Source organism: Amycolatopsis sp. NPDC051061, assembly GCF_040682935.1.
GTDB lineage: Bacteria > Actinomycetota > Actinomycetes > Mycobacteriales > Pseudonocardiaceae > Amycolatopsis.
Genome location: NZ_JBFBBZ010000030.1, coordinates 1 through 54528 on the forward strand (window position 1 = coordinate 1; position 54528 = coordinate 54528).

Below are 54528 nucleotides of genomic sequence, written 5' to 3' on the forward strand. Positions count from 1 at the left end.
ACGTTGATCTTGGTCGACGATGTTCTAGCGGAAGCTCCGTTGCCTTATGTCATGGGGGTTGACGCCACACCCACCGCCCTAACTACCCGGCCTTGCATGAAAGAGTCGTTCATGTCGTCTGGCGAGGTGAACGAGTCTTTCATGTCATCGGCTCGCAGGGCTTTCCGCGCCGGAGCCGTCGCGGCGACAGTCAGCGGGATACCGTCGACCGCCCACGCCTTGCTCACCGGCCACGATCTCCTCGCCGCGACCCGAGCGGCCGGCACCCTGCTCCCCGGCCGACGCGACCGGCCCGGCGTCGCCGCCGGGCTGATCGCGCATGCAGTCGTCTCGGCCGCCTGGACCGGGGTCCTCGCCGCGACCGCCCGCCGCCACCGCCTCGGACTGCTCCGGGGCGCGGCGGCCGGGCTGGTGATCGCGGCGCTGGACCTGGGCGTAGCCGGCCGGGCTTACCCGGCCGTGCGGGCGCTTCCCCGCGCCCCGCAGGTCCTGGACCACCTGGTGTTCGGCGCCGTCACCGGCGCGCTCCTGGACCGTCCACACCGGACGGATCAGGGGACGACCTGGACGACGTCACCCGGGTGCAGCGAGTTGTAGAACGTCACCGCGGCCGCGTGCGAAAGGTGCACGCACCCGTGCGACTTCGCCTTCAAGCTGCCCTGGTGGAACGCCACGCCGGTGGTCGTGAAGAACACCGAGTACGGCATCGGCCCGTTGTACTGCTTGCTGTAGTGGTCGATGTCCTTGTACTGCACGTGGAACGTCCCGACCGGCGTCGGGTACTTCGCGAGCCCGACGGTGATCGGGACGCCGCCGTAGGTGACGTTCCCGGCGCCGTCCGTCAGCCACGCCGTATTCGAACTGCGCTGGACGCAGGCCTTCGCTTCGGCACTGCACGGCGTCGACGCCGCTTCGGCCGTACCCGCGAACGCCACGGTCCCCGCCATCGCGGCGACCCCGCCCAGTAGTGCGATCATCCTCCGGTTCATCGTGTGCCTCCCGTTGTCGTTCGGCTACAGGAGGTAGGGTGCCCAGTTCCGCGATCTTCGAACCCGCGATCACTCCTGCGGCTGCGACAGCTGGAGGAACTCGTCCTGCTCGCGGTCGTAGCGCTGGGTCAGACCATTGCCGTAGCGGTCCCACCAGTTCGCCGTGTGGCCGCCCTGGCGGGTGGTCGTGTCCCCGTAGATCTGGCGGTCGTACTCGATGCGCGCGTCGTGGAACTCCTGCTGGAACTGCTCCGGCGTGAGGCCCTGCGCATGCTGGATCGCCGTGTCGCTGATCGTGCCCGAACTCCGGACGATGTCGTCGCCCCCCATGTGGTTGAGGATCGCGCGCACACCGCCGGCGCCGCGCATGTGCGCGCCGGACATGACCGCGGCCTGCGTGCCGGGATCGGTGAAGTTGAGCGCGCCCGCGGTGCGCGCGTTCGCGGTCATCAGGTCCGAGACGACGGCGCGTTCTTCCGCGCTGCCGATGCCGTACTGCTCGCGCGCGGCGATGATCCGGTCGTAGCCGTTGTGCATGTTCTGCCGGAAGCCGTACGCCTCCGGCACGCCGCCTTGCTCCCCCGTCGCGCCTTCGGAGCGCATGATCGAGTCGACGACCCGCGCGTCGAGCTGCGGTGGCGCCGCCGCGGCCGCCGCTCCCCCGCCGCCCTGGGCGGCGTTCTGGCCACCGCCGTAGGCCTGAGCGACGTCGGAGTCGGCCGCGTTGTAGCCGTTCGCGGCCGTCTGGACGTTCCGGTTGACGTTCGTGATCAGGCTCAGGAACTTCTGGAGCGCGCTGCCCAGCGAAGAGTGCAACGCCGAGTTCGCGGCGGCGACCCCGCTGCCGATGCCGGCGAACGACATCGCGTCCAGCACCAGGCCTTCCAGATCGCGGGTGGTCGACAGGAAGGACGACCCGACTTCTTCGACCGCCTTGGCGACCGTCCCCATTTCGGTGGTTTCGGCGCGGTAGGCTCCGGCACTCATGGTCTGCTCCCTCCGGACACCGTCTGTGCGCATCGAGAATTCCCCACCGGACCGCGCGCCCCCACGGCCGAATTACCCACTGGCCGAGCCTCACCTGTCGTTCATCTTCAGTTCATCCCGGGTTCTTCTGGCGCGGTATTAGACCTCCATGACCACCCAGACGCTCGACACCATCGCCTCCGCTCAGCTCGACCTCCAGCTGCACGTGGTCGAGGACCGGCTGCGCCAGGACTACACGGACCTGGACCGCACCTCCGCCCACGCCCTCGTCGAACGGGAGCGGACCCGGTTCGCCGCCGCGCGGATCCACGCGTTCGTCCCGATCCTGGTCGAACGGGCCGTCCGCGAGTCCCTCGCCGAACCGCCGGGCCGCCACCGGCGCTAAGGTCGGGAGATGGACAAACCCCAGGACGAGCCGGACGTCGTGGACGCCGAGATAGTCGACGAGACGCCGACCGCCGCGCCGGCGATCCCTTCGCCGCCGCTGCCGGACGCCGACTACAGCGAGGGTGGGGTGCCCAGCTTCGACTTCGTCCGCGACAAGGTCGAGAACCGCTACACGACGTCGCTGGGAGCCCAGGACGTCGCGGGGCTGGGTACGGAGAACACCACCGAAGCCCTCGACAAGAAGATCGCCGACCGCGACCAGGCCGCCAAGGACCGGCTGGCCGAGATCCGCCGCTCGATGCGCGGCGAGTAGCTCAGCCGAAGATCGCGACCGGATCGCCGGTGTACCAAGCGTTTTCGATCCGCACCCGGCGCATGACCCAGCGGTCGCCGTCGCGGACGAGCGTCACGTCGTAGCGGTTCTTCAGCAGCGCGTGCTTGGCGTGGTCGTCGCTCAGCAGGTGCTGGGCCTCGACCAGGGCCGTCAGCCGCGCGGTGTCGCCGTCCACCGCGACGCGCGGGTTGGTCACCTGGTGCGTCGTGTCGACGCGGCCCTCGAACAGCGCGAGGATCGTGTCGACGATCGCGTCCCGGCCCGCCATCAGCGGCGGCTTCGCGCCCCAGCGCGCGGCCGCCGGCCGGAAGTCCAGCTCCGCGTCGGCGGCGAACGACGACGCGAACAGGTCCCGGTCCTTGAGGTCCTGGCCGAGCCCGAAGCGGTACAGGGCGTCGACGATCTCGAGGTGGTCGTGGTGGTTCATGCTTCCAGCGTCGCCATGCCTGCGATGCCGATCAACGCGCTTCTGTGCCACGATCGTGAAGCAGGGGTTAACGATGGAGGAGCGACATGGCGGAGACCCGTGAGGTCGAGTCGTTCCTGACGCTGGCCGACGAGCTGCACTTCGGCCGCACCGCGGAACGGCTGCGCGTGTCGACCGCCCAGGTCAGCCAGACGATCCGGAAGCTGGAACGGCGGATCGGCGCGCCCCTGTTCACCCGCACCAGCCGCCGCGTCGAGCTGACGGCGATCGGGCGGCAGCTCCTCGCCGACCTCGGACCGGCCTGGTCGGCGGTCGAAGCGGCCCTGGCCCGGGCGGTCGAGGCGGGCCGCGGGGTGACCGGCACGCTGCGCGTCGCGTTCGGCGACGCCGCGGGTGGCCAGCTGCTGGCCGGGGTGGCCGAGCTGTTCCGGCGGCGGGCGCCCGGCTGCGAGGTCGAGTTCCGCGAGGTGCGCCCGGCCGAGGTCCTGCCGTGGCTGCGCGAGGGCGAGGTGGACGTCGTGCTCGCCGGGCTCCCGCTCGACGCCCCCGGCCTGGTCACCGGCCCGGTGCTGGTGCGGGAGACGCGCTTCCTCGCCGTCGCGGCGGGTCATCCGTTCGCCGGGCGGGACGCCGTGCCGGTCGCGGACCTGGCGCGGGTCACGGTGCTGCGCTGCGCGCTGCCGGACCCGTGGCTGGACGACCACGCGCCCGGCGCGGTGCTCCGGCCGCGCGCCGGGCTGCAGGAGCTGCTCACGCTGGCCGGCGCGGGCGAAGGCGTGCTGCCGGTCGGCGCCCACATCCGGCGCTACTACCCGCGGCCCGACGTCGCGTACGTCCCGCTCGACGGCGCGCCCCGGCTCGAGTGGGGTCTCGTCTGGCCGGACGGCTCCGCGACGGCCCGGGTGCGCGCGTTCGCGGAGGCCGCGGCGGACCTGGTGCGCGAACCGGCCTGACGGCAGTGCCCAGCCTGACCCCACGCGTACTCGGCCGGACGACACGGCGGAAGCTCTCCCTCGCACCGAGTCGTCCGGATGGGCACGCGTGTCGTCCACCTGGGCACGCGAGTCGTCCGGTGCGCCAGCCGGTCAGCCCGGCAGCCACCGCATCTCCACCGGCTGGCAGGCGGCGATCGCCGTGAGCCGGTTCGGGAACACCCGCACCCGGTCGGCCAGCCCCGCCATCCGCACCACCCGGTCGGCCACGCTCCCTGGGTTGACGATCAAGCAGCCGGCCGTGCCGCGGTCGCGGCAGCACTCGATCGCCGCGAACAGGCCCCGGACCCCCTGCGCCGACAGGAACTCCAGCGCCATCAGGTCGAGCACCAGCAGATGCGGTTCCGGCAGCTCGCAGATGGCGGCTTCGATCAGCGTCGTCCACCGCAACACGGTGCCGATGTCCAGCTCGCCGCGGACCTCGACGACCAGCGCGCCGCCGCTGGTCCTCTCCACGACGGCCTGGTGCCGGTCGCGCATGGCGCGCCTCCCCCGGGACCGGATCGGGGTGGCCCCGGCCCATCGTCTCACCCCGGCCCGGTCACGGCCACTACCGGAAAACGAAACCGAGACGCCGCCCCGGCAGACGGCCCAACCGGCGCGGCCGTCCGGCTCAACGTCCACTGTGGACGCTCAACCGCGCCGGCCAGCCCGGCGGCGTCGAGAGGCCCGAATACATCAGCGGTAGTGGTCGGGGTTGTCGAGGGCGAACGCACGTGGTTGTCCCCAGCCGTCGCGCAGATCGCGCACCGGGTCGCCGGACGGCTTCGCGGACCATTTGCCGGCGAGGTACTTCGCGAACCCGCGACGCTACCAGCCGATATCATCGATACCAAGCAGAAGGTAGCGTCGGTTCGCTGCCGGCACCCTCACCCCGGAGCGGAAGGAATTGCTCGTCACCCGCACCACCGACCTGCACGCCGAGATCTCCGGGCCGGGTGACGTCAGGCTTCCGTAATCCCCTCGTGGAATCATCTCCTGACCACCGAAGTTGTACAGGTGGCAGCACCACACGAGGAGAAGGAGTGACGCCGTGACCACGTCAACCGAAAGGGCCGTCCTGGCCGGCGGCTGCTTCTGGGGGATGCAGGAGCTGTTCCGCCGTCAGCCCGGGGTGATCTCGACCCGGGTCGGTTACAGCGGCGGCGACGTCCCGAACGCCACCTACCGCAACCACGGCACCCACGCCGAGGCCATCGAGGTGATCTACGACCCGGCGCGGACCACGTTCCGCGACCTGCTCGAGTTCTTCTTCCAGGTGCACGACCCGACGACGGAGAACCGCCAGGGCAACGACATCGGCCTGAGCTACCGGTCGGCGATCTACTTCGAGAACGACGAGCAGAAGAGCGTCGCCGAAGACACCATCGCCGACGTCGACGCGTCCGGGTTGTGGCCGGGCAAGGTCGTCACCGAAGTCAGCCCGGTGGGCGATTTCTGGGAGGCCGAGCCGGAGCACCAGGACTACCTGCAGCGCATTCCGAACGGGTACACGTGCCACTTCGTGCGCCCGGGCTGGAAGCTCCCGAAGCGCGAGAAGACCGCCTGACACAGTCGTATCACCTAAGGCCCCTTCGCCGATCCCCGGCGAAGGGGCCTTCGTCGTTTCGGACGCGGGAAAGATCACCCGAACGGCGGTGATCCGCTTCCTGTCCTGAGTGGACGGTCAGGTGACCGATCCCAATAGCGGGAAATGTCCTTTTTGGGAGTTATTGCGTCCGGTAGATAAGACCGTACGTTAGTCGCTTGTTCACGAGCCTCCGGCACCGGATTCTGATTTCCGTTCCACAGCACCACCTCTCGTCCCCCTTGATCCGGCCCGGTCTCGAACCCGGGTCTGGTTCACCCTGCCCGGAGGAGATCCCTCGATGGAACTGAGACGGCCAGTCGTCTTGGCAGCAACCGGCGTGCTCGTCGGCGCGCTCTGCATCACCGGTACCGCACAGGCGCAACCCACCCCGAACGCCGCCCCGAGCGCCCTGGCCCAGGCCACGACCGCGGCCGCCGGTCTCGTGGCGAGCAGGCCCGCCGCGCTGCACGCCAGCGCGGACGACGTTTTCCAGGCCCAGAAAGCGATTTCCTCGACCAACGGCCTCCAGTACATCCCCTACGAGCGCAGCTACAAGGGCCTGCCCGTGGTCGGCGGCGACTTCGTCGTCGCGACCAACTCGACGGGCCAGGTGCTCGGCACCTCCGTCGCACAGGACCAGACCATCAACCTCGCCTCGACCACCGCGAAGGTGACCGGGGCCGCGGCGGAGGCGACCGCGCGGCAGCAGCTGTCCGCCGTGGACAGCGTGAGCCCCGCCCAGCAGGTCGTCTACGCGCTCGGCACGCCGACGCTGGCCTGGAAGAGCACCGTCGCCGGCCGGGACGCCGAAGGCCCGAGCCGCCTCGACGTCATCGTCGACGCCGCCACCGGCAAGGTGCTCAAGACCCAAGAGCACGTCATGAACGGCGACGGCACCAGCGCGTACAACCGCCCGAACCCGGTGCACCTCGACACCACCCACTCGGGCAGCACGTACACGCTGAAGGACCCGGCCATCACCAACACGTCCTGCCAGGACGCGGCCAGCAACACGACCTTCAGCGGGCCGGACGACGCCTGGGGCAACGGCAACGCGACCAGCCGCGAGACCGGCTGCGTCGACTCGCTCTTCGCCGCCCAGACCGAGAACAAGATGCTCTCGCAGTGGCTGGGGCGCAACGGCTTCGACGGCAACGGCGGCGGCTGGCCGATCCGCGTCGGCCTGAACGACGAGAACGCCTACTACGACGGCACCCAGGTCCAGATCGGCCACAACACGCAGAACCAGTGGATCGGTTCGATCGACGTCGTCGCGCACGAACACGGCCACGGCATCGACGACCACACCCCGGGCGGTATCTCGGGTTCGGGCACACAGGAGTTCGTCGCGGACGTCTTCGGCGCCTCCACCGAGTGGTTCGCGAACGAGCCCTCGGGCGGCGACGTGCCGGACTTCCTCGTCGGCGAGTCGGTGAACCTGGTCGGCTCCGGCCCGATCCGCAACATGTACAACCCGTCGGCGCTGGGCGACAAGAACTGCTACGACAGCTCGGTCCCCAACGGTGAGGTGCACGCGGCCGCCGGCCCCGGCAACCACTGGTTCTACCTGCTGGCCGAAGGCACCAACCCGACCAACGGGCAGCCGACCAGCACCACGTGCAACAGCTCGTCGGTCACCGGCATCGGTGTCCAGAACGCGGTGAAGATCTTCTACAACGCGATGCTGCTCAAGACCTCCGGCAGCTCGTACCTGAAGTACCGCACCTGGACGCTGACCGCGGCGAAGAACCTCTTCCCGGGCTCCTGCACCGAGTTCAACACCGTCAAGGCGGCGTGGGACGCGATCTCCGTGCCGGCGCAGTCGGCCGACCCGACCTGCTCGGCGACCGGCACCGTCACGGTTTCGAACCCGGGCAACCAGTCAACCGTCACCGGCACCGCGGTGAACCTGCCGCTGTCGGCCTCGGGCGGCACCTCGCCGTACTCCTGGACCGCCACCGGTCTGCCGGCCGGCCTGTCCATCAACGCCTCCACCGGCACGATCTCGGGCACCGCGACCACCGCGGGCACCTCGAGCGTCACGGTGACGGCCAAGGACGCGGCCAACAAGACCGGCACGGCGTCGTTCAGCTGGACCGTCGGCACCACCACCGGCTGCTCCGGCCAGAAGATCGTCAACGGCGGCTACGAGTCGGGCTCCGCGAACTGGACCGGCACGACCGGGGCCATCGGCCAGTGGGCGTCCTCGGGTCAGGCCGCGCACGGCGGCACCTACTCCGCCTACCTCGACGGCTACGGCTCCACCCACACGGAGTCCGTCGCGCAGTCGGTGAGCATCCCGGCCGGCTGCCACGCCAGCCTGACGTTCTACCTGCACATCGACACGGCGGAGACGACTTCGACGACCGCCTACGACAAGCTGACCGTCACCAACGGCAGCGCCACCCTCGGCAGCTACTCCAACCTGAACAAGGCTTCCGGGTACGCCCTCCGGACGATCGACGTCTCGTCGGCCGCCGGCGGCACCCTGGCGCTGAAGTTCACCGGCACCGAGGACAGCTCGCTGCAGACGTCGTTCGTGATCGACGACGTCGCGGTGACGCTGAGCTGAAACCGCTGAATCCGCACTGAAAAGGCGGGGAGACCGGAAATTCCCGGTCTCCCCGCCTTTTCGCTTTCCGCCGCTCGCGGGAGCAGAATCGGCCCATGGACACCGACGAGCTGCGTGCGACCCAGACCCCGTTGAAGGAGCAGTACCGGGAGCGGCCCGAAAGCGCGGTCGTCACGCTGCACGCCGACGCCGAGCTGGACGGCCTCGGGATCTCGTGCAAGGTCGAAACGGGACGCGCGATCGTCGAGGCGGGGCTGCATCCCGCGACCGGCGGCGACGGCACCCTCGCCTGCTCGGGCGACATGCTGCTCGAAGCGCTCGTCGCGTGCGCCGGTGTGACGCTGCGGGCGGTGGCGACGTCGCTGGGCCTCGAGGTGCGCGGCGGCCGCGTCCGCGCCGAGGGCGAACTGGACTTCCGCGGCACCCTCGCCGTCGCGAAGGACGCGCCGGTGGGCTTCCGCTCGATCCGGCTGTCGTTCGCGCTGGACACCGACGCTTCCGAAGAGCAGCTGGCCACGCTCGAGAAGCTGACCGAGCGCTACTGCGTCGTGTTCCAGACGCTGCGCACGCCGCCGGAGCTCGCCGTCACGCTTTCGGCGAACTGAGCACACCTCCGGGAGAAACCCGGAGGACAAAGCGGACGCCCGTGGCCTAGCTTGGCGGGGTCACCGAGAGGGGAACCGCCATGCCGGAACCGGACAGCGCCGTCCAAGTGCGCGGGCTCGTCAAGACCTACGGATCGACCCGCGCGCTCGACGGCGTCGACCTCGACATCCCGGCCGGGCGCGTGCTCGGCCTGCTCGGCCCGAACGGCGCCGGGAAGACGACGATGGTCCGCGTGCTGACGACGCTGCTGCGACCGGACTCCGGCGAGGCGCACGTGGCCGGGTACGACGTCCTGGCCCAGCCCGACGAGGTGCGGCAGCGGATCGGGCTGTCCGGCCAGTACGCGGCCGTCGACGAGAACCTCACCGGGTTCGAGAACCTCTACATGGTCGGGCGGCTCTACGGCAGGCGGAAGTCCGCCGCCCGCTCGCGCGCCCGGGAGCTGCTGGCGCGGTTCGCGCTCGAGGAGGCCGCCGACCGGCCGGCGAAAGGGTATTCGGGCGGTATGCGCCGGCGTCTCGACCTGGCCGGCGCGCTGGTCGCGGAGCCGACCGTCGTGGTCCTCGACGAGCCGACCACCGGCCTGGACCCGGGCGGGCGCCTCGACACGTGGGGCGTCATCAAGGAGCTGGTCGCGGACGGCACGACCGTGCTGCTGACCACCCAGTACCTCGAAGAGGCCGACCAGCTCGCCGACTCGATCGTGGTGATCGACCACGGCCGGGTGATCGCGCGCGGCACGGCCGACGAGCTCAAGGCCCAGATCGGCGGCGAACGGCTGGAGCTGGTCGTCGCCTCGGTCGCGGACCTGCCGGCCACCCTGGAGGTGCTGCGCGAGGTGGGGACCGGCGAGCCGTCCGGCGACGACCACACGCGGCGGGCGGAGATCTTCGTCGACACCGGGCCGAAGGCGCTCATCGAGGCCCTGCGCCGGCTCGACGGCCAGGGCATCGCCGTCCAGGACGTCGCCCTGCACCGGCCGACGCTCGACGACGTGTTCCTGTCCCTGACCGGCCACGGCGCCGAGTCCGTCTCGGAGGGGGCTGCGAAGTGAACGCGATCGCGAAGGGCATTTCGGACGGCGGCATCATCACGTGGCGCAACCTGATGAACGTCCGCCGCAACCCCGACTGGCTGATGGCCGCGACGCTGCAGCCGATCATGTTCGTGCTGCTGTTCGCCTACGTCTTCGGCAACGCGATCGGCGGCGAGTCGGGCGGCGCGGCCTACCGCGAGTTCCTCATCGCGGGGATCTTCGCCCAGACGGTGGCGTTCAACTCGGCGTTCACGGTGATCGGCTTCGCCAACGACCTGCAGAAGGGCATCATCGACCGGTTCCGGTCGCTGCCGATGTCCCGCATCGCGGTGGTCCTCGGCCGGACGACGTCCGACCTGGTGGTCAGCGTCGTGGCGCTGATCGTGATGTCGGCGTGCGGGCTGCTCGTCGGCTGGCGGATCCGCGGCAGCTTCTGGGACGCGCTGCTGGGGTATCTGGTGATGCTGATGTTCGCGTGGGCGTTGTCCTGGGTGGGCGCGCTGATCGGCCTGGCGGCGCGCAGCGTCGAGGTGGCGCAGAGCCTCGGGCTGGTCTGGATGTTCCCGCTGAGCTTCATCTCCTCGGCGTTCGTCCCGACGCAGACCCTGCCGGCGTTCCTGAAGGCGATCGCGGACTGGAACCCGTTCACGGCGGTGATCAACGCTACGCGGGATTTGTTCGGTAACCGGTTCGGGCCGGCGCCTTCGGGGTGGCCGGCCGAGAACGCGGCGCTGTACGCGATCTTGTGCTGCGTGGGGATCATCCTGGTGTTCGCGCCCTTGGCGACGGCGAAGTACCGGCGGGTGGCGAGCAAGTAGGACCGTCCCGAGTGGACATGTCATGAACGACTCTTTCATGACGTCAGACGACATGAAAGAGTCGTTCATGACGTTCCGGCGCCGTCAGTCCTCTTCGGACAGCTCCACGATCGGGATCACCCGCCGAGCTTCCCGAGCCTTCGCCTGGTGATCCGCCAAGAACGGGTACAGCTTCTCCAGCTCCACCCACGTCCGCACGTAGTCCGCCCCCAGCAGCGGCAGCGCCTCCCCGTCGAACGTCGCGCCGTCCACCTCCACCTTCACCCGGGAATCCGCGATCAGGTTCAGGTACCAGTCCGGGTGCCGCGGCGCCCCGATGTTCGACGCCACCACCAGCAGCCGGTCGCCGTCGCGGTGGTACATCATCGGGACCGTGCGCGGCTCCCCGGAAAGCCGCCCGGTCGTCGTCAGCAGCACCAGCCGCTCGCGGTGCATGCCCTCGACCTCGCCGCCCGCCCGGAACTGCTCGATCACCCGGCGGTTCGTCTCCCGCACGTCGACCGTGTCCACGGTCACTGGTCGTAGTAGCGCGTCGGCGGTGGATCCTGCTGTGACCACTGGCGCGTCGGCGGCGCGGGCTTCTGCTGGCTGCGGCGCCGGTGCAGCGTCCGGGCGCTCGCCGCCATGCTGTTGACCACCGCGGCGATCACGAGCCCGATGACGAGGTTGATCGCGGCGGTGGCGATCTTCGCGCTCGGCGCGACGCTCAGCGTCAGCGGCAGGACCACCGCGATCAACGTCACCAGCACCATGATCCAGCCGAAGAACTGCGACGGCGCGGGCGTGGCGACGCTGAGCAGGTGCATCAGCCCGGTGGCGAGCAGGGCCACCGCGGCGGCGACCAGCGCGTACGTCGTGGTGCTCGCGTTGCCCCAGACGCCTTCGCCTTTTGGGGCCAGCACTTCGACCTCGAAGACGCCGCGCGCGATCAGCAACCCGACCACCGCGAGCAGGGCCGCGATCACCGCTGTCGCCACCCCGCCCGCCCACAACCTGCGCGCGTCGATCCCCGGGCGGACGTCCTGGGGCTGGTTCCCGTAGTAGTCGGCCATCAGAGCCTTCCTAGGTCGGCGGCGCCTCTCCCCCCGATTGTCCCCTCTTTCGGCCGCATCCGCGATTTGCGCTGGAGTGCGCTCCAGCTCGTACGGTCGAGCACATGAGCACCGCACAGCACAAGATCGGATCGGGCTTCGGCGCCACCACGACCGCCGCCGAAGCCGTCGCGGAGGTCGACCTCACCGGCAAGCTCGCCGTCGTCACCGGCGGGTACTCCGGGATCGGCCTCGAAACCACCCGCGCGCTCACCGGCGCCGGCGCGCACGTCGTCGTCCCGGCACGCCGCCGCGCGACCGCCGAGGAAGCCCTCGAAGGCGTCGAGAACGTCGAGGTCGACGAGCTGGACCTGGGTGATCTCGACAGCGTTCGCGCCTTCGCGGAGCGTTTCCTGGCCTCCGGACGCCGGATCGACCTCCTCATCACCAACGCGGGCGTGATGGCCTGCCCGGAAACGCGCGTCGGCCCGGGCTGGGAAGCCCAGTTCGCCACCAACCACCTCGGTCACTTCGCGCTGGTCAACCGGTTGTGGCCGGCCGTCGCCGACGGCGCCCGCGTCGTCTCGCTGTCCTCGCGCGGCCACCACAACTCGGCCATGCGCTGGGACGACGTCCAGTTCGAGCACGGCTACGACAAGTGGGCGGCCTACGGGCAGGCCAAGACGGCCAACGTGCTCTTCACCGTCCGGCTCGACGAGCTGGGCGCTTCCCGGGGTGTCCACGCGTTCGCGCTGCACCCGGGCGGCATCATGACGCCCCTGCAGCGCCACCTGCCGAAGGAAGAAATGATCGAACGCGGCTGGATCGACGAGGCCGGGAACTTCCTGATGCAGTTCAAGACCCCGGAGCAGGGCGCGGCGACCACGGTCTGGGCCGCGACGTCGCCGCAGCTGGCCGGGCTCGGCGGGCTGTACCTCGAAGATTGCGACGTCGCCGAACTGTCCCCTCCGGACGCCGAAGGCATGGCCGCTTCGGGTGTTCGCCGGTACGCCGTGGACCGCGAAGAGGCGCGTCGCCTGTGGACGTTGTCGGCGGAATTGACCGGCGTGGACGCTTTCGCGTGATCTTCTGACGTTTGCCGGACACGGGTTCGGGGTACCTCGCGGCCGTGGCCGACGACGCCGGTGGAACGGGGAACGCGCCGATGAGCGACGCGAACGACGTCACGTGCGCCCGTTTCGCGCTCGGCGAGTTCGCCGTCCGCCCGCGCTCCCTCCACGACGAACGGCCGCCGGGGCTGCTGGCCGGACGTTACGAGGTCGGCCGGCTGATCGGCAGCGGCGGCACGGCGCGCGTGTACCGGGCCTTCGACCTGCGGCTCGAGCGGGAGGTCGCGGTCAAGATCTACGACCGGGACGTGGTCGCGCTGGACCAGCGCCGCCGGCTGCGCGAGATGAGCATCCAGGGCAGCATCACCCACCCGGGCGTGGTGGCGCTGCTCGACAGCGGCACCGAGCACGGCCGGACGTACCTGGTGATGCAGCTGGTCGAGGGCGAGAACCTGGCGGAGCGGCTGCTGGGCGGCCCGATGCCGGTGGCCGAGGTGACGGCGCTGGCCGACGGGCTCACCGAGGCGCTGGCCCACGTGCACGCGCTGCGGGTCGTCCACCGGGATCTCAAGCCCGCCAACGTGTTCCTGTCCGAGGCCGGCCCGCTGATCGGCGACTTCGGCATCGCCCACGCGCTCGACACGACGCACATCACCGGCACGGGCGTGGTCCCGGGCACGGCGGCGTACCTGGCGCCCGAGCAGGTCGGCGGGGAGCCGGCGGGCCCACCCGCGGACGTGTACGCCCTCGGATTGATCCTGCTGGAGTGCGTGACGGGCCGCCGCGAGTACCCGGGCACGATGGTCGAGGCGGCGATGGCCCGGTTGACCCGGGCGCCGCGAGTGCCGGAGGGGCTGCCGGCGTCGCTGGCGCACACGTTGCGGAGGATGACGGCCCGCGAACCGGCCGACCGCCCGACGGCGGCGGAGGTGCGGCAGCTGCTGCACGCCCCGGCGCCGACGCTGCCGTGGTCGGCGGGACGGCGAGGGATCGGCGGGGCGGGGGTGCTGCGGCGATGGCATCGCGTCCCCGGCCACCACAGTCCGCACGACCCCACCGTGCGTGACCTCGGCCTTCCGCGCCGGCCCGGACCCGCCGGCCCCACCGGACCCCGCAAGATCCTCGCCGCCGTAGGCATCTCATCGACCAGCGACCCCGCCCAGCGCCGCCGGTTCACCGCGGCCGCCGGGCTGACCGCCGCGGCCGTCGCCGCCGTTTCCGCCATGCTGCTCTCCGCGCCGGAGCCCACGACCCCGGCCCCGGCCCAGCCGCCGGCGCCCAGCTCTCCTGCACCCACCCAGGCGCCGCTCGCCGGGTCCGGGACCCCGGATCCGCGCCCCGGGGCGACCGAGTCCGCCGACCTCGAACCCGCCGCCGTCACCCACGAAAGCGCGGCCGCGCCGAAGACCACCAAACCCGGCAAGCCGCCGAAGAGCGAACCCCCCGGCAAGGCCAAGGGCAAAGGCAAGGGCCCGGGCCACGACTAGGACCACCGGCCGGGTCCGATCCGGGCCCAACGGCCCTGGTGCCGGAAACCCATTCGGAATAGACCGGAAGCCGTCTCGAATTGTTTCCCCGAATTCGGACTCGAAGCAATAACGACCGGTAACCGGAAGCCGTTCCGCTCCGACACACCCCACGTGTCCGGTCGGTCGCGTTCCGGCCCCGGGCACCACCGCCGGGAATCCCCGCCCGGTTCGCCGAATTTCCGGAGGTCTTGATGAGTGTCCACGCTGCCCTTGCGCGGCCGGTTTTCGGAACACCGCGCGGGCGGCACGCCAAGCCCCGCTCCGCGTGGCCGCGCATGGTCGCCAGGACGCTCTTCCTCTTGTGCGGGTTGATCTCCGCCGGCGCCGTGATCGGCGCCGACTGGCCTCCGGTGCTGCTCGTCGTGCCCGCCGCCGTGCTCGTGCTGCTCGTCGCGGGCGTCCTGAAACTGCGGACCGCGTCGCAGAAGATCGACTCCATCTTCGCCGAAGAACTGACGCGGGAAACGCCTGCCGAAAACGGCGTGAGCGTCGAGATTTCCTGACCTCAGATCATTTCCCGCACGCCACAAAACTGCTCCTCGGCAAAGGGATGGCACCCCTGGTGACCTCGCCCGGCCCCGGCGTACAACGGTCGGGCACGGCCACCGCAACGCCCGTGAGGCGTTCGAGATTGGGGAGTCACCATGGCCGATCCCGTTACCCCCGCGCAGCCAGTCGAGCTCGACCGGGTCCGCACCGAACTGGCCGCACAGGGCCACCCGTGGGTCATGGGCGAGAACTCCATGACCATCCTCGAAGAAGACCAGCGCCGGTGGCGCCAACTACGTCACGGCGGTCAAGGACCAGGGCGACTGCGGCTCGTGCGGCTCGTTCGGCACGGTGGCCACGATGGAGACCGTCGCCGCCTTCACCCGCGGGCAGCCGGGCCTGAAGCTCGACCTGTCCGAGGCGCACCTGTTCTACACCCACGGCGCGAACGACGGCGCGACCTGCGACACCGGCTGGCCGAACCGGCTCGCGACCACGCCGTCCTACACCGCGCTGACCGGCAACCCGGCGGCGATGAAGGAAAGCTCGCCGCGTGCGGCACGCGGGATCCGTTCACCTTGGGCTGATTCCGGGCGACACTCACCGGCGAAGGATTCCCTCTCCCCACTCAAAGGTATAGCCGACCCCTGGGCTTGTGGCAAGACCCCGGCGCGGGTCCACAATTCGGGCTCACCATTTTCGGCGAGGGGATCCTTTCATGCGTGTGCTGCTGTCCACGATCGGTTCGCGGGGCGAAGTGCAGCCGGTGCTGGCGCTGGCCTCGGAGCTGAGAGCGTTCGGCCAGGACGTCCGCCTGTGCGTGCCGCCCGATTTCCGGGACTGGCTCGAAGAACTGGGCTTCGACGTCGTGCCGATCGGTCCCGTACTGCGAGGGACGGCGTCGGCGCACCAAGGCAAGCCGACGCCCGAACAGATCCGGAAGTCCACCGAGGACACCGTCACGACCCAGTTCGAGACGATCGCCGTCGCCGCCGAGGGGTGTGACGTCCTGGTCGCCGGCGGTGCCCTGCAGTTCGCCACTCGCTCGATCACCGAACGGAGGGGCGCCGCCTACGTCTACGCGAGCTTCTGCCCCATCACCCTGCCGTCCGATCTGCACGCGCCGCCGCCGATGCCGTGGCGAACGCCCGGAAAGGCGGAAAACCGCGCCCTTTGGGAGGAAGACGCGCAGCGCTGGAACGCGTTTTTCGGCGGCAAGGTCAACGAATACCGGGCGGCGGCCGGGCAGGCCCCGGTCGACGACCTGCAGAACCACGTCTTCACCGACCGGCCATGGCTCGCGGCCGACGCCGCGCTGGCGCCGTGGCCCGAGCCGGGCGACCCGCGGATCGTCCAGACGGGCGCCTGGATCTGGCCGGACGAGCGTCCCCTGCCGGACGAGCTGCTCGAGTTCCTCGACGCGGGCGAGCCGCCGGTGTACTTCGGGTTCGGCAGCATGCGCGCACCGGGCGAGGTCGCCGTGGCGGCGCTCGCGGCGGCGCGGGCGCACGGTCGTCGGGCGATCGTCTCCCGAGGGTGGGCGGATCTCATAGCCGACGACGCGCCGGACTGTCTGGGTATCGGCGAGATCAACCAGCAGGCGCTGTTCCGCCGCGTGGCGGCCGTCGTCCACCACGGCGGAGCGGGCACGACGACGACGGCGGCTCGCGCGGGCGCTCCGCAGGTGGTCGTGCCGCAGATGTACGACCAGCACTACTTCGCGGGCCGGATCCGCGACCTGGGCCTGGGCGCGGCGACCGAACCGGGCGTGCCGACGGCCGAAGCGCTGACCTCGACGCTCGAAGTCGCGTTGCGGCCCGAAGTGACGACGCGGGCGCGGGAGTTCTCGGGCCAGGTGCGCGCGGACGGCGCGAGCGTCGCGGCGCGCCACCTGCTGACGACGGTGCCGCTCGCGTCCGCCTGAGCCGAGCTACCCGGCCGTCTTCGGCAGGTACGGCCGAAGGGTCATCGCGGTCACCCGGTCGAGGAGCCGGTCGGGCAGGACGCGCGTGAGGCGGGTCAGGAGGGCCGCGTCGCGGCCGATCGCGTAGCGCGTGCGCGGCCGGCGAGCGGTAGCGGCCTTGGCGACGATCGCCCCGGCTTGGTCCGCCGGCAGGCCGGCCCGGGTGAACCGCAGGGAATGGGCGACGACGGCTTGGACCAGCCCGCCGTACCGCCGCTGATGCTCGGGGGACATCTTCTCGGCGAGGCCGGTGGCGGTCGCGGCGCCGCGGTCGCCCATCTCGGTCCGCACCGCGCCGGGCTCGACGACCACGACCTGCACCCCGTGCGGGGCGAGTTCGCGGCGGAGCGAGTCGCTGACCGCTTCGAGGGCGAACTTCGTCCCCGCATAGGGCCCGTAGGTGGCCATCGCGACCTTCCCGCCGACCGAGCTGATGTTCACGATCCGGCCGCGGCTGCGGTGGAGGAAGGGCAGCAGCGCCTGCGTGACGGCGATGTGCCCGAACAGGTTGACGTCGAAGAGCCGCCGCCACTCGTCCAGGGGAAGCGCTTCGACGGGCGCGTTGACCGAGATGCCCGCGTTGTTGACGAGGGCGCGCAGCGGGCGGCGGTCCGGGTCGGCGGCGATGCGGCCGGCGAGGTCCTGGACGTGCTCGGGGCGCGTGATGTCGAGGATCACGGGCTCGACGCCGTCGGCGCGGATCGCGTCGCCATCGCTTTCGCGGCGGACGCCGGCGAGGACGTGGTAGCCGCGAGTGGCGAGTTCGCGGGCGGTGGCCGCGCCCAGGCCGGTCGAGGCGCCGGTGACGACCATGAGCTCGTTCTGATGTGACACTGTCATATGAACGATGATGCGTGGTTCATGTGACACTGTCAACTATGGTGACGCGAGCTGAAGCCGCCGCTGCGACCCGGAGCGCCCTCGTGCGGGCCGCGTCCGAGCTGCTTGACGAGGGCGGACCCGACGCGGTGACGCTCCGCGCGGTGGGCGCCCGCGCGGGCGTCTCGCGCGGCGCGCCTTACGGGCACTTCGAGGACAAGCAGCACCTGCTGACCGCGCTCGCCGTCGACGCTTGGAACTCGGTGGCGGACGAAGTGGAAGAACTGCGCGCCGACGTCGACGCCGCCCCGGGCGACCGGCTCGAGCGAGGCCTGCTGAAGCTCATCGAGGTCGGCCGCCGGCAGCCGCACCTGTACGCGCTGATGTTCAGCACGCCGGTGAGCGGCGACCCGGTGGCCGCCGCGGCCGCGACCCGCGTGGAGAACGAGTTCCTCACGCTCGTCGCCGACGTGGTCGGCGAGGCCGACGCGCGTCGTTATGGCGCGCTCCTGATGTCGAGCGCGCACGGGATCGCCGGGCTGGAGCTGAGCGGTCACCTGGCGAAGGAGAAGTGGACGGTCGACGGCGACGAGCTCGTGCGCCTGCTGGTCGACGCGATCCGGCCCGGCTGATCACCCGGCCGGTTCGGGGAAGCCGCCGTCCCGGTTGTCCGCATCGGCGACCGCCGCGGGATCACCCCTCCGCGGCCGCGCACAGTTCCGGGACCACCGTCTCGATGTCTTCGCGCAGCACGAAATCGGCGTCCTCGTCGTACGGCGTCGGGTCGCGGTTGACGATCACCAGCGTCGCGCCGGACCGCACGGCGACCGTGCACAGGGACGCGGCCGGCTCCACCTGCAGCGAGCTGCCGATGGCCAGGAAGACCTCGCTCGCCGCGGCGACGTGACGCGCTCGCCCGAGGACTTCGCCGTCCAGCGTCTGTCCGAAGAGGACGACGTCGAGCTTCAAGATCCCGCCGCACTCCGGGCAACGCGGGTCGTCCTCGCCGCGCTCCAGCACTTCGGTGGTCGAGAGCCGCACCGGGCAGGAGGTGCACCGCGTGGTGTGCATGGTGCCGTGCAGTTCGAGGACCTTGCGCGCGGCGAGGCCGGCTTTCTGGTGCAGGCCGTCGACGTTCTGGGTGAGCACGCGCACGGCGGCCCCCGAGCCGTCCAGCTCCGCGAGGGCGCGGTGGGCGGCGTTCGGCTCGGCCCGCCAGGCGGCGTGGCCGGTGTAGCTGCGCCAGAACTCCCGGCGCACCTCGGCGTCGGCCATGAAGTTCTCGAGCGTGAAGGCGTTCACGGCACTCGGCGTCCGCGTCCACACGCCGTCGGGCCCGCGGTAGTCGGGAATGCCGGACGCGGTGGAGATGCCCGCGCCGGTCAGCACGCCGATCAGCCGGGCACCGCGGATCCGGTCGATGAGTTCCATGCGCCGGAGGTTAACGACCCGCCGGCGCCGCGACGACCGGATTTACCGCCACGTTGTCACACCGCGGCCCCGGCCGGCGACTCACACGGATGAGGAAGGTGGTCCCATGAACCCTGCACTGATCGGCGTGCTCGCGACGGCCGTGGTCTCCCTGGCCGGCATCTGGATCGGGCGCCTCACGACCCGGCAAGCGGATCGCCGCCTGCGCCAAGAGCACCTCGACGAAGTGGCCAGACTGAAGCTGGACGCCGCGATGCGGGCCGGGGAACTCTTCTCCACCAGGGAGAACTCCCCCGCTGACCCCGCGGCGATCGCGTCCGGGCTGCTCGCCCTCACCCGGCTCGACCACGCCGAGCTCGCGGTCGCCCTCCTGGTCAACCTCTGGTCGACCGAGGAAGAATCGCGGGTTGCCCACGAGACGGCGGTACTGGTCATCGACGCCGCGCTCAAATCGCCCGGCAACGCGCAGCTCGTCGCCGCGGAGTTGTTGTGCCGCAACGCGCATCGCCTGAACTCCTGCCAGTCGTTGCACTGGCCGAGCACCCTCGACGGCGGCTGGGACCAGGAGTTCGGCCCCAAGACCAAGCTACTCCTGATCGACGCGCTCATCCGGCTGACGCTCGCCCACCCGAACTGCGAGGACGCGCTGCGCTCCGTCGCGGTCCGCCTCTACGGTATCTGGCGCGGTGACGAAGACCCCCGCGTCCGGGGTTGCGTCGGCAGGCTGATCGGCGCCTTGGTCCCGGCCTTGAACCAGCTCGGGTACACCGACTTCATGCAGGGCAAGCAGACCGTGCAGCTGTGCGAACTGGAAGCTGCCGCCGCGAGTGGAACCCAAAATCCGGACGGCTACCTGGACCGCATGGTCGACGACCGGTGCCATCAGCTGTGTTCGTGGGCTACCGAGCACCCCGACCCCGCAGCTTGTCTCGTCACAGCCGTGTGACGCGCTCAGTCCTTCCGCAGCCGCAACGCCAGCGCCGGGCACGCGGCCGCCGCGCGTCGGGCCTCCGCCGCCAGCCCCGGCGGTACCGGACCCGAAGCCACCACCGGATAGCCCCACTCGTCCAGCCGCACCGACTCCGGCAGCAGGTCCGCGCACAGCCCGTGCGCCCGGCACCCGATCGGGTCCACCGTCAGCTTCACGCCACACGCTCCAGAACCCGGCACCGGCCGCCGGCCGAGTGCGCCGCCACGTCAGCACCGAACACCTGCAACGCGCTGGCCGCGAGCCGCGCCGCGCCGTCCGGGTGCGCGCACGCCCCGCGGCCGGTCAGCAGGGGGAGACGGCGGGCCAGCCGGGCCGTCGCAGGACCGCCGCGAAGCAGGTCCGCGAAGTCCGCCGCGATCGCCGGGAGGCCGAACATGCAGGGTCCGCACTGCCGAGCCGACTCGGCCGCCAGATACGCCAGCACCTTCGCCGTGTACTCGAGCCCGCACGCCCGGGCCGGAAGCGCGTACACCGCCGAAATCCCCGACACTCCGAGCCCGAAATCCGACGTCCAAGTCCCGCCGTAGCCGCCGGCCAGCACCGCCTGCACCGGCTCGGTCTCGCCGCCCGCCACGGCCAGCACCGCCGACAGCGACGCGCCGGGCGCCGTCTCCACGACCGCGGGCCGCCGGACGGCACCGGTCACCGTGACCAAGTCCCGGCGGGCGGACACGTAGTGCCGCGGGCCGAGGAGGATCACCAAAGCCAGCTGCGCCAGCGTTTCGACGTTGTCCACGAGCGTCGGCCGGCCGCGCACCCCGCGTTCGTCGGGCCGCGGCGACTTGCCGAGCGGCCGCGCGTCTCCTGACGTCAGGTGGTGGACGAGCGCCGTCTCCTCGCTGGCGACGTACCTCCGCGGAATCTCTTCGACGCGCACCGGCACGCGGTCGTCGCGCTCGGCGAGCGCCGCGAAGACGCTCGGCAGCACCGGGCTGCCCGCGTGCACGCAGAGAACGGCCTCCCCGGCACCGACGGCGTGCGCGGCGAGCTGCAGGCCGTCCAGCACCAGGTGCGGGGACAGCGTGAGCAGCGCGGCGTCCTTGTGGCTGAGCGGGTCGCCTTCGCACCCGTTCGCGACGACGATCGAGCGCGGCGCCCGGGCCGAGCGCAGCTTGACCGCGGTCGGGAAGCCCGCGCCGCCGCGGCCGCGCAGGTCCGCCGCGGCGACGGCTTCGATCAGCCGGTCGCGGCCGTCTTCGCCGTGGTAGGCGACCCAGGGCACGACGCCGTTGCGGCGCCGGTGGCCGGCCAGGTCGAGGCGGTGGGGCGGCAGGATGGTCATCGGGTGCCTCCGAGCGGCGAGAGCTTGCGGGTCGCGGTGTCGGCGTCCTGGCGGGTCGCCCGGAAGGCGACGGCGCCGAGCACGGCCAGCACGCAGAGCACGTCGAAGGCGACGATCCAGCCGTACGCGGCGTCGTCTTCGGCCATGCCGAAGCCGTGCACCAGCGCGACCGGCCAGCAGAGGTAGGCCAGCCAGTGGACGGCGCGCCAGGCCCGCGGCGGGATGCGCGTGCGGAGCAGGCTGGTGACGACGATCGCCGGCAGCAGGTCGATCGCGACGGCGCCGAAGCCGACCCAGAGCGGCTGGTAGGCCGAGCCGAACGGGACGACGACGTCGAGCCAGCTCAGCGAGACGTAGCCGTCGAGGATCGCCGACGCGATGTGCGCGCCGAGGAACGCGAGGCTGGTCAGCGCGAGGTTGCGGTGCAGGGCGGCGACGGTGAACCGCGGCCACGTCCGGGTCGCGAACCGGCCGGCGCCGAGCGCGCCGAGGACGACGACCCCGGTGAAGAGCACGAGCGAGACAAGCCCGGTCGCGCGGCTGAAGTACCAGACGGCGGAGCTCATGCGGCTTGCCTTTCCGCGGGCCAGCCCGTCGTCGTGACGACCTCGCCGGCGTCGGAGGTGAGCCGCGCGGGCAGCCGGCGTTCCTCGAGCCAGCGCGGCGCGCCGGTCCCGAGGACGATGGCCGCGGTGCTCGCGGTGTTGGCGTCCACAGTGGACATCGCGGCGACGGAGACGGTGCGCCAGCGCGGTTTCGCGACGTCGCCGGTCCGCGGGTCGACGATGTGGTGCACGGTGCGCCCGGCGTGGCGCCAGCGCCGGTTGGCGGTGCCGGAAGTGGCCAGGCCGCCGGTGTTGAGGGCGATCAGCGCGGCCGGCCGGGTGACGGCGTCGGCGTGGTCGTCGCCGAGGGCGACCTGCCAGCCACCGGCGGGTTCCGGACCGGCGACGCGGAGGTCACCGCCGAGGTTGACGAGGACACCGCACCCGAGAGCGGCGTGGATCCGGCTCGCGGCCCGATCGGCGGCGAGGGCTTTCGCGGTGGCGCCGAGGTCGAGGTGGACACCGCGCGGGAGGACGACCAGCCGCAGGGCGGGGTCGAAGAGCACGCGGTGCCAGCCGGGCGCGGGAGCCGGGTCGGCCGCGGTCGAATGAGAAACAGGGTTAGCACACTGTTTCTCACTCGCGACCCCGGCGACCAGCGCGAAGTCTCGGTCGTACCCGAGCGCCCGGACCGCGGAACCGACCGTCGGATCCACCAGCCCCCCGGTCAACCGGGCCGCGCGCAACGCCGCCCCCAACGCCTCCGCCAGCAGCTCACCGACCCGGACCTGCCGCCCCGCCTGCTCGTGGAGCCGTGAGATCTCCGAGTCCGCCCGGAACCGGCTGCACGCGAGGTCGATCGCGTCGATCTCCTCGCGTAAGAGCCCAGCCGCCGAGGCAAGCCGCGAAGGGTCGGTGACCACCACCGATGCCGTCGTGCCCAGCGCGCGGAACGCCCTCGCCGCCGTCGTCACGACGCACCCGAGCCCGTGTGCGCGCGGCCCGAGCCGGAGCTCACGCCGCCATCCGACGACTGGAGCTGGTCCTGGGTACCGACGGAGCTACCCGAGTCGGTGCTGGTCCGAGTGGTGGCGGATGCCGTCGAAAGGCCGAAGCCGATCGCGCCGGCGGTGGCCGCGCCCAGCACCGCCACCGTCGCGGTGACCAGGGCGGCCTTGCGCCGGCCGTGCTCGCGGCGGGCCGCTCCGCCTGTCGTGGTGGGTTCCATGGGACCGAGTCTCGGCGGCGTTCCTTTGAACGAGCTGGGAGCGACCTGTCAACTCCCTGACGCTCCACAATGGACACCTACCTTAGGAGGTTGACACCGGAAAGCCATTCACCCACTCTTTCCGTTGTCCGCCGGAGGTTTCCTGGTGTTCACGAACCGGACCACGACACGCCGCGTTCCGACCCCGTGGAGTGGACATCATGAGGCGCCCTCACCCGCCACCGTTGGAGGACCCATGATCCGCAAGCGGATCTTCGCCGCGTTCGCCGCCGCCACCCTGGTGACAGCCGGTGTCGTCACCGCGGTCGTCGTCACCGGAACGGACGAATCGACCGCAGTACAGCCGACCGCTTCCACCGTGCCGGCGTTCGACCACATCGTCCTCGTGATGTTCGAGAACAAGAAGTACTCCTCGATCAACGGCAGCTCCAGCGCCCCCTACTTCAACACCCTCGCCTCGCAGAGCGCGAAGTTCACGAACTCCTTCGCGATCACCCACCCGAGCCAGCCCAACTACGTCGCCCTCTTCTCGGGCGCGACGCAGGGCGTGACCAGCGACAGCTGCCCGGCCGACCTGGGCGCGAAGGCCAACCTCGGCCAGCAGCTGATCGGCGCGGGCAAGACGTTCAAGGGCTACTCCGAGTCGATGCCCTCCGACGGCTACACCGGCTGCTCCAGCGGCACCTACATGCGCAAGCACAACAGCTGGGTGGACTTCTCGAACGTCCCGGCCGCGAGCAACCTCCGCTACACGAGCTTCCCCACCGACTTCACCCAGCTGCCGACGGTCGCTTTCGTCACGCCGAACATGTGCTCCGACATGCACGACTGCTCGGTCGGCACCGGCGACACCTGGCTCAAGAACCACCTCGACGCGTTCGCCCAGTGGGCCAAGACCCACAACAGCCTGCTGATCACCACCTTCGACGAGGACAGCGGCACGTCGGTCAACCAGATCTTCACCAGCTTCACCGGCGCGCACGTCAAGGTCGGCAGCTACAGCGAGTCGATCAACCACTACACCGTGCTGCGCACGATCGAGGCGTCGTACGGCCTGCCGGGCATCGGCGGCGCCGCGAGCAAGTCGCCGATCCTCGACGTCTGGCAGTAACCCGCGTGTACCTCTCCACCATCGGCCGCCGGGAGCACGCCGCGAAAGGCAAGCTCTCGGCGGTCGGCGCGAACGTCTTCGCGCTCGGCGCGGTCAGCCTGGTCACCGACGTCTCGTCGGAGATGGTCACCGCGGTCCTGCCCGTCTACCTCGTGCTCGGCCTGCACCTCAGCCCGGCCGCGTACGGCGTGTTCGACGGCCTCTACACCGGCGCGACGGCGTTGCTGCGGATCGTCGGCGGGTACGTCGCCGACCGGGTCCGCCGCCGCAAGGTCGTGGCCGGCGCGGGCTACGCGCTGTCCGCGGTGGCGAAGCTCGGCCTGCTCGCGGCCGGGGCGTCGGCCACCGCGATCGGCGCCGTGATCACGCTCGACCGCACGGGCAAGGGCCTGCGGACGGCGCCGCGCGACGCGCTGATCACCCTGTCGACGCCGGAGCCGCTGCTCGGCCGCGCTTTCGGGGTGCACCGGGCGATGGACAGCATGGGCGCGTTCGCCGGCCCGCTGGTCGCGCTCGCCGTACTGGCCGCGGTCGGCGCGACGAACCCCGAGGCGTTCGACGCGGTGTTCGTCGTCAGCTTCTGCGTCGCCGCGATCGGCGTGCTCCTGCTCGTGCTGTTCGTCCGCGACCACCGGACGCCGAAAGCCGCGGCGAACCCGGTGTCGCCCCGCGCCGCGGCGGCCCTGCTGCGCGGCAGCGGCGTGCGGCGGCTGCTCGTGGCGGCGTGCGTGCTCGGGCTGGCCACGGTCGGCGACGGGTTCGTCTACCTGCTGCTGCAGCACAAGGAGGACATCGCGACCGGCTGGTTCCCGCTGCTCGCGGTCGGCACCAACCTGAGCTACCTGCTGCTGGCCGCGCCGCTGGGCGTGCTGGCCGACCGCGTCGGCCGGCTGCCGGTCGTGCTGGGCGGCTACGGCGCGCTCGCGCTCGTCTACCTGCTGCTGGCCGGGCCGGTGTCCGGCTGGCCGCTGTTCGTCCTGGCCCTGGCGTTGTACGGCGCGTTCTACGCGGCGACCGACGGCGTCCTGATGGCCCTGGCCGGCCCGCTGCTGCCGGAGTCCCTGCGCACCACGGGGATTTCGCTGGTGCAGACGGCGCAAGCGCTTGCGTACTTCGCCTCGTCCGTCCTCTTCGGACTGGCCTGGCAGTTCTGGGGCGCCGGGCTCGCGATCGGCGTCGCCGCGGGTGCGGCGGTGGTCGCGATCGCCGTGACGTTCGTGGTCCTGTCACCCCGGAAGGCGGCGTCGTGAAGACGCGGATCCTGATCGCGATCACCGGTGTGCTCGTGTTCGCCGGCGCGGCAGTGGCGTACGTCGGGTTCGCCGGCGCGCGCAGCCACGACGTCGCCGCGACCGGCGTCGTGAGCCTTTCCCCCGGCCCGCGGGTGCTGTTCCGCAGCACCGCCGACGCCGACCGCGGGCACGTCGCCACGGTGTCCGCCACCGACCCCGGCGGCCCCCGGACCGTGTCGCCGCTGTCCTGCAGCCGGGTGTACGCCGCCGGCGGCACCGGGCTCTGCCTGCGCCAGGACGGCGACCTGACCACCTACCAGCTGGCGGTGCTCGACGCGGGCCTCGCGGTGAGCCGGGAGATCCCGCTGGTCGGGCTGCCGAACCGGGCGCGGGTGTCGGCGAGCGGCCGGATGCTCGCGTGGACGGTCTTCGTCACCGGCGACTCGTACAACGGCGGCATGTTCTCCACCCGCGCGGGCATCCTCGACACGGCGACCGGCGACCTGGCCGGGACCCTCGAGGACTACGCGGTGACGCTCGACGGGAAGCCGTACCAGGCCGCGGACCTCAACTTCTGGGGCGTCACGTTCACCCAGGACGACCGTCACTTCTACGCGACGATGTCGACGGCCGGGCACCGCTACCTCGTCGCGGGCGACTTCGCCGCGCACACGATCCGCACGCTGCGCGAGAACGTCGAGTGCCCTTCCCTTTCCCCGGACGGGACGCGCGTGGCGTTCAAGTCCGCTGTGGACGGTGATCCGGCTCGCGGGTGGCGGCTGTCCGTTGTGGACTTGACGACGGCGGAGGTGACGCCGCTGGCCGAGACCCGCAGCGTCGACGACCAGTCCGCGTGGCTCGACGACCACACGATCGGCTACGGCGTGCCCCGCGGGCCCGGCCACTCGGACGTCTGGTCGGTCCCGGCCGATGGCTCGGGCGCGCCCCGGCTGCTGATCCCGGAGGCGGAGTCCCCCGCGGCGCTCAGCGACGCTCGTACCGGGCGATGATCACGCCCTTCGTGGTCGGGACGCTGCTGGTGAGCGTGAACTCGGTGAGCGGGGCCGGTCCCTCGAACAGGCGCCGGCCCGCGCCGAGGGTCAAGGGGTGGATCAGCAGCGTGTAGCGGTCGACCAGGCCGGCGGCGTGCAGGGTGTGCACGAGCGAGGCGCTGCCGATGACGGACAGGTCGTTCCCGGGCTGCGCCTTCAGCTCGGCGACGGTCTTCTCGGCGTCGCCGGCGAGCAGCACGGAGTTCTGCCAGGCATCGGCGTCCTCGAGGGTGGTCGAGGCGACGTACTTGGTGGCGGCGTTCATGTGCGTGCTGAAGGGGTTGCCGTCGTCGCGCCCGGCCCACGCGCCGACGAAGTCTTCCCAGGTCCGCCGCCCGAAGAGCATGTCGCCGGCGCGGCTCATCTCCCGGGCCATGACCTCGTCGGAGTAGCCGTTGCCCCAGCCGCCGTGGGCGAAGCCGCCGCGGGTGTCCTCATCGGGCCGGCCGAGGCCCTGCACGACGCCGTCGAGGGTGACGCTCATGGTGACGCTGATCGAACGCATCGGGGGTCCTTCCGTCCAGGTGGCTTTTCACCTCCTGTACGAACGGCGGGACCGCGGATCGACAGCGGGTCAGTCCAGGTCGCGCAGGCCGTCCAGGATGCGGCGCATCAGGAGGGAGTCCGGGGGCGCGAACGCGAACCGCGAGACCGGCACCCGGCCCGAGGGCGGACGCGGCGGCGGGATCATGCGCGGGACCCGCCACGGCAGCCCGTCCGGGGACGAGTCGCGGCCCGTCTGCTCCGGGATCGGGAGCGTCGGCAACGCGATCGTGCGCGCTTCGGCCAGCCGTCGCGTCGACTGCTCGTAGCGGAGGCGGGCCTGGATGCCGGCCACCGTCCAGTCCGGCTCGGGGTCGGGCTCCCCCGAGCCGGTCGCACCGCGCGGACGGCGTTCGAGGGAGATGGCCCAGGCCGCCGCGGCGAGCACCGGGAGCAGCAGGCCGGCGATGATGGCGAAACCGGACAGGGCCGCGGCCATCACGAGGCCCCGGCGACGGGTAGCAGCATGGCGTTCACTTCCGGACTTGCGGTTCTTCCGAAGCATGGCCGACACCTGGATATTCGACGTGAACGAATGTTTCGCGGACCCCGGAGCCCCATCATGAACGACGGGCAACGCTCCCGCAAGCGGCCGAACGGGGTGGCCCGTCCGGGCGGTGAAACCGCAGGTCGGAACCGGTTTTCGGGTAGCCGGAACAGGCCCCTCACCCAGTAGTACGGGCGCCGCGGGCGTCCGGTTCACTTTGTTTTTTGTACGCCTCCTGTACGCCGCCGCGGCAACTCGCCGAATGCGATCAGCGCGGTCGTAGCGTTCGGTAGCGGCCGCGGCTTGGGGCGCCGGTGGCCGAGTGGGCTGCGGCGAGTGTCGCGAATGACTCATTCGCGGCGCCGGAGGTCTCGAATGAGTCATTCGCGACCTTCGCCTCCGCTAAAACCCCGCCCCGGTCGGCCCGTGAGGGCACCCAGAGCGCGGTGAAGGAGAACGCCCCAATGTGGCCTTCGGTGCGTTCAACGCACCGAAGGGCCCCTTGGGTGCGTTCAACGCAACCAAGGCCACATTGGGGCGCTGGAGACTCAGCCCAGCGAGCAGCTCCGGGCCAGGTCGGCCGGGGTCGCGCCGGCCGGACGGGCGATCGTCCCGGAAGCCGGCGGACGCACTCCGCGCAGCCACTCGCCCAGCGCGTCGAACGCCGTCCGGAAGCACGGGCCCAGCGGCCGCAGCCGGTCCGGGAACTGATCGACCAGCCCGTCGACGTGGTTGCCGTCGACCACCCGGTAGTACCGGTGCAGCGACCCGCGCCCCGCGGCGGCGATCACGCGCTCGTACACGTCGGAGTCCCGCGTGATCGGCAGCAGCGTGTCCAGCGTCCCGTGCAGTGTGAGCAACGGCTTGCCGATCCGCCCGGTCAGCGAGATCCGCTCCACCGCCCGCGCCACCGAGGCGGGCCGCGAAGAGTACGCGTAGTCCGCGTCACACGACGGCGTTCCCGAGGCGCAGAAAGGCGTCCCGGCCGAAAGGGAACCGTCGAACGACGGGTCCACCTCCTCCCGGTAGATCCGCTGGGTCAGGTCCCAGTAGACGCGGTAGTGGTAGTCCCACAGGAACTCCGACCCCGGCGCGAACCCGGCGTCCAAAATGGACTGGTGCGCCGACGACGACCCCGCCGCGTAAGCCGGGTACGCGCGAAGAGCCGGCGGCAGGAACGTCAGCAAGTTCGGTCCATCGGCCCGCCACAGCGTCCCCTCCCAGTCGACGCCCCCGTCGTAGAGCCACGGCCGGTTCTCCAGCTGCCACCGCACGAGGTACCCGCCGTTGGACAGCCCGGCGGCCAGCGTCCGCGTGACCGGACGGCGGTAGTGCGAAGAGACCGCCGAACGAGCGGCCAGCGTCAGCTGCGTGACGCGCGTGTTCCACTCGGCCAGCGCGTCGCCCGGCCGGACGCCGTCGTCGTAGAACGCGGCGCCGGTGTTGCCCTTGTCGGTCGCGGCGAAGGCGTAGCCCTCGGCCAGGGCCTGGTCGCCGATCGCCCGGTCGTTCGCGTACTGCCGCCGCACGCCCGGCGAACCGGACACGACCAGGCCGCCGTTCCAGTGCACCGGCAGGCGCAGCACGAACTGCGAGTCGTGGTTCCAGCCGTTGTTGGTGTTCGCCGTCGACGTGTCCGGGAAGTACCCGTCGACCTGGACGCCGGGCACCCGGCCGTACGTCGGCAGCCCGGCCGACGTCAGCCCGGCCCAGTCGGCCTCGACGGTGTGCCCGGACGCGAGCGTGCCGGTCGTCGTCAGGTCGGCCAGGCACACGGCGACCTGCCGTTGAGCGCCGGGCACGTCCACCCGGCAGCGCCCGGCCGAAGCCGACGCCGAGGCGGGCAGCGCCGCCGCGAGCGCCCCCGCCAGAACCACAACCAGCCATCTGCGCACGGTCCACCTCCGGGTCGATGGACAGAACCCAAGCGCGTGCACCCGGCGAGAGCCACCCCGCCGGTCACCATGAATCGCCGCGAGGATGTGGTGGACGGCCACATGGTCCGAACCAGCGGGCCGATTTAGCGTCGCTGGAAACCCTCTCAACGACGAGAAGGACTCCCTCATGCGCAAGCTCGCCTTCGCCGGACTCGCCGCGATCACCGCCGCCGTGCTCACCACCGTCGGGGTGGCCTCCGCCGACCCGCCGCCGTCGTCCCTGGTCCAGGTCGCGAACTTCGGCGCCAACCCGGGCGCCCTCGCGATGTACACCTACACGCCGGCCGGGCTCGAGTCCGGGCGCCCGGTGGTCGTGGCCCTGCACGGCTGCACGCAGAGCGCCTCGGACTACTACGCCCACTCCGGCTGGCCTCAGCTGGCCGACAAGTGGCGCTTCGAGGTCGTGTTCCCGCAGCAGTCGACCGCGAACAACTCGCTGAAGTGCTTCAACTGGTTCTCCACCGCCGACGACACCCGGGGCAACGGCGAGGCCGCGTCCGTCAAGTCCATGGTGGACAAGGCGGTCGGCGACCACGGCTCGGACCGCGCCCGCGTGTTCGTCACCGGCCTGTCCGCGGGCGGCGGCATGACGGCGGACCTGCTCGCCGCCTACCCGGACGTCTTCGCCGGCGGCGGCATCGACGCGGGGCTGCCCGCGCAGTGCGCCACCAGCGTCACGCAGGCGACGAGCTGCCAGCAGAACAACCAGAACCTGACGCCGGCGCAGTGGGCGGCCAAGGTCAAGGCGCAGTATCCCGGCTACAGCGGGCCGTGGCCGCGCGTCGCGATCTGGCAGGGCACCGGCGACTACACGGTCTACCCGGTCAACGGCACCGAACTGCGCGACCAGTGGACCGCGGTGCACGGCGTCTCCCAGACGCCGACGAGCACGCAGTCCCTGCCCGGCGGCACGACGTTGACGAACTACGCCGACAAGGTCCAGCTGTACTCGATCGCCGGCATGGGCCACGGCACCGCGGTCGACCCGGGCACCGGCTCGACGCAGTGCGGCAGCACCGGCGCGTACTTCCTCGCCGGCATCTGCTCCAGCTACTACACCGGCGTGTTCTGGGGTCTGGACAAGGGATCCGGGACGACGCCGACCACCACGACGGCACCGCCGACGACCACCACCACCCAGCCCGCGGGCACCTGCGTGAACGCCAGCAACTACGCCCACACGCAGGCGGGACGCGCGCACCAGAGCGCCGGCCAGGTGTACGCGAACGGCTCCAACCAGGCCATGGGCCTGTGGAACACGTTCACCACGCACGCCCTGCGCGAGACGTCCTCGGGCTACTGGGTCCTCGCCGACGGGCAGTGCTAGCCGAAGGGCAGTGCTGACTCACAGGAACATCGGCAGCGGATTGAGGTCGTCGTACCCGTGCGGCTCGGTCAGCCGGCCGAGCCGCACGGGCACGTCGTAGAGCCGCCCGGGGGCGAACCGCGCCCAGAGCCCCCGCATCCCCGGCACGAGCACCTTGACCACGGGCAGGCCGATGTCGGGACGCGTCTGGTCGAGCACGAACACCTCCAGCCCGGCACGCTCGAGTTCCGCACGGACATCGACCGGCGAGCCGGCCTCGGGTGGCGCCGGGTCCGGGAGCAGGTAGAGGTGTTCGGCCACCGACGCGTCCCGCAGCCAGCGCACCGCGTCCGGGTCGCCGCCGAGCCGGCCGTCGAGCACCGCGGGCATCATCTGGTTCAGCTCGGTCAGCGCCCGCCGCAGCGCGACGGCCGGGTCGAGGTGGGCACCGAAACCCAGCATGATCTCTTCAGGTCCGTCGGTGCGCCGGGACAGCGCGACCACCACCGGCACGCCGAGGTCGGCCGTCACGTCGAGTGCCCACACCTCGCGCCCCAGCCCCGCGTGGACCTCGCGCAGCTCGTCGGTCCACGGGTCGCCGGCGAGGGCAACTCCCGGCTGCCGGGTGCGGTTGTACCACCAGAGCGCGACGGCGTCGCGTTCCACGACCTCCAGCATCCCCCGCAGCACCGCGTCTTCCAGGGAACTGCCCGCCGCGTTGCCGTTGGAGTCGGCGACGACGGACGCCGGCCCGGGCGCGCCGAAGTACAGCAGACCGGTCGGGAACAGCCGGTGCTCGCCGTGGGTGAGCGACCAGACCGGCGTCCAGTCGAGCACGGCGTCGTCGTCGAAGGGCTCGCAGACGAACTGGAACGGCCCGTGGTTCGCGTTCGTGCGCGCTCGGTCGGCGTACTGACGCTCGTGGAACAGCTGGCAGGTGTCCGGGTGCACCGCCTGGTCGCCCAGCGAACGGAAGCTGCCGCGCACCCCTTCCTCGTCGCCGTCGTACTGGCCGCTGTGGCGTTCGAGGCCTTCGCACAACGCGCTGACCTCGGCTTCCAGCGGCGTGGCGCCCTTGCCGCCGTTCTCCGCGCGCATCGCCGCGCCGAGCTGCGCCACGCCTCGGCGGCCCCGCGCGACGTTCGGCCCGGAGCGGACCGAGTTGAAGAACGCCGGCCCGTGCGGATCGTGCCGCAGCTTCTTGACGACGCCGGTCAGCGGGCTGACCAGGTGGCGATACGTCTCGAGCACCTGCTCCGGTGGCACTGCGCGGTGCTCGCCGAGGACCACGGGACGGCGGGTCCGCTCGCGCACCAGATCCGGGTTCCCGCAGGACGCGCACTGCGGCCGGACGCGCACCTCGTGCCGCTCTCCGCTCAGGTCCCGGCTGTCGAACGTCCAGAGCGCACGCTGGCCGGGGTACCGCTGCCCGGCCAGCCACTTGACCGCCTCCAGGGCCACGAGGTCGAGCGCGACGGCGGACAGCGACGGGAGCGTGACGTCGGGACGCGGAACCGGGCCGGGCAAGCCCAGCGCGTCCCGTACGTGGGCCTCCGCCGCCCGGTTGCCCCACAGCCGCGTGGCCAGGCAGTGCCAGCAGGGGCCGTCGCCGGGGGTGAAGAACGGGCCGAGCCACACCCGCGCGCCGACGGTTTTGGCCGGCAGCCACGGACGTCCGGCCGCGCGCTGCTCGAAGTCCACTTCGGACAGTCTTGGATCGAGATAATCGCCGCACAGCACCACAGTCAGGTCGGCGTCGCGATCGACGACCGTCAGCCCGGCCGCGCGGAAGGCCGCGGGATCCGCGCCCACGAGCGCGACCGTGCCGGACGCGGGCTCGACGCCCACCGCGTCCCAGTAGGCCGCTGCCGCCGGGTCGGCGCCGGGCGCCCGTACGCCGATCATCCCCTCTTCGGCCAGCCGGGTCAGCACCCCGGCGGCTTCGTCGGCGGGGACGTGTTCAGGCAGGTCACGGCGTAGCGCGGCGAAGTCCCGGGTGCCGTCGAGCAACGGGACCAGCGCCTCGACGTGCGGCCCGCTCAGCGCCGTGGCGCCGTCTTCGGAGAGCACGTACACCGCGTCGCCGGGCACCACCGCCGTGCTCAGGTGCCGCTTGAACCCGACCGGGTCGGTCACCCGGTGGCCGCGCCCCGCTCCGGGCCGTCGGTCAGGCAGGGGCTGACCGATCCGTCCCCCACGGACAGCAGCTGGGTCCCGGCCGTCGCGCGGCCGTCGAGGGGGACGACCGTCAGCCCGGGCACGCCGGCCGGCCCGGTCCCGAACGCCGCCGTCAGCGCGCTTTCGAACTCGTTCACAAGTACTCCTTCGTCCGTCCCCACGGCCATCTTCGCGGGACGGCGAGGAGTCCATAAGGGCCGGTCGGGGGACTCAGGTCAGCAGCCCGGTCAGCAGCACCGCGGTCAGCCGCCGAGTTTCCGTGTCCGTCCGTGCCGACGTCGTCGCCGTCAGCGCGAGCCGGACGTCCTCGAGCGACACCCGGGGCCGCAGGACGCCTCCGGCGCGGGCCCGCTCGACCAGCCGCGCGAACGCCTCGGCGTGCGCCTCGCGCCGGTCGGCGAACTCCGGTCCTTCGAGGACACCCATCAGCCCGGATTCCCGGACCCGCCATTCGCCGAAGCGGTGGAACGTGCGGGTGAGCGCGCGGCGGCAGTCCGGGTCGGCCAGCGCGCCCCGCAGCTGCTCCTCGCACCGGTCCACCTGGCCGGCGAGCACGGCCGCGAGGAGGTCGGCGCGGGACGGGAAGTGCCGGTGGACGGTCGCGGGCGCCAGGCCCGCGCGCCGCGCGATCTCCCGCACCGGCAGGTCCGGGCCGTGGCGCGCGAAGGCCGTGTGCGCGACCGCGACGAGGCGGCGGCGGTTGTCCTCGGCGTCCGCCCGGCGTTTCCGCGTCAGTTCGTCCCGCACGGCTCTCACTTCCCGCTCGTCGCCGGTGATCACTCCTAGCGTAGGCGCGGTCAGGGTGCCCGATGTGGAGGAGTGATCGTGTTCGCAACCCGGTTCGAGCGGTTCGGCCCGCCCGAGGTCCTGTCGGTCGGGTCGGTCGACGAGCCGCACGCCGGCCCCGGCCAGGTGCGGATCCGCGTGCGGGCGGCCGGCGTCTCGCCGGTGGACCTGGCGATCCGCGCCGGGAAGTCGCGCTCGCCCATCGCCTTGCCGCACATCCCGGGGGTGGACGCCGCGGGCGTCGTGGACGAAGCGGGCCCTGGCGTTTCGGTCGGCGACGAGGTGTTCGGCGCGGTCGACGTCGCCCGGCTCGGCGGGGCGACCGCCGAGTTCGCGGTGCTGGCGTTCTGGGCGCTCAAGCCGCCGTCGATGCCGTGGGAGCAGGCCGGCGCGGCGGGCACCGGGATCGAGACGGCCACCCGCGCGCTCGACCTCCTGGACGTCCGGGACGGGATGACGCTGCTGGTCGACGGCGCGTCCGGCGGGGTCGGCAGTCTCGTGGTGGGCCTGGCGCTCGCGCGGGGCGCACGGGTGATCGGGACGGCCGGCGACCTGGAGTTCGTCGAAAGCCTGGGTGCCACGCCGGTTCCGTACGGTCCCGGTCTGTCGTCTCGGGTGTCCGGCCGGGTCGACGCGGCGCTCGACGTCGCGGGCAAGGGCTCGCTGCCGGAGCTGGTCGCGCTGACCGGGACGCCGTCGTCGGTGGTCACGCTGGCCGACTTCAGCGGCCCGTCGCAGGGCGTTCGCGTGTCGGTCGGTGCGTTGGGCGGCGAGCCGGACGGGCGGCACGGCCTCGCGCTCGCGGCCGGGCTCTTCGAAGAGGGCCGGTTCCGGGTGCCGGTCGAGGAGGTGTTCACCGACGCGGCCGCCGCGCACGCCGCCGCCGAACGCGGGCCGCGGCGGGGGAAGCTGGTCGTGAGCGTCGGCGGGTAGTCATCGTCGGCGCGGATGCCGGCGCCGAGGGGGCGTGGTCGCGATCTCAGCCGCCCAGCCGGTGCACCCGCAGCGCCAACTGGATCTCCAGCGCCCGGTCCGGCGCCTGCCAGTCCTCCCCCAGCAGCGACGCCACCCGCTCCAGCCGCTGCACCACGGTGTTCACATGGACGTGCAACACATCCTTCGTCCGCGCCAGCTGCGAACCGTTCGCGAAGTACGCCCGCAACGTCGCCACCAGCTCCGTCCCCCGGCGCGCGTCGTAGTCCAGCACCGGGCCCAACGTCTGCCGCACGAACCCGTCCAAATCCGCGTGATCCCCCAGCAACTGCCCCAGAAACCCCAGCCCCGCCATCGCCGCGCCTTCGCCCGTCCGGCCCAACGCCAGCAGCGCCCGCACACACCGCGCCGCTTCCCCGTGCGCCGCCGCGATCGAGGACGGTCCGCTCGCCGGACCCGCCGCGCCCACCGTCACCGGGCGGCCCGTTGCCGCTCCGAGGTCGGCTGCCACGCGGTGAGCCAGCTCGTCCGGATCGCCTGCTCCCAGCAGCACAACCTCCTCCGCGTGCACCCCCACCAGCGTCGCGTGCCGGGCGGCCGCGCTCGCCAACCGCCGCCGCGAACCGCCGTCCGCGTGCGCCACCAGCACCGCGTGCGGCGCCGACAGGTCGATCCCCAGCCGGCGGCCGCGGGCCAGCAGCGCCCGCGGGTTGCGGTCGGGCGAGGTCAGCAAATCCGTCAGCAGCTCGCCGCGGACCTCGTCCTCGGCCCGCACCACCGACCGCCGCAACATCAGCAACAGCGCCGTCACGACGCCCGCGCGCTCGAACAGCCGCCGGTCCGGATCCGTGAGCCCGGCGCGGCCGGCCAGCACCAGGCTGCCCAGTGCCTCGGGACCGGCCTGCACCGCGCACACCCACGTGTCCTTTGTGGACACAGCCCGCCCGGCGGCGCGGGCCGCGGCGAGCGCGTCCGGGTCGAGCGCGGCCGGTTCCGCCGAGCTGGCCAGCAGCGTGCGGTCGGCGTCGTACACCGTGAGGCTGCCGTGCAGCACCCCGGCGACGGCCGCCGCGACGTCCGGCAGGTCGCCGCCGCGCAGCACCAGGTCGGTCAGCCGGTCGTGCGCGTCCTGGGCGCGTTCCATCGCCTCGGTGTGCGCGCGGATCGTCGCGTTGGCCTCGTTGAGCTCCGCGACGGCGCGGCGGGTCTGGTCGAGCAGGTTCGCGCTGTCGAGCGCGATCGCCGCGTGGTCGGCGAGCGACGACAGCAGCGCCACCTCGTCCGCGGAGAACTCCCGCGCGCCGCGATCCGACGCGAAGAGGACGCCGAGCACCTTCGGGCCGATGGCCAGGGGGACGCCGAGGATCGCGGTCAGGCCCTCGTCCTGGACGCCGGAGTCGATGTGGTGGGTGTGCTTGAACCGGTCGTCGTGGAAGTAGTCGGCCGTCGCGTACGGCCGGGCGGTCTGCGCCACCAGCCCGCCGAGGCCCTCCCCCATGCCGAGCACGATCTGCTGGAACTCCGCCGACACCGACCCGTCGCTGACCCGGACGTAGGTCTTGTTCTCGGCCTCGTTGTTCAGCGACAGGTACGAGACGTCGACGTTGAGCAGCGCCCGCGCCCGCCGGACGATCGAACGCAGCACGGTGTCCGGATCGGACAGTCCGGCGAGCTCGCTCGCGGTGTCGAACAGCGCGCCGAGCTGGGCCTCCCGCCGCCGGTGCTCGGCGAGCGTCTCGCGGATCCGCAGAGCCAGCTCGCCCGCGCTGGCCAGGGCGGTCAGGTCGGCCGCACCGAGGGCCCCTTCGGCGCGCGCGGCCACGACGACGTGCGCCAGCTGCTCGCTGCTGGCCCCGGAGGCGAGCAGGTCGAGCAGCCGGCGCACGGCGGTGGCGTTCTCGGGCGGTACGGTCACGGCCGTCATGCTAGGGCGAGACGGCCGTCGTCTCCGCCTCGACGGCATCGACACCAACGTCACGCAGCGACTCCCCACGGGTCTCGCGGGCCGCGAGCAGGGCGATCACCGTGATCAGGCACATCGCCGCGACGTACAGCGACACCGGGACGGTGCTCCCCCAGGCGGAGAACAGCGCGACGGCGATCAGCGGCGCGACGGCCCCCGCGGCGATCGACGACAGCTGGCCGCCGACCGAAAGCCCGGTGTAGCGCACCCGCGTCGGGAACTGCTCGGCGAAGAACGCGGCCTGCGGGCCGTACATCGCGCCGTGCAGCACCAGCCCGACGGTCGCGGCCAGCACGATCACCGCCGACGACTTCGTGTCGAGCAGCGCGAAGAACGCGAAGCTCCACAACGCCATCCCGATCGCGCCGAACAGGTACACCGGACGGCGCCCGACGCGGTCGGACAGCGCGCCCCACAGCGGGATCGTCACGAAGTGCACGGCCGAGCCGATCAGCACCGCGCTCAGGCCGACGCCCTTCGGCAGGTGCAGCCCGGTCGTGACGTACACGAGGATGAACGCGGTGATCACGTAGTACGAGACGTTCTCGGCCATCCGGGCGCCGATCGTGATCAGCACCTGGCGCCGGCTGTCGCGGAAGACCTCGACGACCGGGACCTGCTGGTCGGTGTTCCTGGCCTGCTTCTGGGCGGCCAGGAACACCGGCGATTCGGCGACGGCCAGCCGGATCCACAGCCCGATCAGCAGCAGCACGCCCGAGAGCAGGAACGGGACGCGCCAGCCCCAGGCCATGAACGTCGCGTCGGACTGCGTCGCCGAGAGGATCGCCAGGACGGCGGTGGCAAGGAGGTTGCCGCCGGGCGCGCCGCACTGCGGCCAGCTCGCCCAGAACCCGCGACGGCGGTCGTCGCCGTGTTCGGAGACGATCAGGACGGCCCCGCCCCACTCGCCACCGAGCGCGAAGCCCTGCACGAGGCGAAGCAGCGTCAGGAGGATAGGAGCCGCGACACCCGCGCTCGCGTACGTCGGCAGCACGCCCATCAGGCAGGTCGAGCCGCCCATCAGCACCAGGCTGACGACCAGGAGCTTCTTGCGGCCGAGCCGGTCGCCGTAGTGACCGAAGACCAGGCCGCCGATCGGGCGGGCGAGGAACCCGACGGCGTAGGTCAGGAACGCCAGCAGCGTGCCGGTCAGCGGGTTCGCCGTCGGGAAGAACAGCTTGTTGAACACCAGCGCGGCGGCGGAGGTGTAGAGGAAGAAGTCGTACCACTCGATGGTGGTGCCGATCAGGCTCGCGCCGACGATCTTGGCGATCGCCGACCGGTTCGGTTGACTCACTGCGGGCTCCACTTCCTTGTGGTTGAGCGGGTCTGAGTGGTTCAGGCAGCTGTCCAGCCGCCGTCGAGCGGGATGGACGCCCCGGTGACGTGGCCGGCGTGCGGCGAGCACAGCCACGTCACCAGGGAAGCGACGTCGTCGGCTTCGATGAGCTTCTTGATGGCGGCGCGCCGGAGGAGGACCTCGGCGACGACGTCCTCGCGCGGGATGTCGTGCTCGGCGGCCTGCGCCTCGATCTGCCCGTCGACGAGCGGAGTGCGGACGTACCCGGGGTTCACGCAGTTGCTGGTGACGCCGTGTTCGGCCCCTTCGAGGGCGGCGACCTTGGAGAGGCCTTCGAGCCCGTGCTTGGCGGCGACGTACGCGGCTTTGAAGGCGGAGGCGCGCAGCCCGTGGACGCTCGACATGTTGACGATCCGGCCGAAGCCCCGCGCGTACATCGACGGAAGCGTGTGCCGGATCAGCAGGAAGGGAGCGGTGACCATCAGCGCCTGGATGCGGGTGAACGCGTCGGGCGGGAAGTCCTGGATCGGCGCGACGTGCTGGATCCCGGCGTTGTTGACCAGGATGTCGACCTCGGTCGGGAGGGCGCCGATGGTGCCGGGGTCGGTCAGGTCGGCGACGTGCGCCCAGCCCCCGACCTCGCCGGCGACGGTTTCGGTGTGTTCGGCGTCGATGTCGACGACGTGCACCTTGGCCCCGGCCGCCGCGAGGGCGCGGACGCAGGCCAGGCCGATACCGCCGGCCCCGCCGGTGACGAGGGCGGTGCGCCCGTCCAGATCGCTGGTCATGGACGGGAACGGTAAGCGTGACCCCGGTCGCGGGCTATGTGCGAGGCAGCTACAGCTCGCGAAGATCTTGTGGGGTCGAGCGACATAGGACGATCAGGAAGGCATCCCACGATCGGGTGGAGATTTCGAGGGTGCCGCCGGGGCGGTCCTTGGTGTCGCGGATTTTTGCCGCAGGTCCGAGCGCCACTTCGACGCAGTTGTCCTTGCCTGAATAGCGGGACGTCCGCCACTCACCCATCCGTGCCTCCGAGTTCGGCGATCACCTCCCCGATGAACGCGCAGCTTTCCTGCTCGCTCAGGGCCAGCGCCGCCAAGGTCTTGGCGGCCGCGCGGTAGTCGGCGACCTGATCTGCAGCGTAGAGGTAAGCACTCGCCCGGAACTGCTCCAGGAAGACGATCGACGGCAGCCGCTCGAAGTCGAGGATCGCGAACGCCCCGCAAAGGCCCGGATGGCACCTCGCGCTACCGCGAAGAATCCGCAGCGAGATGTTCCGCCGCCGCGACAAGTCCAGCAGGAGCCGCAACTGGTCGGCCATGAGCGACGGTTCGATGAATCCGGGACGCAACACCGCTTCGCCGAGAACCGCCCCGTACGGGACCGGGTAAGGCCCGGTGAGCAGGTGCCGCCGAGCCTGCCGCGCCGAGGCCTGCCGCTCGACCTGCTCGGCCGGTAGACCGAGGCCCGCCAGCACGATCCGCGTGTAGGCGGGCGTCTGGAACAGCCCGGGAACGAGCACCGGTTCCCAGCCGAACATCTCGCTCGCCTCGCGCTCGTACTGGACATACGTGTAGTCCTTACGACCGGGCATCACCTTCTCGAGCCAGCTCACTTCAGCCGCGTTCTTGGCCAGGTCCAGCAGCCGCGCCCGTTCCCTCGGCTCGACCACCAGCACCCCCAACAGCAGAGCCACCTGCTCCACCTTGGGAATCCGCTTCCCGTACTCCCAATTGGAAAGCTCCTGCGGAAGCACTCCGATCAACCTCGCCAGTTCGCGCACGCCGAGGTCCCGGTCCGTCCGGCAGGCACGCAGCCCGAAGCCGAGCGCTCTCGCCCGGGGTGTCGCGAAGGGTGTCGCCATGACCGCATTCTGTCACCGGGGTCCGACAGTCCCGACCGCTCCACGTCGGCTGGTGTCACAAATCCGCGTCAGGTTTCCTGCAGGTCATGGACCCGGACCACGCCCTGCTGACCCGTCTGCGCGACCTGACCGAAACCCTGCCCGGCGACGTCTCCTGGCTCGCCGGCCCGCCCCTGCGCGCGGACGGCCTGCGCGACCTCGGCGAACGTCTCGCCTGCCTCGGCGCCGACCTGATCGGCCGGGCCGGCGCGCTCGACGAGATCGCCGCCGCCCGCCTGCCCGCCCACGGCTGGATCCCCGAGTGCGGACCGGATCCGCGCCGCCGTCTCGCGCACTACGTCGGCCGCGGCGAGGTCCGGCTCGGCCTCATCTACTTCGCGAGCTGCGGCGCGGGCTGCTTCCCGTTCTACGGCACCGATCCGGCCGAAAAGACCGTCCGGCACGAGCGGTGCGACAAGTGCGTCAAGGAGGCCTACCGTCTCACGAGCGTTCCTTCAGCACCGCCAGGTAGTGCACGTTCGTCATGACGCCGAGGACGTTGCCGAACGGGTCGACGACCGACGCCGTCACGAACCCGGGCCCCCGCTCGGTGCTCGGCTCGTGCTCCTTCGCGCCCAGCTCGTGCAGGCGCGCGACGGTCGCCTCGAGGTCGTCGACGTGCCAGTAGACGATCTCGCCGCTCGCGCCGCCCATGCTCGCCGGGACGTACTTGCGGTCGATCAGGCCGAGCTCGTGCTGGTAGTCGCCGATCCGGAACTCGGCGTACCCGGGCCGCTGGAAGTACGGCTCGATCCCGAGGAACTCGGTGTACCAGGCCTGCGCGGCCGCGTGGTCGTCGGCGAAGTAGGAGACGGTGGCCATTCCTCGCAGCATGGGTGTTCCTCTCAAGTGGTGTGGAGCCATCATGCGGGGTGAAAGTGTGCACCGAATGAGCACTTTGTTTGCGAGACTTCTCCCATGCGCGCCGACCGTCTCGTGGCCACCCTCCTGCTGATGCAGACGCGCGGCCGCGTCACGGCCGCCGAACTGGCGGCCGAGCTGGAGATCTCCGTCGCGACGGCCCGCCGTGACCTCGAAGCTCTCTCGACCGCGGGAGTGCCGGTCTACCCGCAGCCGGGCCGCGGCGGTGGCTGGCGGCTGGTCGGGGGCGCGCGCACCGACCTGTCCGGCCTGAGCTCGCGCGAGGCGCAGGCACTGTTCCTCCTGGCCGGCCCGGCCGCGGCGGCGGCCCCGGAGGTCAAATCGGCCCTGCGGAAGCTGATGGGCGCGCTGCCGGGCACGTTCCGCGCGGACGCGTCGGCGGCCGCCGACGCCGTCCTCGTCGACCAGGCGGGCTGGGGCGAGCGCGTGAAGGACCGGCCGCCGATCGTGTCGCTGCTGCGGGACGCCGTCATCGCGCGCCGGCGCGTCCGCTTCACCTACACCGGGAGCGAGCGGCTGGTCGATCCGTGGGGCCTGGTCGACAAGGACGACGTCTGGTACCTGGTCGCGGGGACGGCGAAAGGCCGCCGGACGTTCCGGGTGGACCGGATCGCCGAGGCGACCGCGACCGAGGACGCCGCGGACCGTCCGGCGGACCTCGAACTGGCGAAGGTGTGGGAGGAGGTCGTCGAAGAGATCGAACGGCGCCGGTCGCTGCTCACCGCGGACGTGGTGCTCGACCGCCGCTACTTCGGCGTGCTGCGCGACCGGTTCGGCCGGCACTGCGAACTGGTCGCGGACCTGCCGGACGACCGGGTCCGGGCCCGCGTCGCCGCCCCGGCGCCGATCATGATCGCGCAGGAGCTGGCGGGCTGGGGCGCGCTCGTCGAGGTGGAGTCGCCGGACTCCGTGAAGGCCGAGCTGGCCCGCCTGGGATCCGAGCTGATTGCCCGCTATGCCCCGAAATGACGTGAATGACTCATTCATGGCGTCCGGCGTCAGGAATGAGTCATCCACGTCATCGCCGGCGGCCCGCGCACACGCCCCGTGGCCGGTATCCTCGGTGAACGGCGTTAATCACTCCACAGTGGACATTAGGAGTACCTACTGCGAGTGTCCGTTACCCTCCGGTATCTGGCCGTTCGGAGTATCCGGGATCACCCGTTTGCTGTTACTGTGACGCCTCCGTGATCTGAACGTGTGTTCGGTGACACTGCTGTGACAGCCGGAGCTCCGCTCCGGGCCGGGGGCGCCGCCACCCGGACCCCCGAAAAGCGTGCGGTGAGGGCAGACGAAGATGCGTGACGATGTGGTCGAAGCGAGTGCGGTGGTCGGGCACACGCCGGACGTGGTGTGGCAGATCGTCGGGTCGCCGGAGTGGTACTCGAGGTTCGTTCCCGAGATCGCCGGGTGCGAGATCACCGAGCAAGCCGCGCGCGGCCGGGGGCCCAAGGGCGTGATCCGGATCGTGGCCGAGCGCGGGCGCATGATGGAGGCGCAGGTCCAGGCCGTCGTGTACCGGCCGGGCGAGCACGTCGTGTGGTGTGGCGTCCCGGACGAGGGCACGTGGGTCTCCCTCGAGCTGAGACCGCTGGCCGGCGGCAAGACCGAGCTGTTCGTCCGGATGATGCTGCCGCCGTCGCACCTGGATCTGGTGTCGTCGGCGAAGAAGGACGTGCGCGTCCTCGCGCGGCGCCTCGACCTGCACCTGGCCGGGCAGTCCGACCCCGACGCCGACCGCGACGGCAACAAGGCCACCAAGCTGCGCACCACGAGTATCCTGCTGCGCGCCGGCGTCCTCAGCGCGGGCCGGCCGGACAAGATCGCCCGCCAGCTCAGCTCGCTCGCCCAGTGGGGCGCCACCATCGCCGGCGGCTACCAGGCCGCCGCGGCCCGCGTCCCCGACGAGCCCGCGCTGCACGACGAGCGCAGCCTCCGCACGTTCCGGCAGGTCCAGGAGCGCAGCGACCGGCTCGCGAACGGGCTGAGCGAGCTCGGCGTCGGCGAACGCGACCGGATCGCGCTGATGTGCCGCAACCACGCCGCGATGGTCGAGTCGTTCGTCGCCGCCAGCAAGCTCGGCGCCGACCTGATCCTGCTCAACACCGGCCTGTCCGCGGCCTCGGTCAAGGACGTCCTCGCCGAGCACGAGCCGGCCGCCGTGCTGGCCGACGACGAGTTCGCGCAGACCATCGCGAACGTCCCGGGCGAGTTCGCCCGGATCAGCACGTGGCCGGACGCCGAAACCGGCTACCCGACCGTCGACGAGCTGATCCACGCCGCGCCCGCCGACCCGCCCAAGCCGGTCGCCCGGCCGGGCCGCGTGGTCGTGCTCACGTCCGGGACCTCCGGGACGCCGAAGGGTGCGCGGCGCCCCACGCCCAAGGGCATGGGGACGGCCGCGGCGATCCTCGACCGGATCCCGCTGCGCGCCGGCGACCGGATCCTCGTCGCGGCGCCGCTGTTCCACAGCTGGGGCCTGGCCGCGATGCAGCTCGGCATGGCGCTGCGGGCGTCGCTCGCGCTGATCCGCAGGTTCGACGCCGAGGAGACGCTGCGGGCGATCGCCGAGCAGAAGTGCGACGCGCTGTTCGCGGTGCCGATCATGCTGCAGCGGATCATGGACCTGCCCGAGCGGGTGCGGGCGCGCTACGACCTGTCGTCGCTGCGGATCGTCGCGAGCAGCGGGTCCGCGCTGTCCGGCACGTTCGTCACGCAGTTCATGGACACCTTCGGCGACGTCCTCTACAACTTCTACGGCTCGACCGAAGTGTCCTGGGCGAGCATCGCCGACCCGGGCGACCTGCGCGCGGCGCCGGGCACGGCCGGGCGCTGCCCGCTGGGCACGCGCGTCGCGATCCTCGACGAGGAGCGCAAGCCCGTCCCGCCGGGCGGTGAAGGCCAGATCTTCGTCGGCAACGACATGCTGTTCGACGGCTACACGAACGGCACGGACCCGGCGCGTGCGGCGGACCTGATGGCCACCGGCGACGTCGGCTACCTCGACGCGGCGGGCCGGCTGTTCGTCACCGGGCGCGCCGACGAGATGATCGTGTCCGGCGGCGAGAACGTGTTCCCGCGTCCGGTCGAAGAGGCGCTGGTGGCGCTGCCCGGCGTGCACGACGCGGCGGTGGTCGGCGTGGCGGACGCGGAGTGGGGCCAGCGCCTCGCGGCGTACGTCGTCCCGCGGCGCGGCGCTTCGCTGCACGCCGAGGACATCCGGGCCTACATCCACCAGCGGCTGGCCCGGTTCGCCGTGCCGCGCGACGTGTACTTCGTGCCGGACCTGCCCCGCAACGCCACGGGCAAGATCCTCAAGCGCCTGCTGCACGACGACACCTGGCCGGCGACCTCCGACTACTGATGCCCGAACACACCCCCGACCGCCGCTGGCGCGCGACGGACCCGAAAATCCCGGACGACGTCCGCGACCGCCTGCAGAAACACGGCGTGAGCGCCGGGAAAGCGGCCTCGCCGAGCTCGATCAGCCGACCGGCTGACGCAACACGGTCTTGAGCTTCGCGGGCTCGGTCTTCCGCGGGTCGCCGAGGTAGACCTCGTGGTGCAGGCCGGCCGGCTCGAGTCCGTGCTGCACGAGGAATTCGTCGTGCAGACGCGCGAGGATCGGACCTTCGTCGTCGTACGAGCCGATGTGGAGCGCCTGCGCGCAGCGGCCCTCGTGCAGTTTCTCGAGCCGGACGGGCGCGTCGATCTTCTTCTTGCGCTTCACCGATTCCCGGGCTTCCTCGACGGCGTCTTCGCCGATCGTTCCCGGGAGCGAGATGAGCATGGTCCACTGCCAGGAGTCCTTGGCCCGCACGGTGAACGCGGCGTAGTCCGCGGCCCACCACAGGCCTTCCAGCGGGCCGACGACGAAGTCTTCACCGGTCCGTTTGGCCGTCATCTTGATCGTGTAGGCGAAGGCGTAGAGGGCTTGAACGGCGTTCTGGTAGCTGTCCGCGGTGTTCGGGTTGCCGCGGCCGTCGATCGCGAGGAACTGCTGCTCGGGGACGTCGAGCAGGGCCCAGTCGGTGTTCTTCGGCGCGTACAGCTGCTTCAGGTCTTTCTTGACGTCGTAGGGCATCGGGTTCCTTTCCCCAGTTCATGACCAGACCACCTGTCACCCGCGGCGGTTCGCGCGAGCGTCGCGAATGACTCATTCGGGACCTCGCACGCCGCGAATGAGTCATTCGCGGCACCCGGCTTCGCCGAATGCCTTACCCCGCGGCCGCCGGGTCGCCGGGCCGATGACCAGCCCTCAGCCCTTCCAGCCACTCGGCTTCCGCTTCGAGCTGCTTGATCGAGTAGTCGAAGATCGCCCGGACGAACGGCGGAGCGTCGGCTTCGGCCGCGCGGCGGACTTCGGCGAGCCGCTCCTCCACCGCCTCGACGCGCCGGGCCAATGCCGCTTCAAGCCGTTCGGGCGGGATCGCCGGGCTGTTGGCCAGCCCGATCAGCACGGGCGGGTGCACCGGGCGGAGTTCGGCGATGGCCGCCTCCGCGGCCGCCGCGCACGCTCGCCGGCCCGCGTCGGTCGCCGTGTACGTCTTCTTGGCCTTCGCGTGCGCCCGCTCCCCCGCGGCCTCGGCGACCAGGCCGCGGTCGCGGAGTTTGCCGAGCACGTAATAGATCGAACTGAAGCCGAGGGCGGTCCAGTCGCGCATGCCGCGCTCCGCGATCACCTCGTCCAGTTCGTAGCCGTGCCTCGGCCGCTCCACCACCAGGCCGAGCACGGTCAGCTCCGCATCGGTCAGCACGCTTCTATTCTAGCACTAGAATAGTCAGGTGCCGGAAATTGTCGGTGGGTGCTGGCATGCTTCAGCGAGGACCGGAAAGCGAGGACGAACAGTGGGGGGACAGGTGGTGACGGCGGTGCCGTGGACCGCGGAACGCGTGGCCGGGCTGGCGCCGGATCCCGCTTCGGAGAAGGCGGGCCGGGCGCTGGCCGCGCCGGCGAAGTGGTCGGGCGCGGGTGCGTCCGAAGACGCCGTGTGGGGCTTCTGCCAGGGCAGTGGCAAGAAGCCGTACCAGACGTGCGTCGAGCTGGCCGAGCCCGCGTTCCGGTGTTCCTGTCCCAGCCGGAAGTTCCCGTGCAAGCACGCGCTGGGGTTGCTGATGTTGTGGGCCGCGCGGCAGCTCGACCCGGCCGAGCCACCCGAGTGGGTGCACACCTGGCTCGCCGAACGCGCCGATCGCGCCCAGCGGGCGGAGAAACGGGCGGAAGCGGCCGGGCCGAAGGACGAGGAAGCGGCCGCGCGACGAGCTTCGGAGCGGGTGGCGCGCGTCGAAGGCGGCGTCGCGGAGCTGAAGGTCTGGCTGACCGACCGCATCGGCGCGGGCTTCGCCGGTTTCGAGCGCAGTGGCGGTGACGAGCTGCGCACGGTCGCGGCGCGGATGGTGGACGCACAGGCGTCCGGCCTGGCGGGCGGTCTCCGGCGGGCGGCGGGGATCGTCGGCCGTCGCGACTGGCCGGAGGCGCTGCTCGGCGAGTTGTCGTTGCTGTACCTGCTGGCGGACGCGGCGACCCGGCTGGATTCGCTGCCGGTGCCGTTGGCGGAGACCGTCCGGACCCGGCTGGGTTTCTCGGTGGAGACCGCCCGGGTCCTGGAGAGCGGCGAGCGCGTGTCGGACGAGTGGCTGATCACGGGCGCGGCCGACGAGGAGAACGACCGGTTGCTCACGCGCCGCACGTGGCTGCGCGGGCGGCTCACCGGCCGGGACGCGCTGGTGCTGTCGTTCGCTCCGCCGGGGCGGCCGCTGGACGCGTCGTTGCCACCCGGGCACTTCCTGACGGCGGAGCTGGCGTTCTACCCGGGTGCGGCGCCGATGCGAGCCCTGGTGGCGGAGCGCGGAATCCCCTTGCCGGCCCCGGCCGCCGAGGGTGGCTCGATCTCGGACGCACTGGCGGCGTACGCGCGGGCGATGGCGGCGGACCCGTGGCTGGAACGCTGGCCGGTACTGCTGTCGGGGGTGACGCCCGCCGAGCACGCGGGTGGGTGGTGTCTGTCCGAAAAGGACGGGACGGCGCTGCCGCTGGTGCCGTACGCGTTCCCGTGGTCGCTGCTGGCGATGTCGGCGGGCAAGCCGCTGACGGTGGCGGGCGAGTGGAGCCAGTCGGGGTTGCGGCCGCTGATGTGCTGGCAGGACGACCGGGCGGTCCGGCTGTGAACGAAAAGCTGCGCGCCCTCCGACCGAGAAGCCGGAAGCCGAACCCACCCCGCGCGGAGATCCCTGCCGCACCACCTCACCAACCCCGGAAGGCGGTGAAGCCGTGAAAGCCTGGGAAGACCTCGTCGGCACCGCGCTGCTCGGCACCCGCCGGCGCACCCTCGACCCCGCCACCCAACCGCCCGCCGTCCGAAACCTCATCGAAGACCGCGAAGACCCCGCCGAACAGCTCCTCGCCGCCGCGGCCGTCCTCACCACCTACCGGCGCGCCGGGCGGCGTGCGCAAAGCGATGTCCGCCCCCTGCCCGTCGCCGCGCCGGACGAACGGCCCTTCGTTCCTCCCCTCGCGCGCGAACGGCTGGCCCGGCTGCTCGCCGCCAGCCATCCCGATCTCCTCCTCGAGTGGCTCGGCATCGTCGCCGGCACGGACTACCGCGTCCCGCCCGAAACCCTTCCCCTGCTCGCCGAAGCCGCGCGCAGCAAGGCCGCCCTGCGAGGGCCGCTCGTCGCCGTCGCCGGGCCCGTCGGGGCCTGGCTCGGGCAGCGGAATCCCGACTGGGCTTTCCTCTGCGCGCCGGCCGAGGCGGAAAAAGACGTCTGGCAGTACGGCAGCCTCGCCCAGCGCCGCCGCTGGCTCGCCGCCAAGCTGGCCGACGATCCGAGCGTCGCCCGCGAAGCCCTCCAAGGATCCTGGAAGAGCGAACCCGCCGACGTCCGCTCGGACTTCCTCGGCGTGCTCGCCGGGCACGTCGGCGCCGAGGACGAAACCTTCCTCGAAGCCGCCCTCACCGATCGCGCCGCCGCCGTCCGCGAACGGGCCGCCGAGCTGCTCGGCCGGCTGCCGGGCACGCGGTACGGCGAGACCATGGCCGACCGGCTGCGGCCCCTGGTCCGCCGGAAGGGCCGGGTGCTCGAAGTCTCCGTCCCGCAAGGCGAACGCGGCGAAGGCACCGTCCGGCTGCGCACCCTCGCCGCCGCCGCTCCGCTGGCCTTCTGGACCGAGTTCGGCCCGCCCGCCGAAGTCGTGCGGATGACCGTCGAGGGCTGCCCGGCCGGCGTGCTGCGCGACTCTTGGGCCACCGCGGCCCTGCGCCAGCGCGACGAAAGCTGGGCGCACGCGCTGATCGGCGCCGATCCCGGCGGCCGCACCACGCCCCCGCTGCTCGGCGTGCTGAGCCCGGCGAGCCAGGCCGCCACCATCGGACACTTGGTGAGCCGGCTGCCGGTCGAGTCGTTCGCGCGGCTGGTGCACGAGCTGCCCCGGCCGTGGACGAAAGAACTCGGCACCGCCCTGCTCGACTGGATCGCCCGCCAGGACGACCACCGCCTCGTCTCGCACGCCGCCGTCGTGATCGCCCGCGCGGTCCCCGCGGCGTGCCTGCGCCACCCGCTCGCCACCACCCGCCTGACCATGGACGCCGGTCCGTGGCGCCGGGCGCTCACCGAAACGCTGAACTTCCGCCGCGAAATGTACGAGGAGCTCGCATGACTGCCCCCACCGTCCTCCGGCCGCACGCCGAACAGGACCACGCCGCCGAGCTCGCCGCGCTGGCCGCCGCCGACGACCGGGTCAAGCCGCCCAGCTGGAACCTGTCCCCGTGGGCCGTCGTCGAGTACCTGCTCGGCGGCACCCTGCCCGACGGCACCGTGATCACGCCGAAGTACGTCGGCCCGCGGCGGCTGATCGAGGTCGCCGTCGCGACGCTGGCCACCGATCGCGCGCTGCTGCTGCTCGGTGTGCCCGGCACCGCGAAGACGTGGGTGTCGGAGCACCTTTCGGCCGCGATCAGCGGGGATTCGACGCTGCTGGTGCAGGGCACCGCGGGCACGTCGGAGGAGTCGATCCGCTACGGCTGGAACTACGCCCGGCTGATCGCCGAGGGCCCGAGCGCCGCCGCGCTGGTCGAAAGCCCGCTGCTGCACGCGATGCGGGACGGCAAGCTCGCCCGGCTCGAAGAGCTGACGCGTATCCCGGCCGACGTCCAGGACTCGCTGATCACGATCCTGTCCGAGAAGACGCTGCCGATCCCGGAACTCGGCACCGAGATCCAGGCGCGGCCGGGCTTCAACCTGATCGCCACGGCGAACAACCGCGACAAGGGCGTCAACGAGCTGTCGAGCGCGCTGCGGCGGCGGTTCAACACCGTCGTGCTGCCGCTGCCGGACAGCGCCGAGGCCGAAGTCGAGATCGTCAGCCGGCGGGTCGCCGAGCTGGGCGCGTCGCTGCAGCTGCCCACGGAAGCCGCCGAGCTGGCGGAGATCCGGCGGGTGGTCACGGTGTTCCGCGAGCTGCGCTCCGGCCGCACCGAAGACGGCCGCACGGCGGTGAAGTCGCCGTCCGGCACGCTTTCGACGGCCGAGGCGATCAGCGTGCTGACCGGCGGGCTCGCGCTGGCCACGCACTTCGGTGACGGGGTGCTGCGCCCGCACGACATCGCGGCCGGCATCCACGGCGCGGTGGTCAAGGACCCGGTGGCCGACCGCGCGATCTGGATCGAATACCTCGAGACGGTCGTCCGCGAGCGCGACGGCTGGGCCGACTTCTACCGGGCGGGCCAGGAATTTTCGTGACGACGCACCTGCTCGGCATCCGCCACCACGGCCCGGGTTCGGCCCGGGCCGTGGCGGCGCGGCTCGCCGAGCTCGAACCCGACGTCGTGCTGATCGAGGGCCCACCCGAGGCCGACGTCCTGGTCGAGCTGACCGAAGACCCGGCGATGGCGCCGCCGGTCGCGCTGCTGGCGTACGCGACCGACGACGTCTCGCGCGCCGCGTTCTGGCCGTTCGCCGTCTTCAGCCCGGAGTGGCAGGCGCTCGCCTACGCACGCGAAGCCGGGATCCCGGTGCGGTTCTGCGACCTGCCGGCCGCGAACACGTTCGCCGCGGGGCCGGACGAGCACGGCGGGCCGCCCGGTGACCCGCTGGCCGCGCTGGCCTCGGCCGGCGGCTACGACGACCCGGAACGCTGGTGGGACGACGTCGTCGAGTCGCGGCGCGGCGACGACAACCCCTTCGAGGTGATCGCCGAGGCGATGACCGCGTTGCGGGAGGACGAAGAGCCGCCGCGCGGCACCGAAGCGCGGCGCGAGGCCTACATGCGCTCGGTGCTGCGCCGCACCCGCAAGGACGGCTACGAGAACATCGCCGTCGTCTGCGGCGCCTGGCACGTGCCCGCGCTGGCCGACCCGCTGCCGCCGGCGTCGCACGACCAGACGGTCCTCAAAGGACTGCCGAAGCGGAAGGTCGCGTGCACCTGGGTGCCGTGGACCCACGGCCGCCTCGCCACGGCCAGCGGCTACGGCGCGGGCGTGCGGTCGCCGGGCTGGTACCACCACCTCTTCACCACGGCCGAAAACGTCACCACGCGCTGGCTGACGGGCGTCGCGGGGGTGCTGCGGGAGGAGGACCTGCCCGTCTCGACCGCGCACGTCATCGAGGCGGTCCGGCTGGCCGAGACCCTGGCCACGCTGCGCGGGCGGTCGTCGGCCGGGCTGGCCGAGGTCACCGAAGCCACCCGATCCGTGCTCTGCGGCGGTGACGAGGTGCAGGTCGAGCTGGTCACGCGGCGGCTGGTCGTCGGCGAACGGCTCGGCGAGGTGCCCGACCGCGTGCCGCAGCCGCCGCTGGCCGCGGACCTGACCGCGACGGCGAAACGCCTGCGGCTCAAGAAGGACCCGATGGTCAAGGAGCTCGACCTCGACCTGCGGACGCCCGGCGGGCTCGACCGCTCGAAGCTGCTGCACCGGCTGCGGATCCTCGGCATCGAGTGGGGCAGCCGGGAGGCGTCGGCGCGGCGGAACAAGGGCACGTTCCGGGAGACCTGGGCGCTGTGCTGGGAGCCGGCGTTCGAGGTCGACCTGGTCGCGGCGGCGGTGCACGGCACCACCGTGCCGTCGGCGGCGACTTCCGCGGTGCGCGACACCGTCGAGGGCACGCCTCCGCTCGACGAGGTGACCACGGCCGTCGAGAACTGCCTGCTCGCCGACCTGCCGGAGGCGCTGCCCGAAGCGCTGGCGGCCCTCGACGCGCGAGCGGCGGCGGACGCGGACGTCGCCCGGCTCATGTCGGCGCTGCCCGCGCTGGCCAGGGCGACCCGGTACGGGAACGTGCGCGGCACCGACACCGGTGCGCTGCGCGCGGTCGCCGACCGCATGCTCGACCGGATCTGCGCCGGGCTGCCGCCGGCGACGCACGGGATCGACGACGACGCCGCGGCCCGGATGGCCCAGTTGGTCGACGGGGTGCACGACGCGACGTCCCTGCTGGGTGACGACCCGAAGACGCGCTGGCTCGCGGCGCTGGCGCGGCTGGCCGAACGGCCGTCGCTGCCACCGCTGCTGGCCGGCCGGCTCACCCGGATCCTGCACGACGCCGGGCGGCTCGACGCGCTGGACATCGAGCTGCGGCTGGGCCGTGCGCTGACGCCGGGCATCGCGCCGTCGGCGGGCGCGGCGTACGTCGAGGGCTTCTTCGACGGCGGGGCGCTGCTGCTGGTGCACGACGAAGGCCTGCTGCGGGTGATCGACGCGTGGCTCGCGGCGATCCACGACGACGTCTTCACCGAGGTGCTTCCGTTGCTGCGCCGCACTTTCGGGGCGTTCAGCGGACCCGAGAAGCGGGCGATCGGGCACCGCGCGGCCGGGCTCACCGGCACCGCGGCGGTCGCGGCGACGGCCGAGGAACTGGACGAGGACCGGGCGGAGCGGGTGCTGCCGGTTCTCGCGACGCTGCTGGGAGTGGGGGCACGATGAGCGCGGACACCGAGCGCACGCGGCGCTGGCGGCTGGTGCTGGGCGGCGAGGGCGCGGGTCCCGGGTCGGAGCTGGCCGACGCCGAACTGTCCGATGAGGACAGTGGGGTCGACGCGGTACTGGCCGCCCTCTACGACAAGCCGGACGAGGAAGCGGCGGGCGGCCCGCGCAGCGCGAACCTGGGGGCGTCGGCGCCGCGGGTCGCACGCTGGCTGGGCGACATCCGGCGCTACTTCCCCAGCACCGTCGTGCAGGTGATGCAGCGCGACGCCGTCGACCGGCTGGGGCTGACCCGGATGCTGCTGGAGAAGGAACTGCTCTCGGCGGTCGAGCCGGACGTCCACCTGGTCGGGACGCTGCTCTCGCTGAACGGGGTGCTGCCGGAGGAGACCAAGGAGACCGCGCGCGAGGTCGTCCGCAAGGTGGTCGAGGAGCTGGAGGAGCGGCTCGCCGAGCGCACGCGCGCGGCGATCAAGGGTGCGCTGGACAAGGCGTCGCGCACGCACCGGCCCCGGCCGGGCGACGTCGACTGGGCGCGCACGATCCGCCGGAACCTCAAGCACTACTCACCCGAGCTGGGCACGATCGTGCCGGAGCAGCTGGTCGGTTTCGGCCGGCGTCAGCAGGCGGTGCAGCGCGACGTCATCCTCGCCGTGGACCAGTCGGGGTCGATGGCGGAGTCGGTCGTGTATTCGGGGCTGTTCGGCGCAGTGCTGGCGTCGATGCGGGCGCTGCGGACGTCGTTCGTCGCGTTCGACACGGAGGTCGCGGACCTGACCGAGCACCTCGCCGACCCGGTCGACGTGCTGTTCGGCACCCAGCTGGGCGGCGGCACCGACATCAACCGGGCGATCGCGTACTGCCAGGGCCTGGTCGGCCGGCCCGAGCAGACGCTCCTGGTGCTGATCAGCGACCTGTACGAGGGCGGCGACGAAGACGAGCTCCTGCACCGGATCGGCGAGCTCGTCGGCGCGGGTGTCCAGGTGGTGACGCTGCTGGCGCTGTCCGACTCGGGCGCGCCGTCGTACGACCACGAGAACGCGGCGGCGCTGGCGGAGCTGGGCGTCCCGGCGTTCGCGTGCACCCCGGACCAGTTCCCGGAGCTGATGGCGGCGGCGATCCGAGGTGACGACCTGCAGGCCTGGGTGGCCCGCGAGACCAGCTGAGTTGCGGGATTAAACCGACCCGGCGGATGGTTGACGAGGGTGTGCGGGACAGGTCCCGCAGGAAGGACGGCTCGCCATGAAGGTCCGCAGCTCGATCCGCTCGCTCGCCCGGCAGCCGGGTGCCCAGGTGATCCGCCGGGGCGCCAAGGTGCTGGTGATCAACAAGGACAACCCGCGCTCGAAGGCCCGCCAGGGCTGACGCCCGGCGCCAGGAGGGGAGACGGCCGAGCCGCTCACCGCGCCGCGGGTGCCCGATCCTCCGCGCGGCCGAAGCGCATCACTCCGTCGTCCACGCGGGTGAACCGCATGTCGGCCAGATCCAGCAAGTAGTTCTGGCGCATCATCCAGGGCCGCCTCTCACCCTGCTTCGGCAGGCCGGGGGCGGCCCTCTTGATGTACCCCGACGCCAGGTCCACGATCGGGCGCGGCCGCCCCGCCGTCGAAGCCGAAGCGGCGTCCGGGGCGCAATACGCATACCCGCGCCGATCCAGGTACCCGAGCAGCCGGCACACGTACTGGGACGTCAGATCCGCCCGCAGCGTCCACGAGTTGTTCGTGTAGCCCACGCACCACGCCAGGTTCGGGACGCCGCCGAACATCATCCCCTTGTACGCCCGCTGCTCCCCCGGCTCGATCGCGCGCCCGTCGACCGTCAGCGCGATCCCGCCGAACGCCACCAGCCGAAGCCCGGTCGCCGTCACGATGACGTCCGCCGGCAACGACCGTCCCGACTCCAAGAGAACGCCGGAAGCCGTGAACCGCGCGATCCGGTCCGTCACGATGTCCGCCTTGCCCGAGCGCAGCGCCCGGAACAGGTCCGCGTCCGGCACCAGGCACAGCCGCTGGTCCCACGGGTCGTACGACGGCACGAAGTGCGGGTCCACCGGGATCGACGCCGGCAGCTGCGCCGCCACCCGATCCCGTAACGCCTGGGCCGCGCGGCGAGGCAGCCGCCGCATCAGCTGGAAGAACAGCGTCCCCATGACCACGTTCTTGCCGCGCACCATCCGGTGCGCGAGCTTCTCCGGCAACAGCGCCCGGATCCGGTCGGCGAGTGCGTCCTTCCCCGGCCGCGCCACGATGTACGAGGGCGAGCGCTGCAGCATCGTCACCCGCGCGGCCTGCGCGGCCATCGCCGGGACCAGCGTCACCGCCGTCGCGCCGCTGCCGATCACCACGACCTGCTTGCCCGCGTAGTCCAGCGAAGCGGGCCAGTGCTGCGGGTGCACGATCTCCCCCGCGAACTCCGACCGGTCCGGGAAGTCGACGACGTGCCCGCTGTCGTAGGAGTAGTAACCACTGCACAGGTACAGGAACCGGCAGGTGAACGTCGCGCCGTGCTCGGTCGAGACCGTCCAGAGCGCGTCCGACGACGACCACGAGGCCCGCACGACCCGGTGCCCGAAGCGGATCCGATCGACGACCCCGTGGGCGGCGGCCGTCTCCTGGATGTACGACAGGATCGACGGGCCGTCCGCGATCGCCTTCGGGTCTTTCCACGGGCGGAACGGGTAGCCGAGGGTGAACATGTCCGAATCGGACCGGATACCCGGATAGCGGAACAGGTCCCACGTGCCGCCGATGGTGTCGCGCGCCTCGAGCACGGCGTACGTCTTGCCCGGCAGCCGCTCCTGGAGCCGGCAGGCCGCGCCGACGCCGGACAGGCCGGCGCCCACGATCAGCACGTCCAGGTGCTCGGCGGGGGTCATGAAGTCCAGCCTAACCGAGGTG

At 71.9% G+C, this 54528-nt stretch carries 57 protein-coding genes and 1 pseudogene; 30 read left to right on the forward strand and 28 right to left on the reverse strand.

Translation table 11 applies throughout. From position 1 onward, the window contains the following. The first annotated feature begins 141 nt into the window (after positions 1-141). Entirely contained in the window at positions 142-597 is a 456-nt protein-coding gene (locus tag AB0N03_RS33470; protein ID WP_364380094.1) for a hypothetical protein, read from the forward strand. Here AB0N03_RS33470 and AB0N03_RS33475 read toward each other — a convergent pair. Together AB0N03_RS33475 and AB0N03_RS33480 are read right to left on the reverse strand one after the other, a co-directional pair. Then, entirely contained in the window at positions 552-989 is a 438-nt protein-coding gene (locus AB0N03_RS33475; RefSeq protein WP_364380097.1) for a L,D-transpeptidase, read from the reverse strand. The genes AB0N03_RS33470 and AB0N03_RS33475 overlap by 46 nt on opposite strands. A gap of 69 nt (positions 990-1058) precedes the next feature. After that, entirely contained in the window at positions 1059-1976 is a 918-nt protein-coding gene (locus AB0N03_RS33480; protein ID WP_364380100.1) for a hypothetical protein, read from the reverse strand. A 148-nt stretch (positions 1977-2124) separates the two neighbouring features. On the opposite strand from AB0N03_RS33480, the gene AB0N03_RS33485 reads away from it, so the two are divergent. Further along, positions 2125-2361, forward strand: a complete 237-nt coding sequence (locus AB0N03_RS33485) for a three-helix bundle dimerization domain-containing protein (protein WP_364380103.1) — start codon at positions 2125-2127, stop codon at positions 2359-2361. A 9-nt stretch (positions 2362-2370) separates the two neighbouring features. Beyond that, positions 2371-2676 carry a hypothetical protein gene (locus AB0N03_RS33490; RefSeq protein ID WP_364380106.1) on the forward strand — a complete coding sequence of 102 codons (306 nt, stop codon included), beginning with the start codon at positions 2371-2373 and terminating at the stop codon, positions 2674-2676. Between the two features lies 1 nt (position 2677). Here the strand turns inward: AB0N03_RS33490 and AB0N03_RS33495 are convergent, their stop codons facing one another. After that, positions 2678-3124, reverse strand: a complete 447-nt coding sequence (locus AB0N03_RS33495; RefSeq protein WP_364380109.1) for a nuclear transport factor 2 family protein — start codon at positions 3122-3124, stop codon at positions 2678-2680. Between the two features lie 86 nt (positions 3125-3210). Between AB0N03_RS33495 and AB0N03_RS33500 the strand changes: the two genes are divergently transcribed. After that, complete coding sequence (locus AB0N03_RS33500; RefSeq protein ID WP_364380112.1) at positions 3211-4077, forward strand: LysR family transcriptional regulator; 867 nt, start codon at positions 3211-3213, stop codon at positions 4075-4077. Between the two features lie 132 nt (positions 4078-4209). Here AB0N03_RS33500 and AB0N03_RS33505 read toward each other — a convergent pair whose 3' ends face one another. Further along, entirely contained in the window at positions 4210-4596 is a 387-nt protein-coding gene (locus tag AB0N03_RS33505; protein WP_364380115.1) for an STAS domain-containing protein, read from the reverse strand. Positions 4597-5149: 553 nt separating this feature from the next. Here AB0N03_RS33505 and msrA point away from each other — a divergent pair. The 5 genes from msrA (at position 5150) to AB0N03_RS33530 (ending at position 10718) form a co-directional block, all read left to right on the forward strand. Beyond that, on the forward strand, positions 5150-5665 hold the full coding sequence (msrA, locus tag AB0N03_RS33510; RefSeq protein ID WP_364380118.1) for a peptide-methionine (S)-S-oxide reductase MsrA: 516 nt from the start codon (positions 5150-5152) through the stop codon (positions 5663-5665). A 319-nt stretch (positions 5666-5984) separates the two neighbouring features. Then, entirely contained in the window at positions 5985-8258 is a 2274-nt protein-coding gene (locus AB0N03_RS33515; protein WP_364380121.1) for a M4 family metallopeptidase, read from the forward strand. Positions 8259-8353: 95 nt separating this feature from the next. Further along, positions 8354-8863 carry an OsmC family protein gene (locus tag AB0N03_RS33520; RefSeq protein WP_364380124.1) on the forward strand — a complete coding sequence of 170 codons (510 nt, stop codon included), beginning with the start codon at positions 8354-8356 and terminating at the stop codon, positions 8861-8863. An 80-nt stretch (positions 8864-8943) separates the two neighbouring features. Beyond that, positions 8944-9918, forward strand: a complete 975-nt coding sequence (locus AB0N03_RS33525) for an ATP-binding cassette domain-containing protein (RefSeq protein ID WP_364380127.1) — start codon at positions 8944-8946, stop codon at positions 9916-9918. Then, positions 9915-10718 carry an ABC transporter permease gene (locus AB0N03_RS33530; protein WP_364380130.1) on the forward strand — a complete coding sequence of 268 codons (804 nt, stop codon included), beginning with the start codon at positions 9915-9917 and terminating at the stop codon, positions 10716-10718. Before AB0N03_RS33525 ends, AB0N03_RS33530 begins: the two co-directional genes overlap by 4 nt. An 84-nt stretch (positions 10719-10802) precedes the next feature. On the opposite strand, the gene AB0N03_RS33535 is transcribed toward AB0N03_RS33530, so the two are convergent. Together AB0N03_RS33535 and AB0N03_RS33540 are read right to left on the reverse strand one after the other, a co-directional pair. Next, positions 10803-11234, reverse strand: a complete 432-nt coding sequence (locus AB0N03_RS33535; protein ID WP_364380133.1) for a nitroreductase/quinone reductase family protein — start codon at positions 11232-11234, stop codon at positions 10803-10805. Next, positions 11231-11770, reverse strand: a complete 540-nt coding sequence (locus tag AB0N03_RS33540; RefSeq protein ID WP_364380136.1) for a DUF6069 family protein — start codon at positions 11768-11770, stop codon at positions 11231-11233. Before AB0N03_RS33540 ends, AB0N03_RS33535 begins: the two co-directional genes overlap by 4 nt. 104 nt (positions 11771-11874) lie before the next feature. On the opposite strand from AB0N03_RS33540, the gene AB0N03_RS33545 reads away from it, so the two are divergent. From AB0N03_RS33545 to AB0N03_RS33565, 5 genes and pseudogenes are all read left to right on the forward strand, one after another. Further along, positions 11875-12834, forward strand: coding sequence for an SDR family NAD(P)-dependent oxidoreductase (locus tag AB0N03_RS33545; protein ID WP_364380139.1), 960 nt, complete (start codon positions 11875-11877; stop codon positions 12832-12834). 80 nt (positions 12835-12914) lie between these two features. Then, the gene (locus AB0N03_RS33550; RefSeq protein ID WP_364380142.1) at positions 12915-14306 is read left to right on the forward strand and encodes a serine/threonine-protein kinase; all 1392 of its coding nucleotides are present in this window, start codon (positions 12915-12917) and stop codon (positions 14304-14306) included. 233 nt (positions 14307-14539) lie between these two features. After that, positions 14540-14851: a hypothetical protein gene (locus AB0N03_RS33555; protein WP_364380145.1), complete on the forward strand. Its 312-nt coding sequence runs from the start codon at positions 14540-14542 to the stop codon at positions 14849-14851. Between the two features lie 289 nt (positions 14852-15140). Next, a pseudogene (locus AB0N03_RS33560) lies at positions 15141-15311 on the forward strand (C1 family peptidase); the annotation flags it as partial. Positions 15312-15555: 244 nt separating this feature from the next. Next, positions 15556-16761, forward strand: a complete 1206-nt coding sequence (locus AB0N03_RS33565) for a glycosyltransferase (RefSeq protein ID WP_364380148.1) — start codon at positions 15556-15558, stop codon at positions 16759-16761. A gap of 6 nt (positions 16762-16767) precedes the next feature. Here the strand turns inward: AB0N03_RS33565 and AB0N03_RS33570 are convergent, their stop codons facing one another. Further along, a complete protein-coding gene (locus AB0N03_RS33570; protein ID WP_364380150.1) occupies positions 16768-17640 on the reverse strand; it encodes an SDR family oxidoreductase in 873 nt (290 codons plus the stop codon). Between the two features lie 38 nt (positions 17641-17678). Here AB0N03_RS33570 and AB0N03_RS33575 point away from each other — a divergent pair, with 38 nt between their 5' ends. After that, positions 17679-18251, forward strand: coding sequence for a TetR/AcrR family transcriptional regulator (locus AB0N03_RS33575; protein ID WP_364380153.1), 573 nt, complete (start codon positions 17679-17681; stop codon positions 18249-18251). Between the two features lie 61 nt (positions 18252-18312). Here the strand turns inward: AB0N03_RS33575 and AB0N03_RS33580 are convergent, their stop codons facing one another. Beyond that, the gene (locus tag AB0N03_RS33580) at positions 18313-19050 is read right to left on the reverse strand and encodes a Sir2 family NAD-dependent protein deacetylase (RefSeq protein WP_364380156.1); all 738 of its coding nucleotides are present in this window, start codon (positions 19048-19050) and stop codon (positions 18313-18315) included. A gap of 106 nt (positions 19051-19156) precedes the next feature. Here AB0N03_RS33580 and AB0N03_RS33585 point away from each other — a divergent pair, with 106 nt between their 5' ends. Continuing rightward, positions 19157-19996: a hypothetical protein gene (locus tag AB0N03_RS33585; protein WP_364380159.1), complete on the forward strand. Its 840-nt coding sequence runs from the start codon at positions 19157-19159 to the stop codon at positions 19994-19996. Positions 19997-20001: 5 nt separating this feature from the next. On the opposite strand, the gene AB0N03_RS33590 is transcribed toward AB0N03_RS33585, so the two are convergent. Genes AB0N03_RS33590 through AB0N03_RS33610 form a run of 5 tightly spaced genes read right to left on the reverse strand, consistent with a single transcriptional unit; the run spans position 20002 to position 23096 of the window. Continuing rightward, positions 20002-20196: a ferredoxin gene (locus tag AB0N03_RS33590; protein ID WP_364380162.1), complete on the reverse strand. Its 195-nt coding sequence runs from the start codon at positions 20194-20196 to the stop codon at positions 20002-20004. Beyond that, positions 20193-21323, reverse strand: coding sequence for an NADH-ubiquinone oxidoreductase-F iron-sulfur binding region domain-containing protein (locus AB0N03_RS33595; RefSeq protein WP_364380165.1), 1131 nt, complete (start codon positions 21321-21323; stop codon positions 20193-20195). Before AB0N03_RS33595 ends, AB0N03_RS33590 begins: the two co-directional genes overlap by 4 nt. Beyond that, a complete protein-coding gene (locus AB0N03_RS33600) occupies positions 21320-21889 on the reverse strand; it encodes a ferric reductase-like transmembrane domain-containing protein (RefSeq protein ID WP_364380168.1) in 570 nt (189 codons plus the stop codon). Before AB0N03_RS33600 ends, AB0N03_RS33595 begins: the two co-directional genes overlap by 4 nt. Next, positions 21886-22842 carry an FAD:protein FMN transferase gene (locus AB0N03_RS33605; RefSeq protein WP_364380171.1) on the reverse strand — a complete coding sequence of 319 codons (957 nt, stop codon included), beginning with the start codon at positions 22840-22842 and terminating at the stop codon, positions 21886-21888. The genes AB0N03_RS33600 and AB0N03_RS33605 overlap by 4 nt, the downstream gene beginning before the upstream one ends. Then, complete coding sequence (locus AB0N03_RS33610) at positions 22839-23096, reverse strand: hypothetical protein (protein WP_364380174.1); 258 nt, start codon at positions 23094-23096, stop codon at positions 22839-22841. Before AB0N03_RS33610 ends, AB0N03_RS33605 begins: the two co-directional genes overlap by 4 nt. Before the next feature lie 235 nt (positions 23097-23331). Here AB0N03_RS33610 and AB0N03_RS33615 point away from each other — a divergent pair, with 235 nt between their 5' ends. From AB0N03_RS33615 to AB0N03_RS33625, 3 genes are read left to right on the forward strand one after another with little or no spacing between them, the layout of a single operon-like run. Next, positions 23332-24207, forward strand: coding sequence for an alkaline phosphatase family protein (locus tag AB0N03_RS33615; protein WP_364380177.1), 876 nt, complete (start codon positions 23332-23334; stop codon positions 24205-24207). Positions 24208-24212: 5 nt separating this feature from the next. Further along, positions 24213-25457, forward strand: a complete 1245-nt coding sequence (locus tag AB0N03_RS33620) for an MFS transporter (RefSeq protein WP_364380180.1) — start codon at positions 24213-24215, stop codon at positions 25455-25457. Beyond that, the gene (locus AB0N03_RS33625; protein WP_364380183.1) at positions 25454-26449 is read left to right on the forward strand and encodes a hypothetical protein; all 996 of its coding nucleotides are present in this window, start codon (positions 25454-25456) and stop codon (positions 26447-26449) included. Before AB0N03_RS33620 ends, AB0N03_RS33625 begins: the two co-directional genes overlap by 4 nt. Here the strand turns inward: AB0N03_RS33625 and AB0N03_RS33630 are convergent. From AB0N03_RS33630 to AB0N03_RS33640, 3 genes are all read right to left on the reverse strand, one after another. Beyond that, positions 26424-26996, reverse strand: a complete 573-nt coding sequence (locus AB0N03_RS33630) for a dihydrofolate reductase family protein (RefSeq protein ID WP_364380186.1) — start codon at positions 26994-26996, stop codon at positions 26424-26426. The two genes, AB0N03_RS33625 and AB0N03_RS33630, sit on opposite strands and share 26 nt — an antisense overlap. Positions 26997-27065: 69 nt before the next feature. After that, positions 27066-27539 carry a hypothetical protein gene (locus AB0N03_RS33635; protein ID WP_364380189.1) on the reverse strand — a complete coding sequence of 158 codons (474 nt, stop codon included), beginning with the start codon at positions 27537-27539 and terminating at the stop codon, positions 27066-27068. Between the two features lie 530 nt (positions 27540-28069). Further along, positions 28070-29398, reverse strand: a complete 1329-nt coding sequence (locus AB0N03_RS33640; protein WP_364380410.1) for a tannase/feruloyl esterase family alpha/beta hydrolase — start codon at positions 29396-29398, stop codon at positions 28070-28072. Positions 29399-29585: 187 nt separating this feature from the next. Here AB0N03_RS33640 and AB0N03_RS33645 point away from each other — a divergent pair, with 187 nt between their 5' ends. Then, positions 29586-30785, forward strand: coding sequence for a PHB depolymerase family esterase (locus AB0N03_RS33645; protein WP_364380192.1), 1200 nt, complete (start codon positions 29586-29588; stop codon positions 30783-30785). A gap of 18 nt (positions 30786-30803) precedes the next feature. Here AB0N03_RS33645 and AB0N03_RS33650 read toward each other — a convergent pair whose 3' ends face one another. The 3 genes from AB0N03_RS33650 to AB0N03_RS33660 all read right to left on the reverse strand — a co-directional run bounded on the left by AB0N03_RS33650 (position 30804) and on the right by AB0N03_RS33660 (position 33689). Beyond that, on the reverse strand, positions 30804-32900 hold the full coding sequence (locus AB0N03_RS33650; protein WP_364380195.1) for a TOMM precursor leader peptide-binding protein: 2097 nt from the start codon (positions 32898-32900) through the stop codon (positions 30804-30806). Beyond that, positions 32897-33079, reverse strand: coding sequence for a hypothetical protein (locus AB0N03_RS33655; RefSeq protein ID WP_364380197.1), 183 nt, complete (start codon positions 33077-33079; stop codon positions 32897-32899). Before AB0N03_RS33655 ends, AB0N03_RS33650 begins: the two co-directional genes overlap by 4 nt. 73 nt (positions 33080-33152) lie before the next feature. After that, the gene (locus tag AB0N03_RS33660) at positions 33153-33689 is read right to left on the reverse strand and encodes a helix-turn-helix domain-containing protein (protein ID WP_364380200.1); all 537 of its coding nucleotides are present in this window, start codon (positions 33687-33689) and stop codon (positions 33153-33155) included. Between the two features lie 78 nt (positions 33690-33767). Between AB0N03_RS33660 and AB0N03_RS33665 the strand changes: the two genes are divergently transcribed. Beyond that, positions 33768-34661, forward strand: coding sequence for an NADP-dependent oxidoreductase (locus AB0N03_RS33665; RefSeq protein ID WP_364380203.1), 894 nt, complete (start codon positions 33768-33770; stop codon positions 34659-34661). Positions 34662-34707: 46 nt separating this feature from the next. Here AB0N03_RS33665 and AB0N03_RS33670 read toward each other — a convergent pair whose 3' ends face one another. The 5 genes from AB0N03_RS33670 to AB0N03_RS33690 are packed head-to-tail and all read right to left on the reverse strand — an operon-like array spanning position 34708 to position 39791. Then, a complete protein-coding gene (locus AB0N03_RS33670; RefSeq protein ID WP_364380206.1) occupies positions 34708-36585 on the reverse strand; it encodes a GAF domain-containing protein in 1878 nt (625 codons plus the stop codon). 1 nt (position 36586) lies between these two features. Further along, on the reverse strand, positions 36587-37921 hold the full coding sequence (locus AB0N03_RS33675) for an MFS transporter (protein WP_364380209.1): 1335 nt from the start codon (positions 37919-37921) through the stop codon (positions 36587-36589). A 41-nt stretch (positions 37922-37962) separates the two neighbouring features. Next, positions 37963-38712: a 3-hydroxybutyrate dehydrogenase gene (locus tag AB0N03_RS33680; protein ID WP_364380212.1), complete on the reverse strand. Its 750-nt coding sequence runs from the start codon at positions 38710-38712 to the stop codon at positions 37963-37965. A gap of 49 nt (positions 38713-38761) precedes the next feature. Further along, positions 38762-38950 carry a DUF397 domain-containing protein gene (locus AB0N03_RS33685; protein WP_364380215.1) on the reverse strand — a complete coding sequence of 63 codons (189 nt, stop codon included), beginning with the start codon at positions 38948-38950 and terminating at the stop codon, positions 38762-38764. Next, positions 38943-39791, reverse strand: a complete 849-nt coding sequence (locus tag AB0N03_RS33690) for a helix-turn-helix transcriptional regulator (RefSeq protein ID WP_364380218.1) — start codon at positions 39789-39791, stop codon at positions 38943-38945. The genes AB0N03_RS33685 and AB0N03_RS33690 overlap by 8 nt, the downstream gene beginning before the upstream one ends. A gap of 86 nt (positions 39792-39877) precedes the next feature. Here AB0N03_RS33690 and AB0N03_RS33695 point away from each other — a divergent pair, with 86 nt between their 5' ends. Further along, on the forward strand, positions 39878-40318 hold the full coding sequence (locus AB0N03_RS33695) for a hypothetical protein (RefSeq protein WP_364380221.1): 441 nt from the start codon (positions 39878-39880) through the stop codon (positions 40316-40318). Here AB0N03_RS33695 and AB0N03_RS33700 read toward each other — a convergent pair. Continuing rightward, the gene (locus tag AB0N03_RS33700) at positions 40272-40664 is read right to left on the reverse strand and encodes a VOC family protein (protein WP_364380224.1); all 393 of its coding nucleotides are present in this window, start codon (positions 40662-40664) and stop codon (positions 40272-40274) included. The genes AB0N03_RS33695 and AB0N03_RS33700 overlap by 47 nt on opposite strands. Positions 40665-40748: 84 nt before the next feature. On the opposite strand from AB0N03_RS33700, the gene AB0N03_RS33705 reads away from it, so the two are divergent. Together AB0N03_RS33705 and AB0N03_RS33710 are read left to right on the forward strand one after the other, a co-directional pair. Then, a complete protein-coding gene (locus tag AB0N03_RS33705; RefSeq protein WP_364380227.1) occupies positions 40749-41681 on the forward strand; it encodes a WYL domain-containing protein in 933 nt (310 codons plus the stop codon). Positions 41682-42009: 328 nt separating this feature from the next. Further along, a complete protein-coding gene (locus AB0N03_RS33710) occupies positions 42010-44076 on the forward strand; it encodes an AMP-binding protein (RefSeq protein WP_364380230.1) in 2067 nt (688 codons plus the stop codon). Positions 44077-44196: 120 nt separating this feature from the next. Here AB0N03_RS33710 and AB0N03_RS33715 read toward each other — a convergent pair whose 3' ends face one another. Both AB0N03_RS33715 and AB0N03_RS33720 read right to left on the reverse strand, forming a co-directional pair. Then, positions 44197-44796: a GyrI-like domain-containing protein gene (locus AB0N03_RS33715; RefSeq protein WP_364380233.1), complete on the reverse strand. Its 600-nt coding sequence runs from the start codon at positions 44794-44796 to the stop codon at positions 44197-44199. 133 nt (positions 44797-44929) lie between these two features. Next, positions 44930-45469, reverse strand: coding sequence for a PadR family transcriptional regulator (locus tag AB0N03_RS33720; protein ID WP_364380236.1), 540 nt, complete (start codon positions 45467-45469; stop codon positions 44930-44932). A gap of 91 nt (positions 45470-45560) precedes the next feature. On the opposite strand from AB0N03_RS33720, the gene AB0N03_RS33725 reads away from it, so the two are divergent. The 6 genes from AB0N03_RS33725 to AB0N03_RS33750 all read left to right on the forward strand — a co-directional run bounded on the left by AB0N03_RS33725 (position 45561) and on the right by AB0N03_RS33750 (position 52996). Beyond that, complete coding sequence (locus tag AB0N03_RS33725) at positions 45561-46880, forward strand: SWIM zinc finger family protein (RefSeq protein ID WP_364380238.1); 1320 nt, start codon at positions 45561-45563, stop codon at positions 46878-46880. A 103-nt stretch (positions 46881-46983) separates the two neighbouring features. Then, complete coding sequence (locus AB0N03_RS33730; protein ID WP_364380240.1) at positions 46984-48369, forward strand: DUF5691 domain-containing protein; 1386 nt, start codon at positions 46984-46986, stop codon at positions 48367-48369. Then, positions 48366-49451: an AAA family ATPase gene (locus AB0N03_RS33735; RefSeq protein WP_364380241.1), complete on the forward strand. Its 1086-nt coding sequence runs from the start codon at positions 48366-48368 to the stop codon at positions 49449-49451. The genes AB0N03_RS33730 and AB0N03_RS33735 overlap by 4 nt, the downstream gene beginning before the upstream one ends. Beyond that, positions 49448-51631 carry a DUF5682 family protein gene (locus tag AB0N03_RS33740; protein WP_364380243.1) on the forward strand — a complete coding sequence of 728 codons (2184 nt, stop codon included), beginning with the start codon at positions 49448-49450 and terminating at the stop codon, positions 51629-51631. Before AB0N03_RS33735 ends, AB0N03_RS33740 begins: the two co-directional genes overlap by 4 nt. Then, entirely contained in the window at positions 51628-52797 is a 1170-nt protein-coding gene (locus AB0N03_RS33745; protein WP_364380245.1) for a VWA domain-containing protein, read from the forward strand. Before AB0N03_RS33740 ends, AB0N03_RS33745 begins: the two co-directional genes overlap by 4 nt. 76 nt (positions 52798-52873) lie before the next feature. After that, positions 52874-52996, forward strand: coding sequence for a ribosomal protein bL36 (locus tag AB0N03_RS33750; RefSeq protein ID WP_364380247.1), 123 nt, complete (start codon positions 52874-52876; stop codon positions 52994-52996). 34 nt (positions 52997-53030) lie between these two features. On the opposite strand, the gene AB0N03_RS33755 is transcribed toward AB0N03_RS33750, so the two are convergent. Next, positions 53031-54506, reverse strand: a complete 1476-nt coding sequence (locus AB0N03_RS33755; protein ID WP_364380248.1) for an NAD(P)/FAD-dependent oxidoreductase — start codon at positions 54504-54506, stop codon at positions 53031-53033. Positions 54507-54528: the final 22 nt, after the last annotated feature.

Excerpts from the sequence above, each read along its gene's own strand:
- AB0N03_RS33470 (WP_364380094.1), top strand. The coding sequence starts at position 142 with ATGTCATCGGCTCGCAGGGCTTTCCGCGCCGGAGCCGTCGCGGCGACA.
- AB0N03_RS33475 (WP_364380097.1), bottom strand. The coding sequence starts at position 989 with ATGAACCGGAGGATGATCGCACTACTGGGCGGGGTCGCCGCGATGGCG.
- AB0N03_RS33480 (WP_364380100.1), bottom strand. The coding sequence starts at position 1,976 with ATGAGTGCCGGAGCCTACCGCGCCGAAACCACCGAAATGGGGACGGTC.
- AB0N03_RS33485 (WP_364380103.1), top strand. The coding sequence starts at position 2,125 with ATGACCACCCAGACGCTCGACACCATCGCCTCCGCTCAGCTCGACCTC.
- AB0N03_RS33490 (WP_364380106.1), top strand. The coding sequence starts at position 2,371 with ATGGACAAACCCCAGGACGAGCCGGACGTCGTGGACGCCGAGATAGTC.
- AB0N03_RS33495 (WP_364380109.1), bottom strand. The coding sequence starts at position 3,124 with ATGAACCACCACGACCACCTCGAGATCGTCGACGCCCTGTACCGCTTC.
- AB0N03_RS33500 (WP_364380112.1), top strand. The coding sequence starts at position 3,211 with ATGGCGGAGACCCGTGAGGTCGAGTCGTTCCTGACGCTGGCCGACGAG.
- AB0N03_RS33505 (WP_364380115.1), bottom strand. The coding sequence starts at position 4,596 with ATGCGCGACCGGCACCAGGCCGTCGTGGAGAGGACCAGCGGCGGCGCG.
- AB0N03_RS33515 (WP_364380121.1), top strand. The coding sequence starts at position 5,985 with ATGGAACTGAGACGGCCAGTCGTCTTGGCAGCAACCGGCGTGCTCGTC.
- AB0N03_RS33520 (WP_364380124.1), top strand. The coding sequence starts at position 8,354 with ATGGACACCGACGAGCTGCGTGCGACCCAGACCCCGTTGAAGGAGCAG.
- AB0N03_RS33525 (WP_364380127.1), top strand. The coding sequence starts at position 8,944 with ATGCCGGAACCGGACAGCGCCGTCCAAGTGCGCGGGCTCGTCAAGACC.
- AB0N03_RS33540 (WP_364380136.1), bottom strand. The coding sequence starts at position 11,770 with ATGGCCGACTACTACGGGAACCAGCCCCAGGACGTCCGCCCGGGGATC.
- AB0N03_RS33545 (WP_364380139.1), top strand. The coding sequence starts at position 11,875 with ATGAGCACCGCACAGCACAAGATCGGATCGGGCTTCGGCGCCACCACG.
- AB0N03_RS33550 (WP_364380142.1), top strand. The coding sequence starts at position 12,915 with ATGAGCGACGCGAACGACGTCACGTGCGCCCGTTTCGCGCTCGGCGAG.
- AB0N03_RS33555 (WP_364380145.1), top strand. The coding sequence starts at position 14,540 with ATGAGTGTCCACGCTGCCCTTGCGCGGCCGGTTTTCGGAACACCGCGC.
- AB0N03_RS33565 (WP_364380148.1), top strand. The coding sequence starts at position 15,556 with ATGCGTGTGCTGCTGTCCACGATCGGTTCGCGGGGCGAAGTGCAGCCG.
- AB0N03_RS33570 (WP_364380150.1), bottom strand. The coding sequence starts at position 17,640 with ATGACAGTGTCACATCAGAACGAGCTCATGGTCGTCACCGGCGCCTCG.
- AB0N03_RS33575 (WP_364380153.1), top strand. The coding sequence starts at position 17,679 with ATGGTGACGCGAGCTGAAGCCGCCGCTGCGACCCGGAGCGCCCTCGTG.
- AB0N03_RS33580 (WP_364380156.1), bottom strand. The coding sequence starts at position 19,050 with ATGGAACTCATCGACCGGATCCGCGGTGCCCGGCTGATCGGCGTGCTG.
- AB0N03_RS33585 (WP_364380159.1), top strand. The coding sequence starts at position 19,157 with ATGAACCCTGCACTGATCGGCGTGCTCGCGACGGCCGTGGTCTCCCTG.
- AB0N03_RS33595 (WP_364380165.1), bottom strand. The coding sequence starts at position 21,323 with ATGACCATCCTGCCGCCCCACCGCCTCGACCTGGCCGGCCACCGGCGC.
- AB0N03_RS33600 (WP_364380168.1), bottom strand. The coding sequence starts at position 21,889 with ATGAGCTCCGCCGTCTGGTACTTCAGCCGCGCGACCGGGCTTGTCTCG.
- AB0N03_RS33610 (WP_364380174.1), bottom strand. The coding sequence starts at position 23,096 with ATGGAACCCACCACGACAGGCGGAGCGGCCCGCCGCGAGCACGGCCGG.
- AB0N03_RS33615 (WP_364380177.1), top strand. The coding sequence starts at position 23,332 with ATGATCCGCAAGCGGATCTTCGCCGCGTTCGCCGCCGCCACCCTGGTG.
- AB0N03_RS33630 (WP_364380186.1), bottom strand. The coding sequence starts at position 26,996 with ATGCGTTCGATCAGCGTCACCATGAGCGTCACCCTCGACGGCGTCGTG.
- AB0N03_RS33635 (WP_364380189.1), bottom strand. The coding sequence starts at position 27,539 with ATGCTTCGGAAGAACCGCAAGTCCGGAAGTGAACGCCATGCTGCTACC.
- AB0N03_RS33645 (WP_364380192.1), top strand. The coding sequence starts at position 29,586 with ATGCGCAAGCTCGCCTTCGCCGGACTCGCCGCGATCACCGCCGCCGTG.
- AB0N03_RS33670 (WP_364380206.1), bottom strand. The coding sequence starts at position 36,585 with ATGACGGCCGTGACCGTACCGCCCGAGAACGCCACCGCCGTGCGCCGG.
- AB0N03_RS33680 (WP_364380212.1), bottom strand. The coding sequence starts at position 38,712 with ATGACCAGCGATCTGGACGGGCGCACCGCCCTCGTCACCGGCGGGGCC.
- AB0N03_RS33685 (WP_364380215.1), bottom strand. The coding sequence starts at position 38,950 with ATGGGTGAGTGGCGGACGTCCCGCTATTCAGGCAAGGACAACTGCGTC.
- AB0N03_RS33690 (WP_364380218.1), bottom strand. The coding sequence starts at position 39,791 with ATGGCGACACCCTTCGCGACACCCCGGGCGAGAGCGCTCGGCTTCGGG.
- AB0N03_RS33695 (WP_364380221.1), top strand. The coding sequence starts at position 39,878 with ATGGACCCGGACCACGCCCTGCTGACCCGTCTGCGCGACCTGACCGAA.
- AB0N03_RS33700 (WP_364380224.1), bottom strand. The coding sequence starts at position 40,664 with ATGCTGCGAGGAATGGCCACCGTCTCCTACTTCGCCGACGACCACGCG.
- AB0N03_RS33705 (WP_364380227.1), top strand. The coding sequence starts at position 40,749 with ATGCGCGCCGACCGTCTCGTGGCCACCCTCCTGCTGATGCAGACGCGC.
- AB0N03_RS33710 (WP_364380230.1), top strand. The coding sequence starts at position 42,010 with ATGCGTGACGATGTGGTCGAAGCGAGTGCGGTGGTCGGGCACACGCCG.
- AB0N03_RS33715 (WP_364380233.1), bottom strand. The coding sequence starts at position 44,796 with ATGCCCTACGACGTCAAGAAAGACCTGAAGCAGCTGTACGCGCCGAAG.
- AB0N03_RS33735 (WP_364380241.1), top strand. The coding sequence starts at position 48,366 with ATGACTGCCCCCACCGTCCTCCGGCCGCACGCCGAACAGGACCACGCC.
- AB0N03_RS33745 (WP_364380245.1), top strand. The coding sequence starts at position 51,628 with ATGAGCGCGGACACCGAGCGCACGCGGCGCTGGCGGCTGGTGCTGGGC.
- AB0N03_RS33750 (WP_364380247.1), top strand. The coding sequence starts at position 52,874 with ATGAAGGTCCGCAGCTCGATCCGCTCGCTCGCCCGGCAGCCGGGTGCC.
- AB0N03_RS33755 (WP_364380248.1), bottom strand. The coding sequence starts at position 54,506 with ATGACCCCCGCCGAGCACCTGGACGTGCTGATCGTGGGCGCCGGCCTG.